Origin of the sequence: Streptomyces sp. NPDC056224, from assembly GCF_042267665.1 — a bacterium.
Taxonomy (GTDB): domain Bacteria; phylum Actinomycetota; class Actinomycetes; order Streptomycetales; family Streptomycetaceae; genus Streptomyces.
In genome coordinates this window covers 66,867-122,622 of the sequence record NZ_JBHJTK010000018.1, presented here as the reverse complement: position 1 = coordinate 122,622, position 55,756 = coordinate 66,867, and the positions used below count along the sequence as shown (strand labels likewise).

The 55,756-nt window shown below is 73.0% G+C and carries 54 protein-coding genes (1 of these 54 running past the window's edge); 38 read left to right on the top strand and 16 right to left on the bottom strand.

The annotated features are described in order from the left end of the window. Both allB and alc read left to right on the top strand, forming a co-directional pair. Positions 1-106 carry the 3' end of an allantoinase AllB gene (allB, locus tag ACFCZ1_RS21770; protein WP_376679937.1) on the top strand. The gene continues 1,229 nt to the left of window position 1, outside the view, so 106 of the gene's 1,335 nt are visible here — the last part of the coding sequence; its start codon lies off the left edge, out of view; it ends in the stop codon at positions 104-106. Between the two features lie 2 nt (positions 107-108). Continuing rightward, positions 109-1,242: an allantoicase gene (gene alc / locus ACFCZ1_RS21765; RefSeq protein ID WP_376679919.1), complete on the top strand. Its 1,134-nt coding sequence runs from the start codon at positions 109-111 to the stop codon at positions 1,240-1,242. 142 nt (positions 1,243-1,384) lie between these two features. On the opposite strand, the gene ACFCZ1_RS21760 is transcribed toward alc, so the two are convergent. Continuing rightward, on the bottom strand, positions 1,385-2,122 hold the full coding sequence (locus ACFCZ1_RS21760; RefSeq protein ID WP_376679918.1) for an SDR family NAD(P)-dependent oxidoreductase: 738 nt from the start codon (positions 2,120-2,122) through the stop codon (positions 1,385-1,387). 179 nt (positions 2,123-2,301) lie between these two features. Between ACFCZ1_RS21760 and ACFCZ1_RS21755 the strand changes: the two genes are divergently transcribed. Further along, the gene (locus ACFCZ1_RS21755) at positions 2,302-2,919 is read left to right on the top strand and encodes a dihydrofolate reductase family protein (protein ID WP_376679917.1); all 618 of its coding nucleotides are present in this window, start codon (positions 2,302-2,304) and stop codon (positions 2,917-2,919) included. A gap of 35 nt (positions 2,920-2,954) precedes the next feature. Here the strand turns inward: ACFCZ1_RS21755 and ACFCZ1_RS21750 are convergent, their stop codons facing one another. Beyond that, a complete protein-coding gene (locus ACFCZ1_RS21750) occupies positions 2,955-3,272 on the bottom strand; it encodes a hypothetical protein (protein WP_376679916.1) in 318 nt (105 codons plus the stop codon). 288 nt (positions 3,273-3,560) lie between these two features. Here ACFCZ1_RS21750 and ACFCZ1_RS21745 point away from each other — a divergent pair, with 288 nt between their 5' ends. After that, positions 3,561-4,472, top strand: a complete 912-nt coding sequence (locus ACFCZ1_RS21745; RefSeq protein ID WP_376679915.1) for a DMT family transporter — start codon at positions 3,561-3,563, stop codon at positions 4,470-4,472. A gap of 56 nt (positions 4,473-4,528) precedes the next feature. Next, positions 4,529-5,716 (top strand): cytochrome P450, encoded by a 1,188-nt coding sequence (locus tag ACFCZ1_RS21740; protein ID WP_376679914.1) that lies wholly within the window; start codon positions 4,529-4,531, stop codon positions 5,714-5,716. An 84-nt stretch (positions 5,717-5,800) separates the two neighbouring features. Here the strand turns inward: ACFCZ1_RS21740 and ACFCZ1_RS21735 are convergent, their stop codons facing one another. After that, positions 5,801-6,805, bottom strand: coding sequence for a Gfo/Idh/MocA family oxidoreductase (locus tag ACFCZ1_RS21735; protein WP_376679913.1), 1,005 nt, complete (start codon positions 6,803-6,805; stop codon positions 5,801-5,803). Between the two features lie 181 nt (positions 6,806-6,986). Here ACFCZ1_RS21735 and ACFCZ1_RS21730 point away from each other — a divergent pair, with 181 nt between their 5' ends. From ACFCZ1_RS21730 to ACFCZ1_RS21695, 8 genes are all read left to right on the top strand, one after another. Continuing rightward, complete coding sequence (locus ACFCZ1_RS21730) at positions 6,987-7,976, top strand: sugar ABC transporter substrate-binding protein (protein WP_376679912.1); 990 nt, start codon at positions 6,987-6,989, stop codon at positions 7,974-7,976. Further along, positions 7,973-9,007: an ABC transporter permease gene (locus ACFCZ1_RS21725; protein ID WP_376679911.1), complete on the top strand. Its 1,035-nt coding sequence runs from the start codon at positions 7,973-7,975 to the stop codon at positions 9,005-9,007. The genes ACFCZ1_RS21730 and ACFCZ1_RS21725 overlap by 4 nt, the downstream gene beginning before the upstream one ends. Beyond that, positions 8,974-9,900: an ATP-binding cassette domain-containing protein gene (locus ACFCZ1_RS21720; RefSeq protein WP_376679910.1), complete on the top strand. Its 927-nt coding sequence runs from the start codon at positions 8,974-8,976 to the stop codon at positions 9,898-9,900. The genes ACFCZ1_RS21725 and ACFCZ1_RS21720 overlap by 34 nt, the downstream gene beginning before the upstream one ends. Continuing rightward, the gene (locus tag ACFCZ1_RS21715) at positions 9,897-11,066 is read left to right on the top strand and encodes an ROK family glucokinase (protein WP_376679909.1); all 1,170 of its coding nucleotides are present in this window, start codon (positions 9,897-9,899) and stop codon (positions 11,064-11,066) included. Before ACFCZ1_RS21720 ends, ACFCZ1_RS21715 begins: the two co-directional genes overlap by 4 nt. Continuing rightward, positions 11,063-11,656, top strand: coding sequence for a hypothetical protein (locus tag ACFCZ1_RS21710; protein WP_376679908.1), 594 nt, complete (start codon positions 11,063-11,065; stop codon positions 11,654-11,656). The genes ACFCZ1_RS21715 and ACFCZ1_RS21710 overlap by 4 nt, the downstream gene beginning before the upstream one ends. A 28-nt stretch (positions 11,657-11,684) precedes the next feature. Further along, complete coding sequence (locus ACFCZ1_RS21705) at positions 11,685-12,317, top strand: MBL fold metallo-hydrolase (protein ID WP_376679907.1); 633 nt, start codon at positions 11,685-11,687, stop codon at positions 12,315-12,317. 30 nt (positions 12,318-12,347) lie between these two features. Beyond that, on the top strand, positions 12,348-13,133 hold the full coding sequence (locus tag ACFCZ1_RS21700; RefSeq protein ID WP_376679906.1) for an exodeoxyribonuclease III: 786 nt from the start codon (positions 12,348-12,350) through the stop codon (positions 13,131-13,133). A 77-nt stretch (positions 13,134-13,210) separates the two neighbouring features. Continuing rightward, the gene (locus ACFCZ1_RS21695) at positions 13,211-13,651 is read left to right on the top strand and encodes a DUF6278 family protein (RefSeq protein ID WP_376679905.1); all 441 of its coding nucleotides are present in this window, start codon (positions 13,211-13,213) and stop codon (positions 13,649-13,651) included. Positions 13,652-13,863: 212 nt separating this feature from the next. On the opposite strand, the gene ACFCZ1_RS21690 is transcribed toward ACFCZ1_RS21695, so the two are convergent. Together ACFCZ1_RS21690 and ACFCZ1_RS21685 are read right to left on the bottom strand one after the other, a co-directional pair. Then, positions 13,864-15,450, bottom strand: coding sequence for a CocE/NonD family hydrolase (locus ACFCZ1_RS21690; RefSeq protein WP_376679904.1), 1,587 nt, complete (start codon positions 15,448-15,450; stop codon positions 13,864-13,866). Positions 15,451-15,571: 121 nt separating this feature from the next. Then, on the bottom strand, positions 15,572-16,741 hold the full coding sequence (locus ACFCZ1_RS21685; protein ID WP_376679936.1) for an Ig-like domain-containing protein: 1,170 nt from the start codon (positions 16,739-16,741) through the stop codon (positions 15,572-15,574). Between the two features lie 254 nt (positions 16,742-16,995). On the opposite strand from ACFCZ1_RS21685, the gene ACFCZ1_RS21680 reads away from it, so the two are divergent. From ACFCZ1_RS21680 to ACFCZ1_RS21655, 6 genes are read left to right on the top strand one after another with little or no spacing between them, the layout of a single operon-like run. Further along, positions 16,996-18,105, top strand: a complete 1,110-nt coding sequence (locus tag ACFCZ1_RS21680; RefSeq protein ID WP_376679935.1) for a lipid II:glycine glycyltransferase FemX — start codon at positions 16,996-16,998, stop codon at positions 18,103-18,105. Continuing rightward, positions 18,102-19,778 (top strand): murein biosynthesis integral membrane protein MurJ, encoded by a 1,677-nt coding sequence (gene murJ / locus ACFCZ1_RS21675; RefSeq protein WP_376679903.1) that lies wholly within the window; start codon positions 18,102-18,104, stop codon positions 19,776-19,778. Before ACFCZ1_RS21680 ends, murJ begins: the two co-directional genes overlap by 4 nt. A 39-nt stretch (positions 19,779-19,817) precedes the next feature. Further along, positions 19,818-20,501 (top strand): response regulator, encoded by a 684-nt coding sequence (locus ACFCZ1_RS21670; RefSeq protein ID WP_376679902.1) that lies wholly within the window; start codon positions 19,818-19,820, stop codon positions 20,499-20,501. Between the two features lie 9 nt (positions 20,502-20,510). Then, positions 20,511-21,956, top strand: coding sequence for an ATP-binding protein (locus ACFCZ1_RS21665; RefSeq protein ID WP_376679901.1), 1,446 nt, complete (start codon positions 20,511-20,513; stop codon positions 21,954-21,956). After that, a complete protein-coding gene (locus tag ACFCZ1_RS21660; RefSeq protein ID WP_376679900.1) occupies positions 21,953-22,477 on the top strand; it encodes a hypothetical protein in 525 nt (174 codons plus the stop codon). Before ACFCZ1_RS21665 ends, ACFCZ1_RS21660 begins: the two co-directional genes overlap by 4 nt. A 57-nt stretch (positions 22,478-22,534) precedes the next feature. Beyond that, the gene (locus tag ACFCZ1_RS21655) at positions 22,535-23,806 is read left to right on the top strand and encodes a cytochrome P450 (protein ID WP_376679899.1); all 1,272 of its coding nucleotides are present in this window, start codon (positions 22,535-22,537) and stop codon (positions 23,804-23,806) included. Here ACFCZ1_RS21655 and ACFCZ1_RS21650 read toward each other — a convergent pair. Further along, on the bottom strand, positions 23,766-24,494 hold the full coding sequence (locus tag ACFCZ1_RS21650; RefSeq protein WP_376679898.1) for a hypothetical protein: 729 nt from the start codon (positions 24,492-24,494) through the stop codon (positions 23,766-23,768). The two genes, ACFCZ1_RS21655 and ACFCZ1_RS21650, sit on opposite strands and share 41 nt — an antisense overlap. A gap of 100 nt (positions 24,495-24,594) precedes the next feature. Here ACFCZ1_RS21650 and ggt point away from each other — a divergent pair, with 100 nt between their 5' ends. Beyond that, positions 24,595-26,403 carry a gamma-glutamyltransferase gene (gene ggt / locus ACFCZ1_RS21645; protein WP_376679897.1) on the top strand — a complete coding sequence of 603 codons (1,809 nt, stop codon included), beginning with the start codon at positions 24,595-24,597 and terminating at the stop codon, positions 26,401-26,403. Positions 26,404-26,463: 60 nt separating this feature from the next. Here ggt and map read toward each other — a convergent pair whose 3' ends face one another. Beyond that, a complete protein-coding gene (gene map / locus ACFCZ1_RS21640; protein ID WP_376679896.1) occupies positions 26,464-27,231 on the bottom strand; it encodes a type I methionyl aminopeptidase in 768 nt (255 codons plus the stop codon). A 64-nt stretch (positions 27,232-27,295) separates the two neighbouring features. On the opposite strand from map, the gene ACFCZ1_RS21635 reads away from it, so the two are divergent. The 12 genes from ACFCZ1_RS21635 (at position 27,296) to ACFCZ1_RS21580 (ending at position 39,451) form a co-directional block, all read left to right on the top strand. Further along, entirely contained in the window at positions 27,296-27,547 is a 252-nt protein-coding gene (locus ACFCZ1_RS21635) for a helix-turn-helix transcriptional regulator (protein ID WP_328928552.1), read from the top strand. Between the two features lie 68 nt (positions 27,548-27,615). Continuing rightward, positions 27,616-27,792 (top strand): hypothetical protein, encoded by a 177-nt coding sequence (locus tag ACFCZ1_RS21630; RefSeq protein WP_376679895.1) that lies wholly within the window; start codon positions 27,616-27,618, stop codon positions 27,790-27,792. 9 nt (positions 27,793-27,801) lie between these two features. After that, on the top strand, positions 27,802-28,182 hold the full coding sequence (locus ACFCZ1_RS21625) for a PPOX class F420-dependent oxidoreductase (RefSeq protein ID WP_376679894.1): 381 nt from the start codon (positions 27,802-27,804) through the stop codon (positions 28,180-28,182). A gap of 45 nt (positions 28,183-28,227) precedes the next feature. Continuing rightward, positions 28,228-30,174: a hypothetical protein gene (locus tag ACFCZ1_RS21620; RefSeq protein ID WP_376679893.1), complete on the top strand. Its 1,947-nt coding sequence runs from the start codon at positions 28,228-28,230 to the stop codon at positions 30,172-30,174. A gap of 167 nt (positions 30,175-30,341) precedes the next feature. Continuing rightward, the gene (locus ACFCZ1_RS21615) at positions 30,342-31,184 is read left to right on the top strand and encodes a nitrilase-related carbon-nitrogen hydrolase (RefSeq protein ID WP_376679892.1); all 843 of its coding nucleotides are present in this window, start codon (positions 30,342-30,344) and stop codon (positions 31,182-31,184) included. Then, positions 31,181-32,476 carry an aspartate aminotransferase family protein gene (locus tag ACFCZ1_RS21610; RefSeq protein WP_376679891.1) on the top strand — a complete coding sequence of 432 codons (1,296 nt, stop codon included), beginning with the start codon at positions 31,181-31,183 and terminating at the stop codon, positions 32,474-32,476. Before ACFCZ1_RS21615 ends, ACFCZ1_RS21610 begins: the two co-directional genes overlap by 4 nt. A gap of 10 nt (positions 32,477-32,486) precedes the next feature. Then, positions 32,487-33,887 (top strand): dihydropyrimidinase, encoded by a 1,401-nt coding sequence (hydA, locus tag ACFCZ1_RS21605; protein ID WP_376679890.1) that lies wholly within the window; start codon positions 32,487-32,489, stop codon positions 33,885-33,887. 12 nt (positions 33,888-33,899) lie between these two features. Continuing rightward, a complete protein-coding gene (locus ACFCZ1_RS21600; protein ID WP_376679889.1) occupies positions 33,900-34,901 on the top strand; it encodes a TIGR03842 family LLM class F420-dependent oxidoreductase in 1,002 nt (333 codons plus the stop codon). A gap of 50 nt (positions 34,902-34,951) precedes the next feature. Then, positions 34,952-36,454 (top strand): NCS1 family nucleobase:cation symporter-1, encoded by a 1,503-nt coding sequence (locus tag ACFCZ1_RS21595; RefSeq protein ID WP_376679888.1) that lies wholly within the window; start codon positions 34,952-34,954, stop codon positions 36,452-36,454. A gap of 100 nt (positions 36,455-36,554) precedes the next feature. Beyond that, entirely contained in the window at positions 36,555-37,376 is an 822-nt protein-coding gene (locus tag ACFCZ1_RS21590; RefSeq protein WP_376679887.1) for an inositol monophosphatase family protein, read from the top strand. A 138-nt stretch (positions 37,377-37,514) separates the two neighbouring features. Further along, positions 37,515-38,933: a phytoene desaturase family protein gene (locus ACFCZ1_RS21585; protein ID WP_376679886.1), complete on the top strand. Its 1,419-nt coding sequence runs from the start codon at positions 37,515-37,517 to the stop codon at positions 38,931-38,933. Next, on the top strand, positions 38,933-39,451 hold the full coding sequence (locus ACFCZ1_RS21580; protein WP_376679885.1) for an O-acetyl-ADP-ribose deacetylase: 519 nt from the start codon (positions 38,933-38,935) through the stop codon (positions 39,449-39,451). The genes ACFCZ1_RS21585 and ACFCZ1_RS21580 overlap by 1 nt, the downstream gene beginning before the upstream one ends. A 27-nt stretch (positions 39,452-39,478) precedes the next feature. Here the strand turns inward: ACFCZ1_RS21580 and ACFCZ1_RS21575 are convergent, their stop codons facing one another. Beyond that, positions 39,479-39,964: an Lrp/AsnC family transcriptional regulator gene (locus ACFCZ1_RS21575; RefSeq protein WP_376679884.1), complete on the bottom strand. Its 486-nt coding sequence runs from the start codon at positions 39,962-39,964 to the stop codon at positions 39,479-39,481. A gap of 130 nt (positions 39,965-40,094) precedes the next feature. Between ACFCZ1_RS21575 and ACFCZ1_RS21570 the strand changes: the two genes are divergently transcribed. The 3 genes from ACFCZ1_RS21570 to ACFCZ1_RS21560 all read left to right on the top strand — a co-directional run bounded on the left by ACFCZ1_RS21570 (position 40,095) and on the right by ACFCZ1_RS21560 (position 44,742). Beyond that, positions 40,095-41,093: a DMT family transporter gene (locus ACFCZ1_RS21570; protein ID WP_376679883.1), complete on the top strand. Its 999-nt coding sequence runs from the start codon at positions 40,095-40,097 to the stop codon at positions 41,091-41,093. Beyond that, positions 41,086-42,309, top strand: coding sequence for an aromatic amino acid transaminase (locus ACFCZ1_RS21565; protein WP_376679882.1), 1,224 nt, complete (start codon positions 41,086-41,088; stop codon positions 42,307-42,309). Before ACFCZ1_RS21570 ends, ACFCZ1_RS21565 begins: the two co-directional genes overlap by 8 nt. A gap of 363 nt (positions 42,310-42,672) precedes the next feature. Then, on the top strand, positions 42,673-44,742 hold the full coding sequence (locus tag ACFCZ1_RS21560; protein ID WP_376679881.1) for a SpoIIE family protein phosphatase: 2,070 nt from the start codon (positions 42,673-42,675) through the stop codon (positions 44,740-44,742). A 70-nt stretch (positions 44,743-44,812) separates the two neighbouring features. Here the strand turns inward: ACFCZ1_RS21560 and ACFCZ1_RS21555 are convergent, their stop codons facing one another. The 3 genes from ACFCZ1_RS21555 to ACFCZ1_RS21545 all read right to left on the bottom strand — a co-directional run bounded on the left by ACFCZ1_RS21555 (position 44,813) and on the right by ACFCZ1_RS21545 (position 49,108). After that, complete coding sequence (locus ACFCZ1_RS21555; RefSeq protein ID WP_376679880.1) at positions 44,813-45,055, bottom strand: hypothetical protein; 243 nt, start codon at positions 45,053-45,055, stop codon at positions 44,813-44,815. 250 nt (positions 45,056-45,305) lie between these two features. Further along, entirely contained in the window at positions 45,306-48,116 is a 2,811-nt protein-coding gene (locus ACFCZ1_RS21550) for a SpoIIE family protein phosphatase (protein WP_376679879.1), read from the bottom strand. Continuing rightward, positions 48,113-49,108 (bottom strand): GlxA family transcriptional regulator, encoded by a 996-nt coding sequence (locus ACFCZ1_RS21545; protein ID WP_376679878.1) that lies wholly within the window; start codon positions 49,106-49,108, stop codon positions 48,113-48,115. The genes ACFCZ1_RS21550 and ACFCZ1_RS21545 overlap by 4 nt, the downstream gene beginning before the upstream one ends. Before the next feature lie 97 nt (positions 49,109-49,205). Between ACFCZ1_RS21545 and ACFCZ1_RS21540 the strand changes: the two genes are divergently transcribed. Beyond that, on the top strand, positions 49,206-49,790 hold the full coding sequence (locus ACFCZ1_RS21540; RefSeq protein WP_376679877.1) for a cysteine hydrolase family protein: 585 nt from the start codon (positions 49,206-49,208) through the stop codon (positions 49,788-49,790). On the opposite strand, the gene ACFCZ1_RS21535 is transcribed toward ACFCZ1_RS21540, so the two are convergent. From ACFCZ1_RS21535 to ACFCZ1_RS21525, 3 genes are all read right to left on the bottom strand, one after another. Then, positions 49,769-49,990 carry a GNAT family N-acetyltransferase gene (locus ACFCZ1_RS21535; RefSeq protein ID WP_376679876.1) on the bottom strand — a complete coding sequence of 74 codons (222 nt, stop codon included), beginning with the start codon at positions 49,988-49,990 and terminating at the stop codon, positions 49,769-49,771. The genes ACFCZ1_RS21540 and ACFCZ1_RS21535 overlap by 22 nt on opposite strands. Further along, positions 49,987-50,262: a hypothetical protein gene (locus ACFCZ1_RS21530; protein ID WP_376679875.1), complete on the bottom strand. Its 276-nt coding sequence runs from the start codon at positions 50,260-50,262 to the stop codon at positions 49,987-49,989. The genes ACFCZ1_RS21535 and ACFCZ1_RS21530 overlap by 4 nt, the downstream gene beginning before the upstream one ends. Before the next feature lie 166 nt (positions 50,263-50,428). Next, complete coding sequence (locus tag ACFCZ1_RS21525) at positions 50,429-51,577, bottom strand: glycerate kinase (protein ID WP_376679874.1); 1,149 nt, start codon at positions 51,575-51,577, stop codon at positions 50,429-50,431. A gap of 258 nt (positions 51,578-51,835) precedes the next feature. Between ACFCZ1_RS21525 and ACFCZ1_RS21520 the strand changes: the two genes are divergently transcribed. Next, positions 51,836-52,336 (top strand): NUDIX domain-containing protein, encoded by a 501-nt coding sequence (locus ACFCZ1_RS21520; RefSeq protein WP_376679873.1) that lies wholly within the window; start codon positions 51,836-51,838, stop codon positions 52,334-52,336. Positions 52,337-52,385: 49 nt separating this feature from the next. Beyond that, complete coding sequence (locus ACFCZ1_RS21515) at positions 52,386-52,814, top strand: hypothetical protein (RefSeq protein WP_376679872.1); 429 nt, start codon at positions 52,386-52,388, stop codon at positions 52,812-52,814. A 410-nt stretch (positions 52,815-53,224) separates the two neighbouring features. Here ACFCZ1_RS21515 and ACFCZ1_RS21510 read toward each other — a convergent pair whose 3' ends face one another. Next, the gene (locus ACFCZ1_RS21510) at positions 53,225-53,728 is read right to left on the bottom strand and encodes a methylated-DNA--[protein]-cysteine S-methyltransferase (RefSeq protein WP_376679871.1); all 504 of its coding nucleotides are present in this window, start codon (positions 53,726-53,728) and stop codon (positions 53,225-53,227) included. Positions 53,729-53,739: 11 nt separating this feature from the next. After that, positions 53,740-55,224, bottom strand: coding sequence for an AlkA N-terminal domain-containing protein (locus ACFCZ1_RS21505; RefSeq protein WP_376679870.1), 1,485 nt, complete (start codon positions 55,222-55,224; stop codon positions 53,740-53,742). Positions 55,225-55,756 lie beyond the last annotated feature (532 nt).

Sequence of the window (55,756 nt, the reverse complement as noted above, 5' to 3'; positions counted from 1 at the left end):
GACCCTGCACGGCGTCGTGAAGTCCACCTGGCTGCGCGGCACGCAGATCGCCGACCACGGCACCCCGACCGAGCCCACGGGCCTCCTCCTCGAAAGGCAGAACTGACAGTGGCACAGCGTTCGACTGGACCGGCCTCCTTCACCGGCAACGCGAACCCGTACGGAGGCGGCGACCCGTACGCGGACTACCGCACCGCGGACTTCCCCTTCACCCAGTACGCGAACCTCGCCGCCCGTGAGCTGGGTGCCGGTGTCATCGCCGCCAACGACGAGTTCTTCGCCCAGCGCGAGAACCTGCTGATCTCCGAGGCCGCGCACTTCGACCCCGAGGACTTCGGCCACAAGGGCAAGGTCATGGACGGCTGGGAGACCCGCCGCCGCCGCGGCGTCCGCGCCACCCAGCCCTGGCCGACCGCCGAGGACCACGACTGGGCGCTGGTGCGCCTGGGCGCCCCCGGCGTCATCCGCGGCATCGTCGTCGACACCGCCCACTTCCGCGGCAACATGCCGCAGGCCGTCTCCGTCGAGGCCACCGACTGGGAGGGCGCCCTCGCGCCGACCCCGGAGGAGCTCCAGGGCGGCGACGTGAAGTGGACGACCATCGTCCCCCGCACCCCGGTCGGCGGCCACGCGGCCAACGGCTTCGAGGTGGACGTGGAGCAGCGCTTCACGCACCTGCGCGTCAACCAGCACCCCGACGGCGGCATCGCCCGCCTGCGCGTCTACGGCGAGGTCCTGCCCGACCCGAAGTGGCTCGCCACGCTCGGCACCTTCGACGTGGTCGCCCTGGAGAACGGCGGCTCCGTCCAGGACGCGTCCAACCGCTTCTACTCCCCGCCGACCAACACCATCAACCCGGGCCGCTCCCGCAAGATGGACGACGGCTGGGAGACCGCCCGCCGCCGCGACAACGGCAACGACTGGATCCGCTACCAGCTCGTCGCCGAGTCCGAGATCCGCGCCGTCGAGATCGACACCGCCTACCTCAAGGGCAACTCGGCCGGCTGGGCCTCCCTGTCGATCAGGACGGGTGAGGAGGGCGAGTGGACGGAGTTCCTGCCGCGCACCCGCCTGCAGCCCGACACCAACCACCGCTTCGTGCTGGACACCCCGGCGGTCGGCACGCACGTCCGGATCGACATCTTCCCGGACGGCGGCTTCTCCCGCCTGCGCCTGCACGGCTCGCTGACGGAGGCCGGCGCGGCCGCGCACGCCGCCCGCCACCAGGAGCTGGGCGGCTGACGCCACCCCCCGCCGACCGCCCCGGGGGCCGACACCCCCGGGGCCGCGCGCGAACGGAGGGGCGCAACCGCGATGCGGTGCGCCCCTCCGCTGCACGGCGTCCCGCGGCCCCGTTCGGACCCGCCCGGACGCCCGGCGAGGGCTACGCCGCGTAGCCGCCGTCCACCGCGAACTCCGCGCCCGTCACGTACGAGGAATCCGGCCGGGCCAGGAAGGACACCACGGCGGCCACCTCCCGCGCGGCGGCGAACCGGCCGAGGGCCGTCATCGCCGCCTGCGGGTCCGCGAAGGGACCGTCCGCAGGGTTCATGTCGGTGTCCACCGGACCCGGGTGCACGAGGTTCGCGGTGATGCCGCGACCGCCCAACTCCCGGGCCAGCGCCTTGGTCAGCCCGGTCAGCGCCGACTTGCTCATCGCGTACAGCGCGCAGCCCGGACCCGGGACGCGCTGGGTGATGCAACTGCCGATGGTGATGATCCGCCCGCCGGAGCCCATCCGTCCGGCCGCGGCCTGAGCCGCGAGGAACGCCCCGCGGACATTGACCGACAGCACCCGGTCCACGTCGGCGAGGCCCAGTTCGCCGAGGGGGCCGAGTACGCCCACGCCCGCGTTGTTGACCAGGACGTCGATCCGGCCGAAGCGCCGTACGGTCTCCTCCACCGCCGCCGCGCCCTGCGCCCCGTCGCCCGCGTCGGCCCGTACGGCCAGCCCGCGCCGCCCGAGGGCCTCCACCTCGCCGACGACCCCGGCCGCCGCCCGCGCGTCGTTCACGTAACTGATCGCGACGTCGACCCCGTCCTGCGCCAGCCGCAGGGCGCAGGCCGCGCCGATCCCACGGCTGCCGCCGGTCACCAGTGCCACGGTCCCGGACCCGCTCATGATGTCCCCCAAAATCCTCGTTGAGTGGTTGCGGGTTCAATGAAATGAGAGTCCGTGATCCTGCGCTGGCGGGAATCGGACAAGGAGTTCTTCGCGCGCCGCACCGATGAGTCCGGGGATGCCCGGGAGTCTGAATCTGCGTACGGACGGACGGACGACCGAGCAAGGAGCGCAGAGCCATGGGCAAGCTGACCCTCACCACCTTCCTCACCCTCGACGGCGTGATGCAGGCCCCCGGCGGGCCGCAGGAGGACACCAGCGGCGGGTTCGAGTACGGCGGGTGGCTCGTGCCGTACGCGGACGAGGCCATGGGGGAGTTCATCACCGAGGTCTTCGGCCGGACCGGGGCGTTCCTGCTCGGGCGGCGGACGTACGAGATCTTCGCGTCGTACTGGCCGCAGCACGACGACCCCGCCGACCCGGTCGCGGGCAACCTGAACAGGCTGCCGAAGTACGTGGCCTCGACCACCCTCAAGGAGCCGGCCTGGGGCCCGGCCACCGTGCTCGACGGTGAGCACCTGCAGAGCGAGATCGTCCGGGTCAAGGACGCCCTCGACGGCGAGCTGCAGGTCCACGGCAGCGGGCAGCTCGCGCAGTGGCTGCTGGCCCGGGACCTCGTGGACGAGCTGAACCTGCTCGTCTACCCGGTGTTCCTGGGCGCCGGGCGGCGGCTGTTCCCGACCGGCGGGCTGCCGACGGCCTGCGAGCTGACGGGCTCCCGCACGACGCCGAGCGGCGTCGCCATCCACACCTACCGGCCGACGGGCCGCGCCACGTTCGGCTCGTTCCCGGACTGACCGAGGAGCTTGCCCGCGGCGCGGACGAGCCGGCGTCATCCGGCGGTGACGGCCTTGGCGATGCGCAGGCCGCCCACGCCGGCGGGACTGACCCAGCCGTCGGCGTCGCCCTTGCCCGGGTCGGGCCCGATGCGGATGTTCCCGTCCCCGGTGCGGATGATCAGGACGAGGGTGGTCCCCTTGCCGCTGCTGCCGTGATCATCGGTGACCGCGGCGCGGACATCGGTCACGACCGCGTGGGGCGCCGACGGGGCGGCGGCGAACGCGCCGGTCGGCGCCAGCACGCCTCCCGCGACCACGGCGGTCGAGGCGGCCAGCATGAGGAGGCGCGGCTTCCGGAAGGGGCGAGGCATGGGAATCTCCTGGGGTGTGAGGTGGAGCAGGGGGTACGTCCAGTAGGCCTCGCCCGCCCCCGCACGGTCACGTCCCTGCATCCCGTGGCTTGACGCACGCCGGCGGCCGTGCCCGCCGCGACCGACCACACCGCGAGCCGCACGTACGAGGGCCGCACGTACGAGGGCCGCCCGTAGGAGGGCCGCCCCCAAACGGCTCGACCGGTCATGATCGGCTCCGGTACGGTGGCCCCCACCCGTGAGAGCCGCCGAAGTCTCCACCCGCTCGCCGCCGCTGGAGACATCCCCGTGACCGTGGTCTCGCCCGCACTCGCCGCCCCCCGCCGGGCCTGGCTCGCCGACCTGCCCGTGCTGGCCGTCGCCGTCGTATGGGGCGGCAGCTACCTCGCCGCCAAGGGCATCACCACCACCCAGACCGTGATCGGCGTACTCGTGCTGCGCTTCGGGCTCGTCCTGCCCGTGCTGGCCGTGGCCGGGTGGCGGCGGCTGCGGGCGCTGACCCCCGCCCAGCTGCGCGGCGCGGGGCTGCTGGGCCTCGTACTCGGCGGGATCTTCCTCCTGGAGACCTACGGGGTCGTCCACACCTCCGCCACCAACGCCGGGCTGATCATCAGCCTGACCATGATCTTCACGCCGCTCGCCGAGGCCGCGGTGCGGCGGCGCGCGCCCTCGGCCGGCTTCCTCGCCGCCGCCGGGGTCTCCGTCGCGGGAGTGGTCCTGCTGACCCAGGGCGGGGGGTTCACCGCGCCCAGCCCCGGCGACCTGCTCATGCTCTGCGCCGCCCTCGCCCGGACCCTGCACGTCCTGCTGATGGCCCGGGTCAAGGCCGTCCAGGACGCCGACTCGCTCTCCCTGACCACCGTCCAGCTCGGCGGCGCCGTCCTGGTCTTCGCCCTGCTCGCGGCCGTCCCCGGCACCGGGGAGGCCCCATGGACCGCGGCCGCCGGTTTCGGGGCCGCCGAGTGGGCCGGGCTGGTCTTCCTCTCCGCCTTGTGCACCCTCTTCGCCTTCTTCGTGCAGATGTGGGCCGTCCGCCGGACCTCGCCCTCCCGAGTCAGTCTGCTGCTCGGCACCGAGCCGCTGTGGGCGGCGGTCGCCGGCATCGCCATCGGCGGCGAGCACCTCGGCGCCCCCGGCCTGGCGGGCGCCGCCCTCGTGCTCGCCGGCACCGCCTGGGGCCGCCGCGCTGTCGACGGCTGAACGATTGTCCGAAACCGCTCCCGCCCACGGTGAACAGCGGCCCTACGCTGGCCACCATGCCAGTTCTGGACATCAGCAATCTCGCCGACGGCTTCAACGAGAACCCCTACCCGCACTACGCGCGGTTGAGGGAGAGCGGCCCGGTCCACCGCATCAAGACGGCGGACGGGGAAGGGATCTGGCTGATCGTCGGCCACGACGAGGCCCGCCAGGCCCTCGCCCACCCCGACGTGTCGAAGAACTGGCAGACGGCGGGCCTCTACGCCGACCGGACCACCACCACCCTCAGCACCAACATGCTCCGCTCCGACCCGCCCCACCACACCCGGCTGCGCCGCCTGGTGGCGCGTGAGTTCACCTCCCCCCGGGTCGAGGCCCTGCGCCCGCGCGTGCAGCAGGTCACCGACGAGCTGCTCGACGCGATGGCCTCGGCCCCGGACCGCCGCGCCGACCTGATCCGGTCCTTCGCCGTACCGCTGCCGATGACCGTCATCTGCGAACTCCTCGGCGTACCCGACCTCGAACGCGGCTCGTTCCGCCGGTGGTCCACCGAGATCGTCGCGCCGACCGGCGCCGGGGCCGAGACCGAGGCGCTGCGCGCCATGTCCGGCTATCTGGCCGAGCTCACCGACGCCAAGCGGGAGCGCCCCGGCGAGGACCTGCTCAGCGCGCTGATCCGGACCCGGGACGAGGACGGCGACCGGCTGTCCCCCGAGGAGCTGATCGGCATGGCCTTCCTGCTGCTGGTCGCCGGGCACGAGACCACGGTCAACCTGATCGGCAACGGCGTACGGGCCCTGCTCGCGCACCCCGAGCAACTGGCGGCCCTGCGCGCCGACCCGGACGGGCTGATCGACGGCGCGGTCGAGGAGATGCTCCGCTACGACGGCCCGCTGGAGAGCGCCACCTACCGCTTCGCCCGCGCCGACCTGGAGATCGGAGGCACCGTGATCGAGGAGGGCTCGCCCGTACTGGTCTCCCTGGCCGCCGCCGACCGCGACCCGGCGCGGTTCACCGGCCCCGACCTCTTCGACATCCGCCGCACCGGCCAGAGCCACATGGCTTTCGGCCACGGCATCCACTTCTGCATCGGCGCCCCGCTGGCCCGCATGGAGGGCCGCATCGCGGTCCGGGCCCTGCTGGAGCGGTTCCCCGACCTGGCCGAGGACCGGGAGGCAGGCCCCCTCGACTGGATCCCCGGCACGCTGATCCGGGGAGTGAAGCGGCTGCCGGTGCGCTGGTAGCCGTCCATGAGGAGCCGCATTAGCCGCAGGAGTCGCAGGAATCACAGGAGTCACGGGAGCCGCAGCGGAGGCCGCGGGCGCCGCTCACAGGTCCGGCAGCTCCTCCAGCCGGACCCGGCGCCGCTCGCGGCGCGAGAGCTCGCACGCCTCGGCGACCCGGAGCGCGGCGAGCGCCTCCCGGCCGTCGCAGGGGTTGGGGCCCTCGCCGCGCACCAGGCGCACGAAGGCCTCCAGCTCCGCCTCGTATGCGGGGCCGAAGCGCTCCAGGAAGCCCGTCCACGGCTTGCTCGCCGGAGGCGGCCCGTGCGGCTCGGTCGAGGCGATCGGCGTACGGTCGTCCAGCCCGGCGGACACCTGGTCCAGTTCCCCGGCCAGCTCCATCCGGACGTCGTAGCCGGCGCCGTTGATCCGGCTGCCGGTCGCGGTGACGAGCGTGCCGTCGTCCAGGGTCAGCACGGCCGCGGCCGTGTCGATGTCACCCGTATCCCGGAACCGCGGCGGGCCCGCGTCGGATCCGGCCGCGTACACCTCCGTCACCTCGTGACCGGTGACCCAGCGGACCATGTCGAAATCGTGCACGAGGCAGTCCCGGTACAGGCCGCCCGAGGCCGCCAGGTACGCGGCGGGCGGCGGAGCCGGATCGGCCGTCATCGTGCGTACGGTGTGCAGCCGCCCCAGGGCGCCCGAGCGGACCAGCTCCCGGGCGGTGCGGTAGCCGGCGTCGAAGCGGCGCATGAAGCCCAGCTGGAGCACGCCGCCGGCCGCCTCCACCTCGCGCAGCGCGGTGAGGGTGCGGGCCAGGTCCGGGGCCAGCGGCTTCTCGCAGAACACCGGCAGGCCGCCGCGTACCGCCCGTACGACCAGCTCCGCGTGGCCCTCGGTCGAGCAGGCCACGACCACCGCGTCCACGCCCCAGGTGAAGACCTGCTCCACGGAGGGCGCGGCGGTGGCCCCGAGCCGGTCGGCCAGGCGGGCCGCCCGCGCGGGGTCGGCGTCGGCGAGCAGGAGGGAGCCGGCGTCCGCCTGGCGGGCCAGCGCCGCCGCGTGGAACGAGCCGATCCGGCCCGTTCCGATGAGCCCGATGCGCATGCACTCAACCTGACCCCGTACGGGGGAGCTGTCAATCCGCCCGCGCATGCCCCGATGGCCCGTCATGGTCCACTGTGGCGGATACTGGGCGGCTGGAACCGGAATGACCGAATGATGGCGGACGAGACGGATGAGGGAAGGGCGCGGCGACGTGGCTAGGGTTCGGACAGGGGTACGCGTCGTGGGCGCCGTGCTCGCGGCGGTACTGGGAGCCTCGCTCGCGGGCTGCAGCAGCACGGGGGGCAAGCGCGCCGAGGAGCGGGCGAAGGCCGCGGCGGCGGGCCGGCCGGCGGTGTCCACCCCGCGCTGGACCTTCGCGATGGTCACGCACGCGGGCGACGGCGACACCTTCTGGGACATCGTCCAGAAGGGCGCCAAGGAGGCCGCGGCGAAGGACAACATCAACTTCGTCTACGCCCACGACGACCAGGCGCAGCAGCAGGCTCAGTTCGTGCAGAACGCCATCGACCAGAAGGTCGACGGGATCATCGTCAGCCTGGCCAAGCCGGAAGCACTCAAGGACGTCATCGCCAAGGCCGTCAAGGCCGGCATCCCGGTGGTCACGGTCAACTCCGGCTCCGCCCAGTCCGCCGCCTACGGGGCGCTGACCCACATCGGCCAGGACGAGGAGATCGCGGGCGAGGCGGTCGGCACCGAGCTGACCGAGCGCGGCAGGAAGAAGGCCGTCTGCGTCCTGCACGAGCAGGGCAACGTGGGCCACGAGCAGCGCTGCGCCGGGGCGAAGAGAACGTTCGGCGAGGCCGGCGGGGTCATGGAGAACCTGTACGTCGAGGGCACCAACATGCCGTCCGTCCAGGCGGCCATCCAGGCGAAACTGCAGGCGGACCCCTCCGTCGACGCGATCCTCACCCTCGGCGCGCCCTTCGCCCCCACCGCGGTCAAGGCGAAGGACGCGGCGGGCAGCAAGGCCGAGGTGGACACCTTCGACCTCAACGAATCCGTCGCCCGCGACCTGAAGTCCGGAGCCCTCGGCTTCGCCGTCGACCAGCAGCCCTACCTCCAGGGCTACGAGGCGATCGACCTGCTCTGGCTCCACCGCTACAACGCGGACGTCCTCGGCGGCGGCCGCCCGGTGCTCACCGGGCCGCAGATCGTCACGGCCGCCGAGTCGGCCAAGCTGGAGGAGTTCATCAAGCGGGGAACCCGGTGAGCGCCGCCGCCCCCGCGGACGAACGCGTCGCGCCCACCTCGCTGGTCCGCAGGCTGCTGGGCCGCCCCGAGCTGGGCGCCGTGGTCGGCGCCGCCGCCGTCTTCGTCTTCTTCTCCTTCGCCGCACCCAGCTTCCTGCAGGCCTCCAGCCTCAGCACGGTGCTGTACTCGGCCTCCACCATCGGGATCATGGCCGTCCCGGTGGCCCTGCTGATGATCGGCGGCGAGTTCGACCTCTCCGCGGGCGTCATGGTCACGACCTCGGCACTGGTGAGCTCGATGCTCAGCTACCAGATGACCGCCAACGTCTGGGTCGGCGTCCTGGTGTCGCTGCTCGTCACCCTGTCCATCGGCTTCTTCAACGGCTTCATGCTGACCCGTACCAAGCTGCCCAGCTTCATCATCACGCTCGGCACCTTCCTGATGCTGACCGGTCTGAACCTCGGCTTCACCAAGCTGATCAGCGGATCGGTCTCCACCAAGAGCATCGCCGACATGGAGGGCTTCGACTCCGCGCGCGCCCTCTTCGCCTCGCAGTGGAACATCGGCTCGGTCACCCTGAAGGTCACCGTCCTGTGGTGGCTGGCCCTGGTCGCCGTCGCCACCTGGATCCTGCTGCGCACCCGGACCGGAAACTGGATCTTCGCGGTGGGCGGCGGGGCCGACGCGGCCCGCGCGACCGGTGTCCCGGTCGTGAAGACCCGCATCGGCCTCTACATGGGCGTCGCCCTGTGCGCCTGGATCTCGGGCCAGCACATCCTCTTCTCGTTCGACGTGGTCCAGTCGGGCGAGGGGGTCGGCAACGAGTTCCTCTACATCATCGCGGCCGTCATCGGCGGCTGCCTGATGACCGGCGGCTACGGCTCCGCCATCGGCTCGGCGGTCGGCGCCTTCATCTTCGGCATGACCAGCAACGGCATCGTCTACGCCCAGTGGAACCCGGACTGGTTCAAGTTCTTCCTGGGCGCGATGCTCCTGCTCGCGACGCTGCTCAACGCATGGGTCCGCAAGCGGGCGGAGGAGAGCCGGTGACCACGAAAGACGCGACGACCCTGGTGAAGCTGACCGGGGTCAGCAAGTACTACGGGAACATCCGCGCCCTCCAAGGGGTCTCCCTGGAGGTCGCGGCGGGCGAGATCACCTGTGTCCTCGGCGACAACGGCGCCGGCAAGTCGACCCTCATCAAGATCATCTCGGGGTTGCACCAGCACGACGCCGGCACCTTCGAGATCGAGGGCGAGGAGACCGTGCTCGCCAACCCGCGCGCGGCCCTCGACCGCGGCATCGCCACCGTCTACCAGGACCTCGCCGTCGTTCCGCTCATGCCCGTATGGCGGAACTTCTTCCTCGGGTCGGAGCCGACCAAGGGCCGCGGCCCGCTGCGCCGCCTCGACGTGGACTTCATGCGCGAGACCACCCGCGCCGAGCTGCTGCGCATGGGCATCGACCTGCGCGACGTCGACCAGCCCATCGGCACCCTGTCCGGCGGCGAACGGCAGTGCGTGGCCATCGCCCGTGCGGTCCACTTCGGCGCGAAGGTCCTCGTGCTCGACGAGCCGACCGCCGCGCTCGGCGTCAAGCAGTCCGGCGTGGTCCTCAAGTACGTCGCCGCCGCCCGCGACGCCGGTCTCGGCGTGGTGCTGATCACCCACAACCCGCACCACGCCCACTTGGTCGGCGACCGGTTCGTGCTCCTCAAGCGCGGCGCGATGGCCGGCAGCCACACCCGCGACTCGATCACCCTGGACGAGCTCACCCGGCAGATGGCGGGTGGCTCCGAGCTGGACGAGCTGAGCCACGAACTGGAGCGAGTGGCAGAATCGGGCGCAGGCGCCCCATCCGGCGCAGCCGATCCGGAATCCGGCTCCGCTTCCGACTCCGCTTCCGGCTCCACCTCCTCCGACAGGGGCGACACGACTCGATGAGCACGTACCGGGACTTCACGCTCGCCCACCGGGGGGCGGCGCGGGGCACCGTCCTGCGGACCGTCGGGACCCGTGAGCGCCGGTCGCACCTGACCGCGCCGCGCGTCCCGACCGTCGGCATCGACATCGGCGGCACCAAGGTCATGGCCGGCGTCGTGGACGCCGACGGGGTCATCCTGGAGAAGATCCGCGCCGAGACGCCGGACAAGTCCAAGAGCGCCAAGGTCGTCGAGGACACCATCGTCGAGCTGGTGCTGGACCTCTCCGACCGGCACGACGTGCACGCGGTGGGCATCGGCGCGGCCGGCTGGGTCGACGCCGACCGCTCCCGGGTCCTCTTCGCGCCCCACCTGGCCTGGCGCGACGAGCCGCTGCGCGACGCGCTCCAGTCCCGCCTCGCGGTCCCGGTCATGGTCGACAACGATGCCAACACGGCGGCGTGGGCGGAATGGCGCTTCGGCGCCGGGCGCGGCGAGGACCACCTCGTCATGATCACTCTCGGCACCGGCATCGGCGGGGCCATCCTCGAGGGCGGCCAGGTCAAGCGCGGCCGGTACGGGGTCGCCGGCGAGTTCGGCCACATGCAGGTCGTCCCCGGCGGTCACCGCTGCCCGTGCGGCAACCGCGGCTGCTGGGAGCAGTACAGCTCCGGCAACGCCCTGGTCCGCGAGGCCCGCGAGCTCGCCGCGGCCGACTCCCCGGTCGCGTACAACATCATCGCCAGGGTCGGCGGCAACGTCCAGGAGATCACCGGGCCGCTCATCACCGAGCTGGCCCGCGAGGGCGACGCCATGTGCGTCGAACTGCTCCAGGACATCGGCCAGTGGCTCGGCATCGGCATCGCCAACCTCGCCGCGGCCCTCGACCCGTCCTGCTTCGTCATCGGCGGCGGCGTCAGTGCCGCCGACGACCTGCTGATCGGCCCCGCCCGTGACGCCTTCCGGCGCCACCTCACCGGCCGCGGCTACCGGCCCGAGGCCCGGATCGCCAAGGCCGAGCTGGGGCCCGAGGCGGGTATGGTCGGAGCCGCCGACCTCGCCCGACTCGTCGCCCGCCGGTTCCGCCGCGCCACGCGCCGCCGGGTCGAGCGCTACGAGCGCTACGCGCAGCTGGGCCGGCGCGACGCCGGCGGCCCCACGGACTCCAAGGACCGGAACGAGCAGTGACCCCGCCCACCCTGCCCCACCAGGCGTCCGCCCCCGACGGTGGCGGTGCGCCGCCGCCCGCCGCGGCCGAGGACCGCGGGCACGTCGTCAAGCGCCGCTGGATCACCGCGATCACCATCCTGCTGCTGGTCGGCGTACCCGCCGGTTACCTCGCGGTCTCCACCCAGCAGAGCCGCGAGAGCGGGCGCGACAAGGCCGCCCGGATCGGTGCGTCCAAGGTGCGTCCCGGCTGGCCCTCGAAGGTGCAGCGCAGCATCTACGAGGTCCCCATCCCGCCCAAGGCCTGGCGGGTCGGGTTCCTGGAGACCAACAACTGGCGCAGCAGCCGGCTGTTCACGCAGTTCGCGGTCACTCCCGCCGACCTGGACGCCTTCCTGGCCTCCGTCGGCACCGGCCGTGACGCGCTGACCCCCGGGGTCGCGATCTCCCCGCACGACTCCGAGGTCGCGGGCTGGAGCTGGAGCCCCGACTCCAGCTGGTACCAGATCACCCTGGAGCAGCCGGATCCGCGCCCCACCCGGGACGTCACCGTCGACCTCACGGACCCTGGGCACCCCAAGGTCTACGTGGTGTCGACGACGACCCCGTAGCGGTGGGGACAGCCCTTAGCCTGGGATCATGAAGCTCACCAAGCGGCTGCATTCCTGCGTCCAGCTGGAGAAGGACGGGCGCGCGCTCGTCATCGACCCGGGCGCCTTCAGCGAACCGGAAGCGGGCCTGGGGGCTGACGCCCTGCTGGTCACGCACGAGCACCCCGACCACTTCGAGGAGGGCCGGCTGCGGGCCGCCCTCGACGCCAATCCGGCGGCCGGCCTGTGGACGCTGCGCAGTGTGGCGCAGCGGCTGGCCCCCGCCTATCCGGGCCGGGTGCACACCGTCGGGCACGGCGACACCTTCACCGCCGCCGGTTTCGAGGTCCAGGTGCACGGCGAGCTCCACGCCGTGATCCACCCGGACATCCCGCGGGTCACCAACGTCGGCTACCTCGTGGAGGGTTCGCTGTTCCACCCCGGGGACGCGCTGACCGTGCCCGACGCGGCGGTGGAGACGCTGATGCTTCCGGTGCACGCCCCCTGGAACAAGGTCTCCGAGGTGATCGACTACCTCCGCGAGGTCAAGCCGCGGCGGGCCATCGACGTCCACGACGCGTACCTGTCCGACATCGCCCGGCCGATCTACGACACGGTCCTGGACGGCCTGGGCGGAACGGACCACGGCAGGCTCACCGCGGGGGAAGCCGCCGACCTGTGACTGTCGGTGCCGGGCGGTAGGTTGGGACGCATGCGTATCGCCACGTTCAACGTCAACTCCATCACCGCCCGGCTTCCGCGCCTGCTGGCCTGGCTGGAGAGCTCCGGTACCGATGTCCTGTGCATCCAGGAGACCAAGTGCTCCGCGGAGCAGTTCCCGCGGGCCGAGCTGCGCGAGCTGGGCTACGAGTCGGCCGTCAACGCCACCGGCCGCTGGAACGGGGTCGCCCTGCTGTCCAAGGTCGGCCTGGACGACGTGGTCCTGGGGCTGCCCGGCGGGCCCGACTACGAAGGCGTCCAGGAGCCCCGCGCGATCTCCGCCACCTGCGGCGGGGTGCGCGTCTGGTCGGTCTACGTGCCCAACGGCCGGGAGGTCGAGCACGACCACTACGGCTACAAGCTGAACTGGTTCCGCTCCCTGACCACCGCCATCGCCGAGGACGCGGCCGGCCCCCGCCCCTTCGCGGTGCTCGGCGACTTCAACGTGGCCCCGACCGACGAGGACGTCTACGACCCGGCCGTCTTCGAGGGCCTCACCCACGTCACCCCCGCCGAGCGCGCCGCCCTGGAGGCGCTGCGTGCCGCCGGTCTCTCCGACGTGCTGCCGCGCCCCCTCAAGTACGACCGCCCGTACACGTACTGGGACTACCGCCAGCTCGCCTTCCCCAAGAACAGGGGCATGCGCATCGACCTGGTGTACGGGAACGAGCCCTTCACCAAGGCCGTCACCGACGCCTACGTCGACCGTGAGGAGCGCAAGGGCAAGGGTGCGTCCGACCACGCGCCGGTCGTCGTGGACCTGGATCTCGACCGGTAGCCACGGCCTGGATCCGGGCCGTCGGATCCAGGCGCGCCCTGTGGCCAGGGGCGGATCCTGGTGCGACGCTGGTCGGTATGAACATCCCCTTCCTGGACAACTGGCTGAACCGGCGTGAAGCGGTACGGAGTGCCGGTCTCGCCGTCGCCTTCGCCGGTGATCCCGAGGGCGTCGCCGAGTTGTTCTCGGAGTGCGAGATGCTGCGCGTCCAGGCGAGGGCGGCCGGACTCGAACTCGACGAGAGCCGCGCCTCCTTGGAGGCGCTCGACCAGCTGATGCCCCGCTGGCGGCGGGACCCGGAGGTCGTGCCGTGGCTCGGCAACGACGCCGGCTTCTACCTCGGGACCGTGATCATCCGTACCGTCCCCGGAGCCGGCTGGCAGGTGTGGCCCAACGGCCAGCCGGTGATCCGGCTGGCCTCGGGCCGCGAGCTGAACGTGATCGAGTCGGGGGTGTCCTGGGCGATGACCGGATCCCCCGAGCTCAGCCAGGCGTACGCGGAGGCCTCCGAGGGGTGACCGGCCGGGATGTTTATGTCGCCTTTAGGCGTGTCGAGGAGAAGCGTCCTTCCCGGGCTGGATAGTTTGCCTGGACTCGACACACCGACAAGTGGGCAGGGCAGCACATGGTCGTCGACCCGTTGATCGAGCTGCGGGACTTCACGATCCTCAGGTACTGAGGGTCCCGCCGATCCCTCAGAAGGGCCACCCCGCCCGGCAGCAGCCGCGGATCACTGCTCGCGCAGCGGCACCGACACGTAACTGGGATCGGTGGGCGGCGAGGAGAAGGTCAGCTGCGCGCCGGTGGGGTTGTGCTCGATGTAGAGCGGGTCGACCGTGTCGACGACGAGCGCGAGCCGGTGGCCCGCGGGTACGTCGTAGGCGGTGGAGAACAGCTCCAGGTCCACACCGAAGGCCTGTCCGGGAGTGCGCCCGTGGAAGGTGTGGGGGGCGTGGCTGACCAGCTTGCCGATGCCGAGCGGGCCGACGTCGTAGAGGTACGCGACGAAGGTGCCGTCGCCCTTGGTGGGAGTGACCGTGGTGTGGACCTCGACCGTGCCGCGGATCCGGCGCGCCTCGCCGTAGCGCCCTGACTGCCAGACGGCGGCGAAGGCGCGGGGGAGCAGGGGAACGGAGGCGGTCGGGGGCGCCTGGGCCAGCTGGTCGAGGATGCTGGAGAGGAAGATGATCCCGCCGTTGGCCCCGGAGTCGATGTTGGCGAACACGTGCTCGCTGTCGGAGAGCGCGAGCTTCTCGGTGCCGCCCGCGCCGACCGACTTCCAGTCGGCGTAGCCCTCGTACGCGCCGCTGCTGCGGGACTTGATCTGCACCGGTGCCTCGGCGTCGACGCCGTTGCGCTCGCCCTTGAGGTAGCGGTCGAACCAGCGGTGGGCGTTGGTCCACGTGTCGTTGGGCAGGCCCAGCAGGCCGGTGGCCTCGGCGGTGGCGTGGTCGCCCGGGCGGAACTCCAGCCGCTTGGGCCCGGTCAGCTTCTCGTAGAACTCCGCGTACTGGTTGGGCGGGAAGATGGTGTCGCCCCAGGCGTTGCCGAGCATGATCGCGGCGCCGTTGGCGTTGATCCGGTCCACCTGCTCGGTGGCCGACCGCTTCTTGCCCCACTCGATCATCTGCTGCTCCCGGTCCAGCCGGGAGCCGAGGAAGTCGCCGAGTACCGACTGGAGTTCGGGGCCGGGGCGGCCGGTGAGGAAGCCGGCGGCGCCGAGCATCCCGGCGGCCTGGAGGTGCTGGGTGCGGCCGGAGTAGATGGACTCGATGATGTCGGCCCAGCCGCTCATCGCGACCACCGCCTTGACGCGCGGGTCGTGCGCCGAGGCCAGCAGGCTGATGCCCGCGCCGTACGAGACCCCGCCGAGGCCGATGCGGTCCGCGTCGGCGGGGGAGTTGGCCAGGGCCCAGTCGATGACGGCCGAGACGTCGGCGGTGTCCGCCGGGCCGGCCACCTCGATCCGGCCGCCGGAGAGCCAGAAGCCGCGGGAGGTGTAGCTGACCACCACGTAGCCGGAGTCGGCGAGCTGCCTGGCCTGGGCGATGTATTCGATCTGCGGCAGGCCCCAGCTGGTGGGGAGCACGATCAGCGGGTACGTGCGGCCCGCCTCCGCGCCGGCCGGGGTGAAGACGTTGCCCTTGAGGGTGATGCCCCCGGAGCCGGGAATGTCATGGAAGGCCAGGTGAGACGAGGCGTCGGCGGTGACGGCCGCGGCGGGTGCGGTCGCCGCCTGGGCCTGGTGGGGGGCCAGGCCCAGGGCGGCTGCCGCCAGCACGGCCGCCACGGCTGCCGCCGAGGTGGTGCGTTTCATCAATCGTTCCTCGCGTACGCCGGGTTGTCGGAATGACCCGACGTTAACGGGAGGGGATTACCGGGGGTAACCCACGAGTAAGTTACGCGCTGGTAACGATCGAAACGTGTCAGCGGAGGGGTCAGCCGTTCCGCGGGGCGCCGTTCAGCGCGCTCTTGGCCTTCCACTCGTCCCAGGAGAGGTTCCACTCGCCGTAGCCGTTGCCGATCTCGGCGTTGCCCTTGGAGCCGCTGCCGACCACCTCGAAGGGGTCGCCGACCTGCACCTTCTCGTAGAAGTCCTTGGCATCGGCGTCGCTCATGCCCACGCAGCCGGAACTGGAGTTGACGCGGCCGAAGTTGCCCGCGTTCCACGGCGCGGCGTGTGCGTACATGCCCGACCAGGTCAGCCGCATCGAGTAGTCGACCATCTTGTCGTAGGCGTCACCCAGGCCCACCGACTGGGAGTCCATCCGGATGGTGCCCTCCTTCGACATCAGTACCATCTTCCCGGACCAGGAGGCCTTCTTGCCGCCCGGAGTGCCGGCCGAGATCGGGATCGTCTCGACCGCCTGGCCGTCCTCGGTCACCGTCATCTTCTTGGTGTCCAGGCTGACCTCCATCCGGCGGTCCTTGCCGATCTTGAACTCGGTGCTGTAGTCCTTCGCGAAGAGGCCGCCGCCCTTGCCGGAGTCCACCCCGTTCAGGTTCATCTCGACCTTCACGTCGGTGCCGGACTTCCAGTAGTCCTTGGGGCGCCAGTCGACCCGGTCGCTGCCCGAGTAGTCCGTGAACCAGCCCCAGGAGCCCTCGGTGTTGTTCGAGGTCGTGACCTTCAGCTGCTTCTCGACCTCGGCCTTGTTCGCCACCGGGTTGTCGAAGACGATCGAGACGGGCATTGCGACGCCCACCGTGCTGCCCTTGGGCAGGTTGATCCTTACCTTGTTCACCTTGTCGGCGGCGGAGGTCTTGAACTGGGCCGAGGCGCTCTGGCTCTCGGTGTTCTGCGCCTCCACCTTGTAGTCCGTGCCGGGCGCGGCATTGCGCTCGGAGGTCCAGGTCCGGCCGTCGTCGGATATCTTCCCCGGGAGCTCCCCGCCCTTGGCGTCGGTCACCTTCACCAGGGCCAGCTTGCCGTCGGCGACGGTGACCTTGACCGGCTCGCCGGCCTTCACCTGCTCGCCCGCGAGGTTCACCGAAACCGCCATGGCCGGCTTCTGCTTCAGCTCGGCCTTGGTGTCCTTGCCTGCCTGGTCGCCGCCCCCGCCCGAGCAGGCGGTCAGTGCGGCGGCCAGAAGTGCGGTACCCGCCATGGCGGTGCGGCGTATGCGGCTCAACGAAAACCCCTCCATCAATGACCGTTCGCAAATGTAGATGCGAACGGGACGACTTTAGGTTGCACGGATCCGGGTAACGGATCGTCCTTCCGGTTGTGACATGGACCGCAGCGAAACGGTCATCGTCCGGTCACAATCGCCGCGCGCTTCGGTCACGGAGGGCTGTGAAAGTCATGTGCATGCTCGCGACCACTTCCCCGCAACACCAGCAGCGGCAGCAGGAACTGACGATGCGCCCTCTGTCTCTACCGGAATACCAGGGCTTCCTCGCGGAGCACCGGCAGGCGAGTTTTCTCCAGTACCCCTCCTGGGCCCAGGTGAAGGACCTGTGGCGCTCCGAAAGAATCGGATGGCACCGCCCCGACGGTGGGATAGCGGGCGTCGGACTCGTTCTCTACCGCCAATTCCCCGGCACCCGCAAATACTTCGCCTACCTCCCCGAGGGTCCCGTCGCCGACTGGTCCGATCCCGACATCGACCGCTGGCTGACCCCGCTGACGCGCCACCTCAAGGCGGCCGGCGCCTTCGCCGTCCGCATCGGCCCCACCCCCGCCTACCGGCGCTGGGACGCGGCCACCGCCAAGGCCGCCGCCGGGCCCGGACGGCAGATCTCCGACGTCCTCGCCAGCGAGGTGGACCCCGTCGGCGCCGCCCTCGCCGACCGGCTGCGCACCCGCGGCTGGAAGCGCTGCGGCGGAGAGGACGACGGCGACGCCCAGCCCCGCCACGTCTTCCGGGTGCCCCTGGCGGGCCGCACCCTCGACGACCTGTGGTCCGGACTGAACCAGGAGTGGCGGCGCAATGTGCGCAAGGCCACGAAGGCGGGTGTGGAGACGGTCGTCGGCACCGCCGCCGACCTGCCCGAGTTCTACCGGCTGCTGCGGATCACCGAGGAGCGCGACGGCTTCCGGCTCGGCCGCTCCCTGTCGTACTACGCGCAGCAGTACGAGGCCCTCAACGCCGAGGAGCCCGGCCGGATGCGGCTCTACCTGGGAGTCCACCAGGGCGAGATCCTCGCCGCCCACACGATGATCGTCGCCGGGAACCGGGTCTGGTACCAGACCGGTGCCTCCGCCGACCACCGCCGCGAAGTCCGGCCCAGCAACGCCCTGCAGTGGCGCATGATCTGCGACGCACACGCCCTCGGGGCCGACGAGTACGACATGCGCGGGGTACCCTCCACCCTCGACCCCGACGCACGTTCCTTCGGGCTGCTGCGCTGGAAGCTCGGCACCGGCGGACAGGTCGTCGAGACGCTCGGCGAGTGGGAGACCCCGATGGACGGATACACCAACACGGTGCTCTACAAGGCGTTCCAGGCCTACCTGGCCCGCAGGTGACGGCCACCACCGACACCAGGCCGGCCGCCCCCGGCGCAGGCGGCGCTCACGCGGCGCCGAAGAAGACCTCGGTGCTGCGCAGCGGCGCGCTCATGGCGGCCGGATCGATCGTCTCCCGCGCCACCGGCTTCATCCGCTCCGCCGTCGTCGTCGCGGCGCTGGGCACCGGACTGCTCGGCGACGGCTACGCCGTCGCCAACACCGTCCCGAACATCCTGTACATGCTGCTCATCGGCGGCGCGCTCAACGCCGTCTTCGTCCCCGAGCTGATACGCGCCGCCAAGGAGCACGAGGACGGCGGGGCCGCGTACACCGACCGGCTGCTGACCGCCTGCACCGTGGCACTCGTCCTGCTCACCGCCGTCGCGGTCCTCGCCACCCCGCTCATCGTCGGCGCGTACACCCCCTACAGCGGGGCGCAGCAGAGCACCACCGTCGCCCTGGCCCGGTTCTGCCTCCCGCAGATCCTCTTCTACGGCCTGTTCACCCTGCTCGGGCAGGTACTGAACGCTCGCGGCCGGTTCGGCGCCATGATGTGGACGCCGGTCCTCAACAACGTCGTGATCATCGGTGTCTTCGGGCTCTTCCTGTACGTCTCCCACGGCGCGGCGGACGGCCTCACCGCCGCCGAGACCCGGCTCCTCGGAATCGGCACCACCGCGGGCATCGTCGTCCAGGCCCTCGCCCTCGTCCCCTCGCTGCGCGCCGCGCGCTTCCGCTGGCGTCCCCGCTTCGACTGGCGCGGCAGCGGCCTCACCCGCCCGCTGCGCAACGCGGGCTGGCTGGTGATGCTCGTCCTCACCAACCAGATCGCCTACTGGGTGGTGACCCGGCTCTCCACCACCACCGGAGACCTCGCGGTCAAGGCGGGCCTCGCGGAGGGCGTCGGCTACACCGCCTACAGCAACGCCTACCAACTGTGGATCGTCCCGCAGGGCATCATCACGGTCTCCCTCGTGACCGCCCTGATGCCCCGGATGAGTTCGGCCGCGGCCGACGGCGACCTCGCCGCCCTGCGCGCGGACCTCTCCTACGCACTGCGTTCCAGCGCCGCCCTCGTCGTCCCCGCCGCCGCGGTCTTCGCCGCCCTCGCCCCCTGGGTCACGGGCAGCGTCTTCGGGTACGGGCGCACCGGCGCCGCCGACATCGCGGTCATGGCGGGCATGCTCACGGCGTTCGCGCCCGGCCTGATCGCGTTCTCCGCGCAGTACGTCCTCTCGCGCGGCTTCTACGCCCTCTCCGACACCCGCACGCCCTTCTTCCTCAACCTCTCCATCGCCGCCCTGAACGCCGGGCTCTCGGGCGCCGCCTACCTCCTGCTGTCCCCGCGCTGGGCGGTCACCGGCATGGCCGCGGCCTCCTCCGTCGCCTTCACCGCCGGCGCCGCCATCACCGCGTACACCCTTGCCCGCAGGCTCGGCCCGCGCGCGGGCACCCGCGGCGCACGGCGCGCCACCGCCGTACGGACCCACCTGCGGCTGCTGACCGCCTGCGCACCGGCGGCCGCCGCCGGGTACGCGGCCGCCCGCGCCGCCGAGCGGTTCGGGGACTTCGCCGCGGTCGGTGCGGGAACCATCGTCCTGGTGGGAGTCGTCGTTCTCCTTGCCGGGCCGCTGCGCCTGACGGAGATCACCGACCAGCTGGACTCCCTGCGGCGCAAGACCGGCCGTTAGCGGGAGGCCGAGCCCCGAACCACCCTGGATACTGACCGGATGCCACGCGTACTGCTGATCGAGGACGACCCTTCCATCCGGGAGGGCGTGGGCCTGGGCCTGCGCCGGCGCGGTCACGAGGTGAGCGCCGCCGAGACCGGGGAGGCGGGGCTCGACCTGATGGCGAGCTTCCGCCCCGAACTCGTCCTGCTCGACCTGATGCTGCCGGGGATGAACGGCGTGCAGGTCTGCCACCGCATCCGCGAGACCAGCCAGGTGCCCATCATCATGCTGACCGCGCGCGGCGACGACTTCGACGTGGTCATCGGCCTGGAGGCGGGCGCCGACGACTACATCGTCAAACCCGCCCGCACCGAGGTCATCGAGGCCCGCGTCAAGGCCGTCCTGCGCCGGCTCAGCGACCCGGTGGGCAGCCGCCCCGAGGTCGAGCACCACGGCGAACTGACCATCGACCGCGCCGGGCTGGCCGTCGCCAAGAACGGCGAGCGCGTCCCCCTCGCCCCGAGCGAGATCAAGCTCCTGCTGCACCTGTCGGCCTCTCCCGAGCAGGTCTTCTCCCGCCAGCAGCTCCTGGAGTACGTCTGGGAGCACAGCTACCACGCCGACGCGCGGCTCGTGGACGCCTGCGTCCGCCGGCTGCGCCACAAGATAGAGGACCCCGACCAAAGCCCCCGCTACATCCAGACCGTGCGGGGCTTCGGCTACCGCTTCGGTCCCCTGTAGGGGCACGCGGTGCGACGGATAGCCCCGCTCGGGCTGCGCACCCGGCTGATAGCGGCCTTCCTGCTGGTCGCCGCGATCAGCGCGGTGAGCACGGCCGCCCTCACCTACCAGCAGGCGCGCAACGCCATCCTCAAGCAGACCCAGGACACCGCCGTCAACACCCTGCGGGACCAGGTCGAGCAGCAGGAGATCCGCCTTCCCCTGACCCAGCAGGAGCTGCAGCGGGTCGTCATCGACCTCGGCAAGCGCGGCAAACCCCACCCGTGGATCATCTTCGGCGAGTACGGCAGCCTGCGCGTGTCCACCAACCCCGGCACGCCCACCTCCACCGTGATCACCGACGGCCTGCGCGACCGGGTCCGCGGCAACCAGTACACCGCCTTCCAGCGCGTCGAGGACCAGCGCGGCAACCCCTGGCTCACGGTCGGCGTCCCCGCCCTCTTCGAGCACAACGGCTACACCGAACCCACCGGGGCCGTCTTCTACGCCAGCGTCCCGCTCGCCACCGAGAAGCAGACCGTGCAGGCCATGGTCGACGCCGCCAAGCAGGGCGCAGTCCCGGGGCTGGCCATCGCCATCGTCCCCGCGCTGCTGGCCGCCCGCAGCGTGCTGCGGCCCGTCCGGGACATGCGCCGGGCCGCCCAGCGGCTGGGCCGCGGCCGCCTCGACACCCGCATCGAGGTGCGGGGTGCGGACGAACTCGCCGGACTCGCCCGCACCTTCAACGAGACCGCCCGCGCCCTGGAGCAGTCGGTGAGCGAGCTCCGGGACGCGGAGGCCCGCGCCCGCCGCTTCGCCTCCGACGTCTCCCATGAACTGCGCACCCCCCTCGCCGGAATGCTCGCCGTGACCGAGGTCCTGGACGAGGACGCCGCGCGCCTCGACGCCGACACCGCCAAGGCCCTGCGCCTGGTGAGCGCCGAAACCGGCAAACTGGCCGTCCTCGTCGAGGACCTGATGGAGATCTCGCGCTTCGACGCCCGGGCCGCCGAGCTCAACCTCGACGACGTGGACATCGCCGAAGCCGTGCGCAAGACCCTCGAACGACGCCACTGGGACGACGAACGCCTCGTCACCGAGCTGCCGGACGGCGTGCGCGCCCGGCTCGACGCGCGCCGCTTCGACGTGGTCCTCGCCAACCTCGTCGGCAATGCCCTGCGGCACGGCGGCGCCCCCGTACGCGTCACCGTACGCACCGCACCGGGCGAGGACGGCGAGCGGCTGCTGATCGACGTCGCCGACAGCGGGCCCGGCATCGCCCCGGAGGTGCTGCCGCACATCTTCGACCGCTTCTTCAAGGCCGACGCGGCCAGGACCCGCTCCGCCGGCAGTGGCCTCGGACTCGCCATCACCCTGGAGAACGTCCGCCTGCACGGCGGCACCCTCCGGGCGGGCAACGGGCCTCGCGGCGGAGCCGTCTTCACGATCGACATGCCGCTGGAGGCCAGCGCATGACGGGGCGGAAGACGAGGTCCCGGGCCACGGCGACGCTGGCGTGCTGCGCCCTGCTGCTCGCCGGATGCGGGATCAAGACCACCGGGGTGATCGAGAGCGGCCATCCCGCCACCGTCAAGAGCCCCGGCGGCAAGGTCGCCGTCGTGTACTTCGTCTCCAAGGAGGGCGACCGGCTCGTCCCGGTCCCGTTCAAGGTCGACGGTAGCTACACCATCGCGCCCAGGTCGCTGGTGCGGCTGCTGCTGGACGGCCCCGGCGGTCCGGCTCAGGAGGCGGGGCTCACCACGGCGCTGCCCCGGCTGTCCGCCGCGCAGCTGGAGGTGGTGGGGGTGAGCGAGTACGCGCCGGGCGAGGGGATCACCATCCGTGTGCCGCTCGCCGTGGGCGGCCTGTCGGACCTGGCCCGCAGCCAGCTGGTGTGCACCGTCGGCGTCTCCGCCGTGCCGGACGTCCTCAGCCCGGTCGCCCTGCAGGGCATCGACACCGCCCTCCCGGCCGCCGACTGCGACCTGCAGCGCTGACGTGCGCGGCCGGCCGCGCCCTTGCGGGCGGGGCCACCCACCCGTCACGGTGGCCCCATGGACCACGCCGCGGACGTTCCCGACGTCTTCGACCCCCGCCTCTACGCCGAGGGCATCCCCCACGAGCGCTACCGGCTGCTGCGCGACCGGCACCCCGTGGCCTGGCAGCCGGAGCCGGAGATCCAGGGCTGGCCCGCCGGCCCCGGCTTCTGGGCCGTCACCCGGCACGCCGACGTCGTCCGCGTCCTGCGCGACCACCGGACGTACTCCTCCTGGCTGGGCGCCACCCAGATCCGCGACCCAGACCCGGCCGACCTGCCCTTCCTGCGCCGCACCATGCTCAACCAGGACCCGGACAAGGCTGCCGGCCACCACGGCAGGCTGCGCAGGCTGGTCGCCCGGGCCTTCACCCCGGCCCGGGTCGACGCCTTCACCGCTCGGGTACGGGACCGCGCCCGCGCCCTGCTCGCCGCCGCCCGGGAGGGCGCCGAGGACGGAGCCGCCGACCTGGTGCGCACCGTCACCGACGAGTACGCCCTGCTGAACCTCACCGACCTGCTGGGCGTCCCGGCCGCCGACCGGGCGCTGCTGCTGGAGTGGACCGTACGGATCATCGGCTACCAGGATCCCGAGGACGCGCCCGCACCCCTGCTCGGCCCGGACGGCAAGCCGCTGAACCCGCGCTCCCCGGCACTGCTCGGCGAGATGTTCGCGTACGCCCGCGAACTGGCCGCCCACAAGCGCGCGCACCCCGGCGACGACGTGATGACCGCCCTCGCCGAGGCCGGGCTCGACCCGGCCGAGCTGGAGATGTTCTTCTTCCTGCTCACCGTCGCGGGCAACGACACCGTGCGCAGCGCGGCGCCCGGCGGGCTGCTGGCGCTGGCCCGCGACTCGGGGGCCTACCGGCTGCTCGCCGAGGGCCGGGTCCCGACGGACCGTGCCGTCGAGGAACTCCTGCGCGTGCACCCGCCCGTGCTCAGCTTCCGCCGGACCGCGGCCGTCGACACCGAGCTGGCCGGGCGGCGCATCCGGGCGGGGGACAAGGTGGTGGTCTTCCACGCCTCCGCCAACCACGACGAGCGCGTCTTCACGGACCCCGCACGCCTGGACCCCGGCCGGACGCCCAACCCGCACGTCTCGTTCGGGGACGGTCCGCACGTCTGCCTCGGAGCCCACTTCGCCCGACTCCAGCTGCGCACCTTCTACGAGGAGTGGCGCGCGGTCATGCCTCCGCCCGAACTCGCGGGACCGCCCCGGCGGCTGGTCTCCAACTTCATCAACGGGATCACACGGCTGCCGCTACGGGTGTCCGGGCCGCCTCGGTGACGTCCGCCACCAGCTCGGTCACATCGGGTCCGTAGGCATCAGAGTTGATCACTTTGAGCATGACGCAGAACGACTCGTCGCCGTACTTGCGGGCCAGCCGGACATGGTGCCTGGCCAGATAACGAGCGGCGGCCTGGTTGCTGTTGGCGGTCTGTCCCGACAGCAGGAACACCGGCCGGGAGCCCCGCCCGTTCGTCAGCCGCGCCAGCAGCACGTACTCGACCATGCCCTTCTCCCAGCGGTACGTCTCCCCGCCCACGCGGATGGCCCCGCGATCCGGATCGCCCTGTTCGAGGCCGACGTCGGTGCGCACCCCCGGCAGCAGGGAGGCCAGGTGCGCGGTCGTGCGGGTGTTGGAGGCCGGCCCGCCGACACAGAACTCGGACCGCTCGCCGAAGCCCTGGCGGGCCCCGTCATGCGTGACGATCTGCACGGTCGCCCCGCAGTCCTTGATCAGTGCGGATATCTCCAGCAGGGCGAAGGCGTCGCTGCGGTGCAGGGAGGAATCCTTCCCGCCCATCTGGCGGTTGACCACGAACAGACAGTCGGCCCCGGTGGGCAGCCCGAAGAAGGCCTGTTTGCGGCGCAGCGCGCGCCGCCAGACGTAGGTCCGGGTGAACCAGCCGAACCCACCGCTGAGCGCGGTGGCGATCACCCCGAGCACGATGTTGCGGACGTCATCGGTCATGCGGCGGATGGTAGCCGTCACTCGGCCTTCATGACGCGGGGGGTGCGGTGAAGTTAGGCTGCGGCGACATGGTCTGACCGGCCGTCGACTGGAGGTACCGATGCGTGGTCCCGCCGCACGTCACCTAGTGCTCGTCGCCCTCGCCGGGGCACTGGTGTCCACCGGGGCGGCCGCTCCGCCGTCCGCCGCCGACGCGGCGACCACCCCGGTCAAGGTGCCGGTGGCCGCCGGTTACGGCGGGGCCGTCGCCAGCGTCGACGCCGACGCCTCCGCGGCCGGCATCGCCGTGCTGCGCTCCGGCGGCAACGCCGTGGACGCGGCCGTCGCCACCGCCGCCGCGCTCGGCGTCACCGAGCCCTACTCGTCCGGCATCGGCGGGGGAGGCTACTTCGTCTACTACGACGCCCGCTCCCGCCGCGTGCACACCATCGACGGCCGCGAGACCGCCCCCGCGACGGCCACCGCCTCGCTGTTCCAGGAGAACGGCGTCCCCATCCCCTTCGCCGAGGGACAGACCAGCGGCCGCGGGGTCGGCGTCCCCGGCACCCCCGCCACCTGGAAGAGCGCCCTCGACTCCTGGGGCAGCCGCCCGCTCGGGCAGCTGCTGAAGCCCGCCGAGAAGCTGGCCCGCGACGGCTTCACCGTGGACTCCACCTTCCGCGCCCAGACCGAGCTCAACCAGGCCCGGTTCAAGGACTTCCCGGACACCGCGAAGCTCTTCCTGCCGGGCGGCGCGCTGCCGGTGGTCGGCTCCACCTTCAAGAACCCGGACCTGGCCGCCACGTACGCGGAACTCGGCCGCAAGGGCACCGGCGCGCTCTACCGGGGCCCGATCGCCGACGACATCGTCCAGGCCGTCCGCAAGCCCCCGGTGGACCCCGCGGCCACCCGCAACGTCCGGCCAGGCGACCTGACCGCCGGCGACCTGACGGCGTACGGGACCAAGCGGCAGGCCCCGACGCAGGTGAGCTACCGGGGCCTGGACGTCTACGGCATCGCCCCCTCCTCCTCCGGCGGCACCACTGTCGGCGAGGCGCTGAACATCCTGGAGCGCACCGACCTCTCGAAACTGTCCGAGGCGCAGTACCTGCACCGCTTCATCGAGGCCTCGCGGATCTCCTTCGCCGACCGCGGCCGCTGGGTCGGGGACCCGGCAGCCGAGGACGTGCCGACACGTGAGCTGCTCTCGCAGCGGTTCGCCGACTCGCGCGCCTGCCTGATCAAGCCGGACCGGGCGCTGACCAGTCCGCTGGCCCCCGGCGACCCGCGCGACCCCGTACCCTGCGCCACCACCGGGACGGCCGCGCCGAGCGCCTACGAGGGGGACAACACCACCCACCTGACGGTCGCCGACCGCTGGGGCAACGTGGTCTCCTACACCCTGACGATCGAGTCCACCGGCGGCAGCGCGATCACCGTCCCGGGCCGGGGCTTCCTGCTCAACAACGAGCTGACCGACTTCTCCTTCGCCCCGATCGCGCCGGGTGTTCCCGACCCGAACCTGCCCGGCCCCGGCAAGCGGCCGCGCTCGTCCATGTCACCGACCATCGTGCTGGAGCACGGGCGACCGGTGCTCGCGGTGGGCTCCCCCGGCGGTGCCACCATCATCACCACCGTCCTGCAGACCCTGATCGGCCACCTGGACCGGGGCCTGCCGCTGGTCGACGCGATCGCCGCGCCACGGGCCAGCCAGCGCAACCAGACCACCACCGAGCTGGAGCCGGGCCTGTGGAACAGCCCGCTGCGCGCCGAACTGGAGGCGATCGGGCAGGGCTTCCGGCAGAACCCGGAGATCGGCGCCGCGACCGGTGTGCAGCGCCTGCCGGACGGGCGCTGGCTGGCGGCGGCCGAGACGAGCCGCCGCGGCGGCGGCTCGGCCATGGTCGTCCACCCGCACGGCAAGCCGTAGGGAAGCACCGGGACCTGGCGTCGAAGCGCCGCCCGACCCGCGCCGGTTCGACGACAGGACCTAAGGAGCGGTGAGGATCCTGGGGCCGTCGGCGGTGACCGCGACCGTGTGCTCGGCGTGGGCGGCGCGGCTGCCGTCGGCGGTGCGCAGGGTCCAGCCGTCGCCGTCGCAGGTGTATTCGTCCGTACCGCCCGCGGTCAGCATCGGCTCGATCGCGAGGACCATGCCGGGGCGCAGCGTCATGCCGCGCCCCGGCCGGCCCTCGTTGGGGACGCCGGGGTCCTCGTGCATGCGGCGGCCCACGCCGTGGCCGCCGAAGCCGTCGGGGATGCCGTATCCGGCGGCGCGGCAGACCGTACCGACCGCGTGGGCGATGTCGCCGATCCGGTTGCCGGGCACCGCTGCCGCGATACCCGCGGCGAGGGCGGCCTCGGCCGTCGCGATGAGCCGCAGGTCGGCGGGGCGGGGGCGGCCGACGGTGAAGCTGACCGCCGCGTCCCCGACCCAGCCTCCGAGCCTGGCCCCGCAGTCGACGCTGACCAGGTCCCCGTCGCGCAGCCGGTACGCGCCGGGGATGCCGTGCACGATGGCGTCGTTGACCGACGTGCAGATCACGGCCGGGAAGGGCACCGGCGCGAACTCCGGGCGGTAGCCCAGGAAGGGCGAGGCCGCGCCCGCCTCGCGGAGCACGTCGCGCGCCACGCGGTCCAGGTCGAGCAGGCAGGCCCCGACCCGAGCGGCCTCCCGTACGGCCGCGAGGGCGTGTGCGACGACGCGGCCGGCGGCGCGCATCTCGTCGATCGACTGTTCTGTCTTCAGTTCCACCATGCCAATAACTATACCGGTATAACTTTAACGGGATAGTTATTGGTGGGCGCGGTAGGATGGGGGCATGGTCCGTACCCCCCTGACTCCCGAAGAGCGCGAACGCGGCGAGCGCCTGGGCGCCCTGCTGCGCGAGGCGCGAGGCGCGCGCAGCATGGTCGAGATCGCGGCCGGAGCCGGGCTCTCGGCCGAGACCCTCCGCAAGATCGAGACCGGCCGCGCGCCCACCCCCGCCTTCTTCACGGTGGCCGCCCTCGCAGAGGTCCTCGGCCTCTCCCTGGATGACGTGATGCGGCGCTGCTCCCTGGTGCCCGTCTGAGGTCCGGCCCGCGGCCGATCGGCCCAATCGGCGGTGGGGCCGCGGGCGCGCGGGGCACGTGTGAAGGCGTGTCGGCCTCGAACGCGTCCAAGCAACTCGGATTCGGATTCCTCGGCGCGCTCCTCGCGGGCGGCCTGCTGCTCGCCGCCTGCGTCGCCCCCGACGGCCGGGCCCGGGCCGGGGAGCCGCAGGACGTGGTCCTGCGCGAGGACGGGCCCGGCCGGGGATGGCGCGGCAGCCCTTAGGGTCGGGTCATGGATGTCGAAGAACTGGGCAGGGCGAAGTACGTCAGTCTCACCACCTTCCGCAAGGACGGCACACCCGTGGCGACGCCGGTGTGGGCGGTGGCCGACGGTGGAGAGCTGTACGTGTGGACGCGCAGCGACTCGTGGAAGGTCAAGCGGATCCGCAACGACGGCCGGGTCACCGTCACCCCCTGCGACGTGCGCGGGCGCGTCGAGGAGGGGGCGCCGGTGCGGGAGGGCGAGGCCCGGCTGCTCGACGAGGCGGGGCTGCGGCGGGTGCGGGGGCTCATGTCGCGCAAGTACACGTGGCAGTTCTGGGCGGTGGACGTGCCCGCCATGGTGGTGCGGCGGGGGCGCCGGCCGCACACCGCGATCGCCGTCAAGCTTTGAGGTGCTCGTAGCCCGCCTGTAACACGGATGGGATCCAATGCGGTCATGGAGACCGCGACTTCGCTGACGATCAGTCAATTAGCTGGATACCTGCGCGGGTTGACCCAGAGGCTGGATCCCGGAGCAGGCTGGTACGGGGAGTTCCTGCGCCGGGATCCGGAGGCTCTGCGGGCCTGTCTCGACGGGGCCGCGATACCGCCGTGGGACGTGGTGGAGTCACTCCTGCGGGACCTGGCGGAGGCGCGGGGCGAGCAGATCGCGGGGCAGGAGACCGTATACGCCGGCCGGCTGCGGGCCGCGGCGGTCACCGCGTGGGACAGGCTGCCGGGCGGGTTGGAGGAGCTGCGGACCCAGTACGCGGCGGCGGCCGCGCAGCGGGCCGACGCGCGGGAGGCCCTGCGGAGCCTGACGGCCCGGCTCGGCCGCGCCACCGACCCGGCGGAGGCGGACGCCCTGGCCCGGGAGCTCTCCTGGGCCCAGGACGACGCGGCCCGCGCCGCGTCACGCCATGAGGACGTCTCGGCGCGCCTCGCGGCCCTGCGGGCCGGCGCCCCGGGCGAGGCGGTGTGGCCCGGCGGGCCACAGCCTCGGCCGGTCCCGTCCGACCCCCGGAACCAGCCCCAGCAGTCCGGGGCCCACACCCGGACCGAGCCCCAGCCCCGGCCCCCGGCCGACGTGCGGGCCGAGGGGCAGGCGCGGGCTTGGACCCCGGCCGAGGGGCAGGGGCAGACACAGTCGCAGGCCAGTGCTCAGGTGCAGGACTGGAGCCCGGGGGAGGCCCAGGCCGAAGTCCAGGCGCAGGTGCAGGACTGGAGCCAGACAGAGGGGCAGGCGCGGGCTTGGACCCCGGCTGAAGGTCAGGCCGAGGTACAGGCCAGAGCTCAGGCGCAAGTGCAGGTGCAGGACTGGAGCCCGGCCGAGGGGCAGACCGAGGCGCAGGCGCGGGCGCAGGCCCGGCCCCTGGCCGAAGCCCAGGACGAGGCGCAGGCACGGCCCCCGGTCGAAGCCCAGGCCGAGGTGGAGGCACAGGCGCAGGCGCCGGTCGGGCGGGCCGAGGGGCGGTGGCTGCGCGGCGCGCGGCGGGCCGGGGGCGCTCGGTACGCGGGCTCGGCGGCGCCCGCACCCACGGCCTTCACCCCGCCGCCGGGCCATCCGGACGGTGACCCGGCCCTGGGCGTGCCGTATTCCGGATCCGCTCCGCGCGGGGCGCGCTTCGGCCGCCCGGAGCCCGGACTCCCGGCCCCGCGGGGCGCCCGGGCCGTCGGCGCGACGGGCGGCGCGCCGACGGACGGCGACCCGGCCGCCCGGGGGGCGGGCCACCGGTTCGACCCGGCATCCGGCCGTGGCCGGGCGACCCGACCGGCCGAGCGGGACGACGGGGCGATGACCGCGGCCGGGGGCCGCACGGCAACCGGCCCTGGACCGGGGGAGGAGGCACCCGGGGCCGACACGTTCCCCGCGCCCCCGGCGCGGAGCACGCGGGCCGTCGTGGCCGAACTCATCGCACTGCGCGCCAGGGGGCGCGGCGGCGAGGCGCACGCGCTGCTCTGCGAGATCACGGCCTGGCCCGCGGACCGGCTGCCCGGCCTCGCCGACCAGCTGGCGCGCGCCGGACTCGCGGCCGACTGGGCCACCCTGCTGTGGGAGGCGGGCTCGCTGCCGCCCGGGCGGCTCGCGGCGGCCGCGGCCGCCCTCGGCGAGGCCGGCCGGGAAGCCGACTGCGACCGCCTGCTGCGCCAGGGCGCGGCCCGGCCCACCGCCGAGATCGCCGACGCGGCGCTCGCCCTCGGCGCGGCCGGCCGGACGCGGGAGGCCGACGCCCTGCTCGGCGCCTTCGTCCAGGTCCGCACCGCGGAAGAGGCGGCCGCCCTCGCCCGCCGCGATCCGCCGTGGTTCGCCCCGCGCCTGCTCCGGGCCGCCGCGGACCTGTCCTCGACCCGCCACCGCGACCTGGTCCACGCCCTGCGCGTGGCGGGGATCGTCACGGCGTAAACCGCCCGTCTCCCGACCGCTGTCGACCGCGGAGTGACGCAACCTGATCGACTACTCCAACCGTGCACGGCGGTCTTGCCCCACGGTGTGACGACGCCTACGTTCTACTCCCTACGCATATCGTCTACGTGCGTAGAACTCGGCGTTCCCGTCGCGAGGAGCAGCTCATGGCCCAAGTCGTCCGCGCCGCGCTGGTCCAGGCCACCTGGACCGGAGACACCGAATCGATGATCGCCAAACACGAGGAGCACGCCCGGCGCGCCGCCGCCCAGGGCGCGAAGATCATCGGGTTCCAGGAGGTCTTCAACGCCCCCTACTTCTGCCAGGTCCAGGAGCCCGAGCACTACCGCTGGGCCGAGGCCGTCCCCGACGGCCCGACCGTCCGCCGCATGCAGGACCTCGCCCGCGAGACCGGCATGGTGATCGTCGTACCCGTCTTCGAGCTGGAGTCCGAAGGCTTCTACTACAACACCGCTGCCGTCATCGACGCCGACGGCAGCTACCTCGGCAAGTACCGCAAGCACCACATCCCCCAGGTCAGGGGCTTCTGGGAGAAGTACTACTTCCGCCCGGGCAACCTCGGCTGGCCCGTCTTCGACACCGCCGTCGGCCGGGTCGGCGTCTACATCTGCTACGACCGCCACTTCCCCGAGGGCTGGCGCGCACTGGGCCTGGCCGGGGCCCAGCTGGTCTACAACCCGTCCGCCACCCACCGGGGCCTGTCCGCGTACCTGTGGCAGCTGGAGCAGCCGGCCGCGGCCGTCGCCAACGAGTACTTCATCGCCGCGATCAACCGCATCGGCCAGGAGGAGTACGGCGACAACGACTTCTACGGCACCAGCTACTTCGTCGACCCGCGCGGCCAGTTCGTCGGTGAGGTCGCCAGCGACAAGGAGGAGGAACTCCTCGTCCGAGACCTCGACTTCGGCCTGATCAAGGAGGTCCGCGACCAGTGGGCCTTCTACCGCGACCGCCGCCCCGACGCCTACGGAGGGCTCGTACAGCCGTGACCAACCCGATCCCCCTGCACAGCCGCCACCGCACCGTCCTGCCCGACTGGCTCGCGCTCTACTACGACCGCCCCATCGAGCTCACCCACGGCGAGGGCCGCCACGTCTGGGACGCCGACGGCAACCGCTACCTCGACTTCTTCGGCGGCATCCTCACCACGATGACCGCCCACGCCCTGCCCGAGGTCACCAAGGCCATCTCCGAGCAGGCCGGGAGGATCATCCACTCCTCCACCCTGTACCTCAACCGGCCGATGGTCGAACTGGCCGAGCGGGTCGCCGCGCTGTCGGGCATCCCCGACGCCCGGGTCTTCTTCACCACCTCCGGCACCGAGGCCAACGACACCGCCCTGCTGCTCGCGACGACGTACCGCCGCTCCAACCAGATCCTGGCGATGCGCAACAGCTACCACGGCCGGTCCTTCTCCACCGTCTCCGTCACCGGCAACCGCGGCTGGTCCCCGACCAGCCTCTCGCCGCTCCAGACGTACTACGTACACGGCGCCGTCCGCACCCGCGGTCCCTTCGCGGGGCTCTCCGACAGCGAGTTCACCGCCGCCGCCGTGGCCGACCTGGAAGACGTACTCGGCCAGGCCCGCGGCGGAGTGGCCGCGCTCATCGCCGAGCCGATCCAGGGCGTCGGCGGATTCACCTCCCCGCCCGACGGGCTGTACGGGGCCTTCCGCGAGATCCTGAACCGGCACGGCATCCTGTGGATCAGCGACGAGGTGCAGACCGGCTGGGGCCGCACGGGCGAGCACTTCTGGGGCTGGCAGGCCCACGCCCAGAACGGCCCGCCGGACATCCTCACCTTCGCCAAGGGCATCGGCAACGGCATGTCCATCGGCGGGGTCGTGGCCCGCGCCGAGGTGATGAACTGCCTGGACTCCAACTCCATCTCCACCTTCGGCGGCTCCCCGGTCACCATGGCGGCCGGCGCCGCCAACCTCGCGTACCTGCTGGAACACGACCTCCAGGGCAACGCCCGCCGCGTCGGCGGCCTGCTGCTGGAGCGGCTGCGCGCGATCGCCGCCCACGTGCCCGCCGTACGGGAGGTGCGCGGCCGCGGCCTGATGGCCGGCCTGGAGCTGACCCGGCCCGGGACCGACCGGGCCGACCCGGACGCGGCCGCGGCCGTCCTGGAGGCCGCCCGCGCGGGCGGCCTGCTGATCGGCAAGGGCGGCGGCCACAACACCAGCGTGCTGCGCATCGCGCCGCCGCTCTCCCTCACCGTCGCCGAGGCGGAAGAGGGGGCCGAGATCCTCGAACAGGCGCTCCGCAGCATCCAGTAGGGGGACTTCCATGAGCATCCGCACCCTGATCCGCGGCGGCCTGGTCGTCACCGCCGCCGACGAACTCCACGCGGACGTCCTGATCGAGGACGGCCGCGTGGCGGCCCTGGCCGCGCACGGCTCCACGGCCGCCGAGGCCTGGACGGCCGGCCGTACGATCGACGCGAGCGGGAAGTACGTCATCCCGGGCGGCGTCGACGCGCACACCCACATGGAGCTCCCCTTCGGCGGCACCTCGGCCTCGGACACCTTCGAGACCGGGACCCGGGCCGCCGCCTGGGGCGGCACCACCACCATCGTCGACTTCGCCGTGCAGAGCGTGGGCCACTCGCTGCGCGAGGGACTCGACACCTGGTACGACAAGGCCGACGGCAAGTGCGCCGTCGACTACGCCTTCCACATGATCCTCTCGGACGTCAACGAGGGCACCCTCAAGGAGATGGACCTCCTGGTGGGGGAGGGCGTCACCTCCTTCAAGCTGTTCATGGCCTACCCGGGCGTCTTCTACAGCGACGACGGGCGGATCCTGCGCGCCATGCAGCGCGGCGCCGCCAACGGCGGGCTGATCATGATGCACGCCGAGAACGGCATCGCCATCGACGTCCTCGTCGAACAGGCCCTGGCCCGCGGCGAGACGGACCCCCGCCACCACGGCGAGGTCCGCAGGGTGCTCCTCGAAGCCGAGGCCACCCACCGCGCCATCCAGCTCGCGCGGGTCGCCGGAGCCCCCCTGTACGTCGTCCACGTCTCGGCGGAGGAGGCGGTGGCCGAGCTGGCCGCCGCCCGCGACAAGGGGCTGCCGGTCTTCGGGGAGACCTGCCCGCAGTACCTGTTCCTGTCCACCGACAACCTCGCCGAGCCCGACTTCCAGGGCGCCAAGTACGTCTGCTCCACCCCGCTGCGCCCCCGCGAGCACCAGGCGGCGCTGTGGCGGGGGCTGCGGACCAACGACCTCCAGGTGGTCTCCACCGACCACTGCCCGTTCTGCTTCCGCGGCCAGAAGGAACTGGGCCGCGGCGACTTCTCCAAGATCCCCAACGGGCTGCCGGGGGTGGAGAACCGCATGGACCTCCTCCACCAGGCCGTCGTGGACGGGCACATCAGCCGCCGCCGCTGGATCGAGATCGCCTGCGCGACCCCGGCCCGGATGTTCGGCATCTACCCGCAGAAGGGCACGATCGCGCCGGGCTCCGACGCCGACATCGTCCTCTACGATCCGCACGCCGAGCAGGTCATCTCCGCCGAGACGCACCACATGAACGTGGACTACTCGGCGTACGAGGGCAAGCGGATCACCGGACGCGTCGACACCGTGCTCTCCCGCGGCGAACTCGTCATCGACCGGCGCGAGTACACCGGCCGGGCCGGCCACGGGGTCTTCGTCCCCCGCTCCACCTGCCAGTACCTGTAAGGAGTGTCCGTCATGGACTTCGGCCTCGTCCTGCAAACCGATCCACCGGCTTCGCAGGTCATCAGTCTCATGCGCCGTGCCGAGCGCAACGGGTTCCGCTACGGCTGGACCTTCGACTCCGCCGTGTTGTGGCAGGAGCCGTTCGCCATCTACAGCCAGATCCTGGAGCACACCCGAAAACTGCACGTCGGGCCGATGGTCACCAACCCGGGCACCCGTACCTGGGAGGTCACCGCCTCCACCTTCGCCACCCTCAACGACATGTTCGGCAACCGCACCGTGTGCGGGATCGGGCGCGGGGACTCGGCGATGAGGGTCGCCGGGCGCGCGCCGAACACCCTCGCCCGGCTCGGCGAGGCCATCGACGTGATCCGCGACCTCGCCGAGGGCCGGGAGGCGGTCGTCGACGGCAATCCGATCCGCATCCCCTGGATCCGCGACGGCAAGCTCCCGGTGTGGATGGCCGCGTACGGCCCGAAGGCCCTCGCCCTGGCCGGGCAGAAGGCGGACGGGTTCATCCTCCAGCTCGCCGACCCCTACCTCACGGAGTGGATGGTCAAGTCGGTCCGGGAGGCCGCCTCGGCGGCCGGCCGCGACCCGGCGTCGATCACCATCTGCGTGGCGGCCCCGGCGTACGTGGGCGACGACCTCGCCCACGCCCGCGACCAGTGCCGCTGGTTCGGCGGAATGGTCGGCAACCACGTCGCCGACCTGGTGAGCCGGTACGGGGAGCACTCGGGCATGGTCCCCGACGAACTCACCGAGTACATCAAGGCCCGCCAGGGCTACGACTACAGCCACCACGGCCGCGCCGGAAACCCGTCCACGGACTTCGTCCCCGACGAGATCATCGACCGCTTCTGCCTGCTGGGCCCGCCCGAGGCCCACATCGAGAAGCTGGGCGCCCTGCGCGACCTCGGCGTCGACCAGTTCGCCCTCTACGACATGCACGACGCGAAGGAGGCCACGATCGACGCCTACGGGACGCACGTCATCCCGGTGTTCAGATCCTGACGCCCGGGCCCGGACCGGGCCCGGATCCTGACCTGAAGGGACGCGCGCTCATGCTGGACCGCACCATCGCAGACGACACCCCGGACCGCGTCGAGCTCGCTCCCGGCGAAGTCCCCTCCGGCGGACGCTTCGCCAATCCCGACCTCCTGCCCGTGCCGGCCTCGGCCAGACGCTGGACGACGTACAACTTCACGGCCCTGTGGGTCGGCATGGCGCACAACATCCCCTCCTGGCTGCTCGCCTCCGGGCTGGTGGCCCTGGGGATGGACTGGAAGCAGGCCGTCCTCACCATCGCCCTGGCCAACCTCATCGTGCTGGTGCCGATGCTGCTCACCGGGCACGCCGGTCCCAAGTACGGGATTCCCTTCCCGGTCCTGGCCCGGGCCTCCTTCGGGGTGCGAGGAGCCAATCTGGCCGCGCTGATCCGGGCGGCCGTGGCCTGTGCCTGGTTCGGGATCCAGACCTGGATCGGCGGGTCCGGGATCTTCGTCCTGCTCGGCCGGATCTTCGGCGGCTGGGCGGACGCCGGGCAGATCGCCGGTCAGCCCTGGCCGCTGTGGCTGTGCTTCCTCCTCTTCTGGGCCCTCGAACTCGCCATCATCTACCGGGGGATGGAGACCCTGCGGCGCTTCGAGAACTGGGCGGCGCCCTTCGTCATCGTCGGCGCCCTGGTGCTCTTCGCGTGGATCGGGCTGAAGGCGGGCGGCTTCGGCGAGCTGCTCGGCCAGCCGTCCAAGCTCGGCTGGGGCGCGGATTTCTGGGCGGTCTTCTTCCCGTCGCTCATGGGGATGATCGCCTTCTGGTCCACCCTCTCGCTCAACATTCCGGACTTCACCCGCTTCGGCGCCGGCCAGCGCTCCCAGATCCTCGGACAGACGCTGGGGCTGCCGACCACGATGACCCTCTTCGCGCTGCTGTCGGTGTTCGTCACCTCCGGTTCCGAGGCCGTGTACGGCGCCCCGATCTGGGACCCGGTGGAGCTGGTCGCCAAGACCGACAGCGTCTTCGGGCTGCTCTACGCCCTGGTCACGGTCCTCGTCGCGACGATCTCGGTGAACATCGCGGCGAACGTCGTCTCCCCGGCGTACGACCTGGCCAACCTGGCCCCCCGCCGGATCAACTTCCGCAGAGGGGCGCTGATCACGGGCGTGGTCGGCGTGCTGATCATGCCGTGGAAGCTGACCTCCACCCCCGAGCTGTACATCTTCACCTGGCTCGGCCTGGTCGGCGGCCTGCTCGGCACGGTCGCCGGCATCCTCATCGCGGACTACTGGATCGTGCGGCGCACCCGGCTGTCGCTGCCCGACCTGTACCGGGAGGGCGGGCCGTACTGGTACACGGGCGGCTGGAACGTCCGGGCGCTGGCGGCCTTCCTGGTCGGCGGGGTGCTGGCCATCGGCGGCTCGCACTCGGCCCCCGGCCAGGGCCCCTTCCCCGAGGACGGCCTGATCCCCTTCCTGAAGCCGCTGGCGGACTACGGCTGGGTGGTGGGCCTGGCCTCGTCCATGCTGCTGTACGCGGCGCTCATGCACCGCCGGCGTCCCGGCCGCTGATCCGCCGGCCCGGCAGGGTTCACGCGGAGTCCACCCGGAGTCCTGCGGGCGGACGGCATTCCCGGTGGGGTTTGTCAGCCCGGCGTGATGTGATGGGGGCATGATCGAAGAGTTCCTGGCCCAAGACCTGTCCGCGGTGGAAGAAGCGGTCCGCAAGGCGGCGGCGGTCGAGATCATGCCGAGATTCCGCCAGCTCGCCGACCACGAGGTCGACGAGAAGAGCGGACCGCACGACCTGGTGACGGTCGCCGACCGCAAGGCCGAGGAGTACCTGACGGCCGCCCTGACACGGCTGCTGCCCGGCTCGGCCGTGGTCGGCGAGGAGGCCGTGCACGCCGACCCGACCGTGTACGAGGCGCTGCGCGCGGACGCCCCGGTGTGGATCGTGGACCCGGTCGACGGCACCCGGCAGTTCGTCTCCGGCGACCCCGCCTTCTGCACCCTGGTGGCGCTGGCCCACCGCGGCGAGATCCTCGCCTCCTGGACCTTCGCCCCGGCCCTGGAGGAGCTGGCGACCGCCGTGCGCGGGCAGGGCTCATACGTCAACGGCGAGCGGATCCACAGCGGTTCGCCCGAGCCGGGCGCCGAGCTGCGGATCGCCATGGCCCACCCGCTGTACACCTCCGAGAAGGACAAGCGGACCCTGGGACGGCTGGACGTGCCGGGCGTGGCGGCCAGGCCCTGCGGGTCGGCCGGCCTGGAGTACCTGAAGGTGGCCCGCGGCGAGATGGACGGCCTGGCCTTCACCTGGCCCTCGGCCTGGGACCACGCGGCCGGACTGCTGCTGGTCGCCGAGGCCGGCGGGGTGCAGAGCACCGTTGCCGGGCTCCCCTTCCGGGTGGACCGGGACAACGCGCTGCCCTTCGTGGTCGGCCGGGACGAGGCGACCGCGGTCCGCATCCGCGACCTGCTGCGGGACTGAGGGCCGTCCCCGCAGGCCTGCGGGGCACCGCATCCGACGCCGTGCGCTGACCCACCGGGGATCATGGGACAGCCTTGGAGGACCACGCGGCCGGAATATCCTGGGGAACACAGGCGCCGCCGGACGAAGGAGTCGCAAGTGCCGTCGATTCTCGATGCGGTCGTGGTGGGGGCGGGGCCCAACGGGCTGACGGCCGCCGTCGAACTGGCCCGGCGCGGCTTCTCGGTGGCCGTCTTCGAAGCCGCGGACACGGTCGGCGGCGGGGCCCGGACCGAGGAGCTGACCCTCCCCGGCTTCCGGCACGACCCCTGCTCGGCCGTGCACCCGCTCGGCATCGGCTCGCCCGTCTTCGCCACGATGCCGCTGAAGCGGTACGGGCTGGAGTGGCTGCACGCCCCGCTGCCCATGGCGCACCCCTTCGACGACGGCACGGCCGCGGTCCTCTCCCGCTCGGTCGCGGAGACGGCGGCGTCCTTCGGGCCGCGCGACGCGGGTGCCTACCGCCGGCTCGTGGGGCCCTACCTCGGCAAATGGGACACGCTGGCCCGGGACTTCATGTCGCTGCCGAGCACCGCCCTGCCCCGCGACCCCGTCACCCTCGCCCGTTTCGGGCTCGCCGGGCTGCCCCCCTCGACCTGGCTCCTGCGCCGCTTCCGCGACGACCGGGCCCGGGCTCTGTTCGCGGGGCTCGTCGCACACGTCATCGCCCCGCTGGACGGGATCGCCACCGGCGCCGTCGGGCTGGTCTTCGCCCTGGCCGCGCACGCGAACGGCTGGCCCATGCCGCGCGGCGGCTCGCAGTCGATCTCCGATGCGCTCGCCGCGTACCTGCGCGACCTCGGCGGCACCGTCCACACCGGCTTCGAGGTCAAGCGGCTCGACGACCTCCCGCCGGCCCGCGCGTACGTCTTCGACACCTCGCCGACCGCGCTGGCCCGGATCGCACGCCTGGGCCGGGTCTACGACGGCTACAAGTACGGCGCCGCCGCATTCAAGATCGACTACGCGCTGGACGGCCCCGTCCCGTGGACCGCCGAGGAACCGCGCCGGGCCGGCACCGTCCAGATCGGCCCGCGCGCCCGCGACATCGACGCCGCCCTGCAACTCGCCTCGGGGGGGCGCGCCCCCCGCAACCCCTTCCTCATCACCGCACAGCCCAGCCTCGTCGACCCCGGCCGGGCGCCCGGGGGCAAGCACGTGTTCTGGGCGTACGGGCACGTCCCGGCGGGCTGGGGCGGAGACCTCACGGAAGCCGTCGAACGCCAACTGGAGCGCTTCGCACCGGGCTTCCGCGACCTGGTCCTGGCCCGCGCCACGGCCGGCCCGCCCGAACTCGCCGCCCGCAACCCCAACTACGTCGGCGGGGACATCGCCTGCGGCGCGGCCTCGGGGCTCCAGCTGCTGCTGCGGCCCAGGCTCTCCCTGTCCCCGTACACGACCCCCCACCCGGCCGTCTTCATCTGCTCGTCCGCGACCCCGCCGGGCCCGGGCGTGCACGGGATGTCGGGCCACAACGCGGCCAAGGCGGTCTGGCGCCACCTGCGAAAGGACTCCTGATGCTCCGCATCACCCTGGTCCTCGGCGACATCACCGCCGAGAAGGCCGACGCGATCGTCAACGCCGCGAACTCCTCGCTGCTCGGCGGCGGTGGGGTCGACGGCGCCATCCACCGGCGCGGCGGGCCGCAGATCCTGGCCGCCTGCGAGGACCTGCGCCGCTCGCACTACGGCAAGGGCCTGGCGACCGGCCAGGCCGTCGCCACCACAGCGGGGCGGCTCGCGGCCGGCCACGTCATCCACACCGTCGGCCCGGTCTGGTCGCGGGAGGACGACCGGTCGGCGCTGCTCGCCTCCTGCTACCGCGAGTCCCTGCGGGTCGCCGACGAGCTGGGGGCCCGTTCGGTCGCGTTCCCGGCCATCTCCACGGGGATCTACGGCTGGCCGATGGACGACGGGGCGCGGATCGCCGTGGAGACCGTACGGGCGGCCCGGACCGAGGTGGAAGAGGTGCGGTTCGTACTCTTCGACGCGGCGGCCTACGCGGCCTTCGAGGCGGCGGTCGGGGCCGCCGGGTAGCTGACGGCGCCGACCGCCGCGGGGCCTTCACCTCGGCCGCGCGGCGGCGCCGCCCGGAGAGGGGCGCGGGTACGTGCGGGACTGCTTGACGCTGCCGTACGCGAAGCTCGACTCGATCGAGGCGATGCCGGGAATGGCGTGGATCCGGTGGCGCACCAGGGCCTCGTACGCCTCCAGGTCCTCGATGACCACGCGCAGCAGGTAGTCGCTGCTCCCCGCCATCAGGTAGCAGTCCTGGATGTGCTCGATGACGGCCACGTGCTCCTCGAAGAGCCGTACCGCCTGCGCGGTGTGGCGTTCGAGCCGGATCCGGACGAAGACGGTGACCGGGAGCCCGAAGGCGACCTGGTCGACCATCGCCGTGTAGCCGCGGATCAGGCCCGCCTCCTCCAGGCGCCGGACGCGGCGCAGACACGGTGAAGGGGAGAGCCGGACGCGGTCGGCGAGGTCCTGGTTGCTCAGGCGCCCGTCGGCCTGCAATTCCCGGATGATCTGCAGATCGACTGCGTCCATGGCCACTCCTTGGCAGATTCTGCCCCAAACGTATGTCCGAGAGGCAGAACTGGCAATCGGCTGCCCCGTCCGAAGCCCTAGCCTTGCCCCGGAACGGACCAGACCGGTCCGGTCTCAGAGGCTGGAGCACATGTCCGTGGTCGCGACGAACATCACCGGGGCGACCGCGCCTCCCGATACGGCGGTCCCGCCGGCCGGAAATCCCGGCCGGCGCGGGCTCTCCCCGCACGCCCAGGGCGTGCTCGCGCTGCTGGTGACCGTGTCGATCTGGGCGGCCTTCGCGCTCAGCGCCCGGGCCCTGAGCGCCTCCACCCTCCTGCCCGCCGATGCGGCCCTGCTGCGCTTCGGCGTCCCGGTCGTGGTCCTGCTCCCCGCGCTGTGGCGGCGCCGCCACCGGATCGCGGCGGTCCGGCCGGGCCCGGCAATCAAGATCATCTGTGGTGCGGGAGTGCCGTTCTTCCTGGCGGCGATGCACGGCGGCGCGCTGACGTCCGCTGCGTTCGTCGGCTCGATCGTCCCCGGGATGGTCCCGCTGTTCGTCTCCGCGCTCATGGCCGCGCGCGGGCACGGCGCGCCCCGCGGAACCCAGGCGGCCGGGCTCGCGCTGATCGCGGTCGGCGTGATCGCCCTCGTCTGGCGCTACGTCGTCCCCGTGGACACGGACGTACTGCAAGGCGCCGGCACCCTCCTGGTGGCCAGCGGGCTGTGGGCCCTCTACACGGTGGGCCTGCGGGACGTGGACCTCGACCCGGTCGGTTCGATCGGACTGCTGTGCCTGCCCTCCTTCGCGGTGATCGGGCTCCTGGTCCTGACCGGGGTGCTCCCGACGGGGCTCGCGCACGCGACGGGCGGCGACATCGCCCTGTTCCTCGTCGTGCAGGGGCTCGGGGTCGGCCTGTGCGCCGGCCTGCTGTACGCCTTCGCCATCCGCAGGCTGGGTGCGGAGCGCAGCTCCGTCGTCGGCAGCCTCAGCCCCGTGGCCGTGGTCCTCCTGGCCGTCCCCCTCCTCGACGAATCGCCCACCCTCGCCGTGCTCATCGGCGTACCCCTCATCACCGCCGGCGTCGTACTCGCCAACCGTCGTCCCGCCACGTCAGCCCCTAGACCCGAGGTCCCCGCACATGCTTGAGCTCCTCCCGCCGCCGCCCACCGACCCGCTGTGGGACCTGACCGCGGAGTACGCCGCCGACGAGCGGCCCGAGCGCCTGAACCTCGTCCTCGGCGTCTACCGCGACCACACGGACCGCACGCCCGTCATGGCCGCCGTCCGCGAGGCCGAGATCCGGCTGGCGGAGCGCTCCGCGTCCAAGGAGTACCGGGGGCTCTCCGGCAACGCCGCCTTCAACCGGGCCCTGCCGGCGCTGGTCCTGGGGTCCGAGGCGCCGGCCGACCGGGCCGTCGCCGTCCAGACCGTCGCCGGCTCCGGCGCGCTGCGGCTGCTGGCCGACCTGATATGCCGGACCCGGCCGGGCACCACGGTCTGGATCAGCGACCCGGCGTACGTGAACCACCGGCCCATCCTGGAGGCCGCCGGGCTCAAGGTCCGTGCCTACGGCTGGCTCGACGCGCAGGGCGGTTTCGACGCGGAAGGCGTGCTGCGGGAACTGGGCGGCGCGCGGCCGGACGACGTGGTCCTGCTCCAGGGGTGCTGCCACAACCCGACGGGCGGCGACCCCACGCTGGACGCCTGGGAGGCACTGGCCGAGCTGGCAGTACGGGGCGGCTGGGTACCGTTCGTCGATCTCGCCTACCACGGGCTCGGCGACGGACTGGAGGCCGACCTGCTGCCCACGCGCATCCTGGCCGCGCGCGTGCCCGAGATGCTGATCGCCGTCAGCTGCTCGAAGAACTTCGGCCTCTACAGCGACCGCACCGGCTGCGCCATCGTCCTCGGCCGGTCCGGCAAGGCGCTGAGGCACGTCGAGACGGCCCTGCAGAACGCCGCACGGACCCTGTACTCGATGCCGCCCGAGCACGGCGCCGCCGTCGTCACGACGATCCTGGAGGACGCCGGGCTGCGGGCCGCCTGGCAGGCGGAACTGGAGGCCATGCGCCTGCGGATCGTGGCCAACCGGACGGACCTGACGACCCACCTGAGCGCCCTGGGGTGCGGCCCGCAGGCGCGGGCACTCGCGCGGCAGAAGGGCATGTTCTCGATGCTGCCGCTCACCGCCGCGCAGATGCTCCGGCTGCGCCGGGAGTTCGCCGTCTATGGCACCACGTCGGGCCGGATCAACATCGCGGGGATCCCGGGCCACCGGATCCCCCGGCTCGCGCAGGCCGTCGCGGCGGTGCTGGGAGAGGCGCACGCACCCCGGGCCCTCGCAGGCGCGCTGCGGCAGTAGCCGGCCGGACACGACAGTCCCCGGCAGTTCCGCAGGTTCCATGAGCCATCCGCCGTCGCCGATGGCTCCCGTGGACCGCGGGATCTGCCGGGGGCCTGGCCAGAGCCTGGACAAGGGTCACGCGGGCCCCTGGACGTCTCCAGAGGGAGGTGCGGCTCTATCCGGTATTCCGGTGTATTGATGAGTTTCCTCCCTATTTCGCCCGAGTCAAGAGTTCCGGCGCCTCCGGTTCGACGCGTTCCGGTGTCTGCGGCCGGTCATCCCCCCCGGGGGGTCCGGAATCGCCGGACACAGGGCCCCGCGCCGATGCCTCGGATAGGGTGAATCGGTAGGAATCAGGCCCCCCGGGGTGAGGTCGGTGCATTGGACACTTACCAGTCGACGAGTGAGCTGCCGGACCCGCCGATGGCGGCCGTCGGGTACGCCGGCGTGCTCCGCGACCTGCTGCCGATCGCCCTGTGGCGGGAGGACGCGGACGGGCGCGTCGTCGAGTGGTCGCTCGCCTGCCAGGACCTGCTCGGGTACAGACCCGAGGACATCCTCGGCCGCCGCGGCTCCGCCGTCCTCGTCCCCGACGCCAACCGTGAGCTCGCCGGTCAGCTGACCCGCCGCGTCCAGGCGGGCGAGACCGTCGTCGGCACCCTGCCCGTGCGCCACCGGGACGGCCACGACGTCGCCATGGAGATGTGGATCCTCCCCGCCCCCGACCCCCAAGGGCGTACGGGGGCCATGCTCATCGCCGCGGAGACCTCCGAGGTGCTCCACATGCGGGATTCGCTCGCCGCCCTGCAGAGCCTCTTCACCCAGTCGCCCATAGGCCTCGGCACCCTCGGCCTCGACCTGCGCTTCCTGCGGGTCAACGACGCCCTGGCCCGGATGAACGGGGTCCCGGCCGCCGACCACGTCGGCAGGCGGCTCACCGAGGTCGTGCCCGGGGTCAACGCCGCGGCGCTGGAGGCGACCATGCGCCAGGTCCTCGACCAGGGCACGGCCGTCGTCGACGTCCGCCGCACCGGAAGGACCGCGTCCGATCCCGACCACGACCGGACCTGGTCCTGTTCGTACGCCCCCCTGCTCGACGGGGCCGGGCGGCCGCTCGGCCTGATCGCCTCCCTCATCGACATCACCGAGAGCCAGCGGGCCCAGGCCGACGCCGAACGGGCCAGGCACCGGTTCGCCCTGCTGGCGGAGGCGGGCACCCGCATCGGCACCACCCTGGACCTCCATCAGACCGCCCGGGAGGTCGTGGGCCTCCTCGTACCGCAGCTCGCGGACTCGGCCGACGTACAGCTGCTCGAAGCGGTGATCGAACCGGACGAGGCGGCCGGATCCACCCTCGGCGTCCTGCGGCGCCTGGCCGTCAGCTTTCCCGACCCGGACGCCCCCACCGCGAAACTCGCCGCGGGCCAGACCCTCCAGATCCCCGCGGGCAGTGTCTACGAGCAGGTCATCGCCGACGGGCGGCCCATGAACCTGTACGTGTCCGACATCCCGGCGCTGGTGTCGGACCCGCGTGCCGAGCCACTGCGCGCCTACCTCGCCACCCTCGGCTCCGCCCGCCTGATCCCGCTGGTCGCCCGGGGCACCGTGCTCGGCGCGGTCATCGTGACCCGGGTGCGCGGGCGCGAACCCTTCGACGAGCAGGACTGCGTACTCATCGACGAGCTGGTCGCCCGCGCCGCCCTCAACATCGACAACGCCCGGATGTACACGCGCCAGCGGCAGGCCGCCCTGACCCTTCAACGCAGCCTCACCAACAGCGATCTGCCCCAGGTCTCCGGCCTCGAACTGACCGGGCGCTACCTGCCCGCCAGCGACCACGACGTCGGCGGCGACTGGTTCGACGTCATCCAGCTGCCCGGCGGGCGGACCGGCCTGGTCATCGGGGACGTCATGGGCCACGGGGTCCACGCGGCTGCCGTGATGGGGCAGCTGCGCACGGCGGTACGGACCCTCGCGCGCCTCGACGTGTCCCCCGCCCGGATGCTCGACTCGCTCGACGCCGTCGTGGCCGACCTGGGCGAGGACGAGATGGCCACCTGCGTCTACGCCGTCCACGACCCGGCGTCCGGGGGCTGTGTGATCGCCCGCGCCGGGCACCCGCCGCCCGCCGTCGTCGGCGCCGACGGGACCATCACCTTCCTCGACGGCCCGCCCGGCACCCCGCTGGGCACGGGAGGGCGGGACTTCCGCACCGAAGAGGTGCGGCTGCCCCCGGGAAGCCTGCTCGTGCTCTACACCGACGGTCTCATCGAAGCCCGGGACCGCGACCTCGACCAGGGCATGGACCAGCTGGCACGGGCCCTCGGCGGCGCCTCGCAGCCCCTGGAGGAGCTGTGCGACGGGATCCTGGAGCAGCTGCTGCCGGACGCTCCGCAGGACGACGTGGCGGTGCTGCTGGCCCGCACGAGGCCGGTCCGAGAGGGCGTGTGAGGCCGAGTGGCTCGGTCTTCGGCGGGGCGACGGTCTTCGGCGAGGCGACGGGCTTCGGCGGGGCGACGGGTCAGCCGACGGCACCGAGGATCGGGTCCCAGGTGGCACCGGTGAGTGCGGCCACCACCTGCTGCTCGGAGAGCGGGGGAGCGGCACGGGTCGGCTCCGGTGTGTCGGAGCCGCTGCCGCCGCCGGTGCTGTTCCACTGCACCATCTGAAGCTGCGCGCCGGACGACTTCAGGGTCACCGTCACCGTCCAGCGGCGGGCGGTGTCGGCACGAGCCGGCTGTTCGGCGGCGTTCCGCTCCGACATCACCACGGCCCCGCCGGGAACCGCGGCGCTGCTCGGCAGCTCGCTCAGCGTGCAGGTGTCGCCCTTGGCCCGGCCCGGCGGGAGGCCGGCGGCGGCGCGTTGTCGATGCCTCTCGGGTCTTCGCCGACTCCGCGTCCGGTCGGTGAGGGCCCGGGCCCTGTGCGAGGCCCTCGGCCTGCCATCGGAGACGCCAAGCCCCGCAACGCCCCCTGCGAGCAGGCACGGCCGGCGGTTCCCCGGCCGGGCCGCGTCACCAGGCCAGGTCCTCCAGCGAGTCCGGGTCCGTCGAGTCCAGGCCCGACAGGTCCGGTGCGGACGGCTCCGCGCCCCCGGTCAGCGGCAGCTCGGCCCAGATGACCTTGCCGCGGTCCGTGTAGCGGGTGCCCCACCGCTCGGCGTACTGGGCGACGAGGAACAGCCCGCGCCCGCCCTCGTCGGTGGTGGCCGCGTACCGCAGGTGCGGGGAGGTGCTGCTGCCGTCGGAGACCTCGCAGATGAGGCTGCGGTCGCAGAGCAGCCGGACCCGGACGGGCGCGCTCCCGTACCGGATGGCATTGGTGACCAGCTCGCTGAGGATGAGCTCGGTGGTGAAGGAGATCTCGTCCAGCCCCCACGCGGAGAGCTGCGCCGAGCCCGCGTTGCGCACCCGCGAGACGGCCGACGGCTCGCCGGGCACCTCCCACTCGGCGATCCTGCCGGCCTCCAGCAGCCGGGTGTCGGCGATCAGCAGGGCGATGTCGTCCGTCGGCGTCGGGAACAGCATCGCGGCGAGCACGTCCGCGCAGGCCTGGTCGGGGCTGCGGCCGGTCGCGGACAGCGTCTCGGCCAGCAGGCGCAGACCGGAGTCGAAGTCCCGCTGGCGGTCCTCCACCAGACCGTCGGTGAACAGCACGAGACGGCTCCCCTCGGGCAGCTGCAGCTCGACGGCCTCGAAGGGCATGCCACCGACCCCGAGCGGGAGCCCCGCGGGCAGCACCGGGAACTCCACGTGCCCGTCGGTCCGCATCAGGGCGGGTCCGGGGTGACCGGCGCTGGCCATCGCACACCGCCCGGAGACCGGGTCGTAGACCGCGTACAGGCAGGTGGCGCCCGTGATCCCGGCCGATCCACCGACCCCGTCCCCGGCCGCCCCGCCGCCGTCGCCGTCGCTCCCCGCGGACTCCATCTGGTCGATCCGGTTGATCAACTCGTCCAGGTGCCCGAGCAGCTCGTCGGGCGGCAGGTCCAGGGTGGAGAAGTTGTGCACGGCGGTCCGCAGCCGGCCCATCGTGGCCGCCGCGTGCACCCCGTGCCCGACGACGTCGCCGACGACCAGCGCCACCCGGGCACCCGGCAGCGGGATCACGTCGAACCAGTCCCCGCTCACCCCCGCCTTCGAGGGCAGGTACCGGAAGGCGACGTCCACGGCCGTCTGCTCGGGCAGCACCCGGGGGAGCAGGCTGCGCTGCAGGGTCACGGCCGTCGCGTGCTCGCGCGTGAAGCGGCGGGCGTTGTCGATGGAGACCGCCGCGCGCGCCGCCAGCTCCATCGCGAAGGAACGGTCCTCCTCGTCGAAGGACTCCGGCGTGTCGGCGGCCCGCCAGAAGTTGGCCATGCCCAGGACCACGCCCCGCGCCTGGAGGGGTACGGAGATCAGCGAGTGGAAGCCGTAGTCGAGGGCCAGCCGGGTCCCGTCGGCGTCCTGCGCCCGCCAGCCCATGGCGGCGTGCAGATCGGCCGCGAGCACCGCATGCCCGGCGTCCAGGGCCGCGGCCATGGGCGCGGTCGGCACGACGAACCGGATGATGTCGCCGACCGGCTGCAGCGGCTGGTCGGTGCGGACCCCGCTCATGGCCGCCCGCCGCATCTCCGTGTACATGCCGGCGGCCAGCGCGGGCTCGTCACCGCGCAGCACCGGCTCCAGCAGTTCCACGGTGACGAAGTCCGCGAAGCGGGGGACGGCGACCTCCGACAGCTCCTCGGCGGTCCGCACCACGTCCAGGGTCGTCCCGATCCGTCCGCCGGCGTCGTAGAGCAGCTGGAGCCGTTCGCGGGCCACCTCGGCCCGGCCGGAGAGCGCGGCGAGCTCGGTTGAGTCGCGCAGGGTCATCACGGTGCCGGCGGGCTGGCCGCCGTACGGTTTGGCGAGCCGCTGGTTGACCGCGAGCAGCCGGTTGCCCGCCAGGTGCACCTCGTCCGTCGCGACCCGGCCCGAAACGAGCAGCTCCGTGGTGCGCGGGTCGAGGCCGAGGTCGGCGACGTGCCGCTGCTCGGCGTCGGCAGGCAGGTCGAGCAGCCGTCTGGCCTCGTCGTTGGCCAGGACGAGGCGCCGGTCGGTCCCGATGATGAGGACCCCCTCGCGCACGGCGTGCAGCACTGCCTCGTGGTGCTCGTTCATCCGCGCCATCTCGGCGGCGCCCAGGCCGTGGGTCTGGCGCCGCAGTCGGCGGCTGACCAGGAAGGCGCCGCCCGTGCCGAGCAGCAGTGCGGCCGCCGTGGCGCCGATGAGGAGCGGGATCTGGTCCTCGACGGCGTCGGACACGTTCGCCACCTCGATGCCCGTGCCGACCAGGCCGATGACCGCGCCGTCCGCGTCCCGTACGGGCACGACGGCCCGGACCGCATCGCTGGGCTCGCCCAGAAACGTTTCCGTGAAGGACTGTCCGGCGAGGGCGCGGGAGAGGTCGCCCGTGGCGCGGGTGCCGATCAGCTCGGGCCGCGAGTCGGTGTACCGGACCCCGTCGAGGTTCATCACGGCGACGAAGTCGATGCCCGAGCCGCGGCGGGCGGCGTCGGCCAGCGGCTGGAGCTCGGCGGTCGGGTTCGCCGACTTCAGCGCCGCCGGGAGCCCGGGGGCGTGGGCGAACGCCTCGGCCGCCGCGAGCGAGCGGTTGCGCGCGTCGCGCTCGCTGTCGTACCGGGACTGGACCACCAGCGCCACAGCGCTCGCGCCGATCAGCAGCAGCACTATCACCGCCATGAGGGCGAAGACCTGACCGGCGACACTGTGCGCCCACCGGGACGTGCGCGCGAACAGGCGCGGGCCCCACCCGGTCGGCTGGCGACCTTTACGTCCGGTCATGAGCCCTTTCTAACACTGTCCAGGTCGTTTGGGGGCGGCTGCGCGGCGGCGGCGGCCGCCCGGTACGCGCGGGGGCTGACGCCGACGTGGGACGAGAAGTGCTGGCGGAAGGTGACCTCGCTGGCGAAACCGGAGCGGCGGGCCACTTCCGGGACCGGGTGGTCGGTGCGTTCCAGCAGCTTGCGGGCCCCGTCCAGGCGGTGGCTCAGCAGCCACCGGTGGGGGGTGGTGCCGGTGGCCGAGGCGAAGTGCCGGGCGAAGGAGCGCGGGGACATGCCCGCCCAGCGGGCCAGGGTGGCCACGTCGAGCGGTTCGTGCAGATGGCGCAGGGCGCGTGCCCGTACGGCCGCCAGGGTCTCGGCGGTCCGGTCGGCCGAGGGTGTGGGCCGGTCCAGGTACTGGGCGTGATCCCCGGTGCGGAACGGGCCCGTCACCATGGAGCGGGCGATCGCGGCGGCGGCCTCGGCGCCGTGCGCCTGCCGGACGAGGTGCAGGCACAGGTCGATGCCGGAGGCCACCCCGGCGGAGGTCCACAGCCCGCCGTCCTCCACGTAGAGCGGGGCGTCCTCGACGAGCACCGCCGGATGGCGGGCGGCGAGCCGCGGGGCCAGTGACCAGTGCGTCACCGCCCGGCGGCCCGCCAGCAGGCCGGCCTCCGCGAGGACGAACGCCCCGGCGCACAGTGCGGCGATCGGGACGCCCCGGGCGTGCGCCTCCCGGAGCGCGGCGAGGGCCGGCTCGGGCGTCGGGTCGTCCGGCGAGGCCAGTGCCGGTACGACGACCAGGTCGGCCGAGACCAGCCAGTCGAGCCCGCGGTCGGGGGCCAGGGTCAGCCCGCCGGGCAGGGCGATCGGTCCGGGCTCCACGGCACACCGGCGCAGCTCGAAGGGAGGCACCCCGGCAAGGCTGCGGTCGGGGCCCCAGACCTCGGTGATCACGGCGAGGTCGAAGCTGCGGATGCCGGGCTGGACGAGGATCGCGACGCGGTGCACGAAGCCAGTGTGCCATCCTGCCAGGCTGGCAGGATCCCATCGATCGGGGGCGCCGGTGGCTCTGTCGGCCCCGCCCCCGGGCGACCAGCATGAAGCCATGACAGAGAACGCGATCGAGATCGCCCCCGACAGTGCCCTGATCGTCATCGACGTGCAGCAGGGCTTCGACGACGCGTCCTTCTGGGGGCCGCGCAACAACCCGGCCGCCGAGGACAACATCGCCGCCCTGATGGACGCCTGGCAGGTGGCCGGGCGGCCGGTGGTGCAGGTGCGGCACGCCTCGCTCCGCCCCGGCTCGGTACTCGCCGCCGACCGGCCCGGTTACGCCTTCAAGGACTTCGTCGAGCAGCGCCGGTACGAGTCCCTGCTGATCACCAAGCACGTCAACTCGGCGTTCTACGGCACCCCGGACCTGGCCGCCTGGCTCACCGCCCGGGGCATCGGCCAGGTGGTGGTGGCCGGGATCCAGACCAACATGTGCGTCGAGACCACGGCCCGGATGGCCGGGAACCTGGGCTACGACGTCCTCGTCCCGCTCGACGCCACCCACACCTTCGACCTCGCCGGCCCGGCGGGCCTGAGCCTGACCGCCGACGAACTCGCCACCGCCACCGCGGTCAACCTCCAGGGCGGCGGCTTCGCCCGCGTGGTGACGACGGCTCAGCTGCTCCCGGCGGCGTAGTACCGCAGGCGGTCGTCCTCCCGCAGCAGGCGCGTGCCGACCGCTTCCACGACCCGCTGCGAGGCCGTGTTCCCCGGATCCGTGTCGCCCTGAACGGCGGTCGCACCGTGCTTCCGGGCGTGGTCGAGCAGTGCGCGCGGGGCCTCGGTGGCGTAGCCCCGGCCCCGGGCGGAGGGAATCTGTCCGCAGCCCGCGGTCACCCGGCCCCGGCGTCGGCCGGGCCGTGGAACCCGGCGCCGCCGATCGTGGTGCCGCCGATCGTGGTGCCGTCGATCGTGGGGCCGTCGTCCCGGCGCCGTATCCCGTACGCCCGGAACGGCAGCGGGTCGCCCTGCGCGGACGGCACGCGCAGGTGCCGCTCCGCGCCCGCCCGGTCCCCGGCGTCCGGGTGGCCCGGACCCCCGTGGTCGTCCGGGCCCGGCGCGCCGTCGATCAGCCGCCGTGCCCGGACCGCGTCCAGCGGTCGCAGCACGAGCCGCTCGGTGATCAGGTCCGGGAGTCCGGGAGGCCCGGGGTGCCGTCCATGACCGCCGTGCCCATCAGCCCGCGTCCCCGCCCCGCCCCGCGGCGGGTTCGATGGCGCCGTGGGCGGCGAAGGCCCGGTCCCCTCGGGGGCCGGGCCTTCGCCGGAGCATCCGTCAGAGGACGTCGGCGGCGATGGCGGCCGCGACCCTCTCCAGCAGGGGCCCGGCGTTCGGGATGGACTTCGCCGGGTCCGGCTCCAGGTCGGTCAGCGGGTACGCCCGCTGGATCCCGGCCGCCCGGAGGGCCTCCTCGCTCAGCAGCAGCCGTCCGCAGACCGCCACGACCGGCTTGCCGGCCGCCCGCGCCGCCGCCGCGACACCCGCCGGAGCCTTGCCGTGCAGGGTCTGCTCGTCCAGCGACCCCTCGCCGGTGATGACCAGCGTGGCCCGCTCCAGGGCCGGCGCGAAGCCCAGTACCTCCAGCATCAGCTCGATGCCGGGCCGGAACGTCGCACCGAGCAGGAGCGCGCCGTATCCGATGCCGCCGGCGCCACCCGCACCCGGGAGCACCGCGCACCGGGCGGCCTTCGCGCCGATCGACTTCTCCAGCACCACCGCGAAGTGGGCCAGCGCCGCGTCGAGCGCCGCCACGTCCTGCGGCGAGGCGCCCTTCTGCGGGCCGTAGACCGCCGCGCAGCCCTTCGGGCCGGTCAGCGGGTTGTCCACGTCGCTGGCCAGGACGAATTCGACCTCCGCGAAGCGCGGGTCGATCCCCGACAGGTCCGCCGAGGCCAGCCCGGCCAGCGCGCCGCCGCCCGGACCGACCGGTTCGCCGTTCGCGTCCAGGAACACCGCGCCCAGCGCCGCCAGCATGCCCGCGCCGCCGTCGGTGGTGGCGCTGCCGCCCACGCCGAAGACGATCGACCGCGCGCCCGCGTCCAGCGCGGCCTTCAGCAGCTCGCCGGAGCCGTACGTGGTGGCCGTCAGCGGCGCGAAGGTGCCGGCCGGCAGCAGCTGCAGCCCGGATGCCTCCGCCATCTCGACCACGGCGGTGCCCCCGCGCAGCGCGAACGCCGCCGTGACCTGCTCGCCGAGGGGTCCGGTGACCCGTACCTCACGGCGTTCGAAACCGGCCGCCACCGCGGCGGCGACCGTGCCGTCGCCGCCGTCCGCGACGGGGAGGGTCTCGATCTCCACGCCCGGTACGGCCTTGCGGAGGCCCGCCGTCACCCGCTCCGCGACCTGAACGGCCGTGAGTGAGCCCTTGAATTTGTCCGCGGCGATGAGCACGCGCGCGGCCTCGTTTACTGCTCCGTCCGTCACCTTGCTTTTCCCTTGCTATCGAACAGTGCAGTCGCGCCGCCATGAGCTTATCCGGAGGATCCTCCTATGCCCATGAGTGGCCTGGGTCACACTCGGCACGGCATCCGTCTAAATGCGGATATCCACCTCATTGAGCGGAGCCGGGCCCCGCACCCGCGGCTGTGGCGCGTCGCCGGGTCCGAAAGGCCGGATCCCAGGGCCGGGTCCAAGGGCCGGAACCACGACGACGGGCCCGGCGCCCCTGGGTAGGGTGGCGCGGTGACCACCACGGATGACTACGCCACGTACATCGCGAGCCTGCCCCGGGTGCTGGCCGGAGCGGCCGCCCTCTACCGGGACGCCGAGGGCAGGGTCCTGCTCGTCGAGCCCAACTACCGCGAGGGCTGGGCCCTGCCCGGCGGCACCATCGAGTCGGACCTCGGCGAGTCACCCCGTGCGGCCGCCCGCCGCGAGAGCGCCGAGGAGATCGGCGTCGACGTACCGCTCGGCCGGCTGCTCGCCGTCGACTGGACGCTCGGCGCCGCCCGCCCGCCGCTGGTGGCGTACCTCTACGACGGCGGGGTGCTGGACGCCGCGCAACTCGCCGCCATCACCCTCCAGGAGGAGGAACTGCTCTCCTGGCGGCTGGTCGACCCCGCCGAACTCACCGCGTACCTCCCCGGATCGCTCGGCCTGCGCGCCGAAGAGGCCTACCGGGTCCTGCTGTCGGGCGAGGGCGCGGCGGAACTGGAGAACGGCCGCCGCCCACGTTTCCCATAGGACCGGCCAGGTAACACCGGGCTTACTGCGAGCAGGACAGAATCAGCTGATGATCACGATGTATGCCTGGCCCAGCACCGCCGACGGGCCCGACGCCCTCCCCATGGTGCACTTCACCACCGACCAGCAGGCCGGCGGTGAAGTGACCCCCGACGGGACGCCCGTCTGGCTGTTCGACACCGCGATACGCGAGGGCGGCTGGGCCCGGTTCACCGACTTCGACGGCTGGTCCGTGCCCGCCGCGCAGTGGCAGGCCTTCTACCGCCGCGAGGACGACCTCCTCGCCGTCAGCGGCCCCGGCTCCTGCGAGGGCTGGTACCAGGGCAACCTCGGCGCCGACGCCGAGTGGGTGGCGGCGGCCGCAGCCCAGCAGAGCGCGGTCCTGCTCGCCGCCCCCGTCCAGCACCCTTCGCTGTACAGCTATGCGGTGGAGGCGGGCGCGGCCTTCGCCCTGCTGGTCCCGCTGCTCGTCGTCTAGTACTCCGGCGAACACGCCCGCCGGGTGACGCCGCAGGGCTACTTCGGCGCACCCAGCCCCCGCGACCCGTTCCTGTGGCGCTTCTACGAGCGGATGGCCCGTGCCATGGCCGATATCGTGACCGGCTCGCTCACCGCGCGGGCGAGGGGCGTGCAGGACGCTGCTGCGGAGTCGCCCCGCTGACCGGGTGACAGGTCGGCGACGGGGAGCACACCCGGACCACAGCTGGTGCGGTGACCGGCAGGGGCCACCGGGTCGCGGCCCCGGCACGGCACCTGGCGGCGTTGTCGGACCGCGCCGGTGCGTCCCGTACGGGCCTCGGCCCTCCGCCGTGCGGTGCACCGCACCTGGGGCCCTCCCAGCGGTGGCCGGGCAACGCCGCGCCCCGGCACACCCTTCCGGCCACAGCACTAGATCTGGAGCTGCCGGGCCCCGGCTTCGAAGTCGAGCAGCCGCACCTTGCGTTCGACCCCGCCGCCGTAGCCCGTCATGCCGCCCGAGGCCCCGATCACCCGGTGGCAGGGGACGATGATGCCGACCGGGTTCTTGCCGTTGGCCAGGCCCACGGCGCGCGAGGCGTTGGGCTTGCCGAGCTCGGACGCGAGCTGCCCGTACGACCAGGTCTCGCCGTAGGGGATCCGTACCAGCTGGTCCCACACGCTGCGCTGGAAGTCGGTGCCCTCCATCCGGAGGGGGAGGTCGAAGACGGTGAGTTCCCCGGCGAAGTACGCGGCCAGCTGCCGCGCCACCTCGGGGAACGGCTCCTCGGAGGCGGCGACCCGCTCCCCGAAGGACTCCTCGGCGGGGCGGTGGCGCTGCCCGGTCATGTACAGGCCGCTGAGGACGCCGTCGGTGGCGACCAGGGTGAGCGGACCGTACGGGCTGTCGACGACGGCGTGCTGCTTGCTGCTCATGCTCGTGCTCCTCAGACGGGCAGGTGGTTGATGGGGTGGGCGTCCGTGGCCCACAGGTACTGCACGGCGTACGCGCGCCAGGGCCGCCAGCCGGCCGCCCGGGCGGTCAGCGCCGCGGGCGTGGACGGCAGCCCGAGCCCCCGCGCGGCCCGCCGGACGCCCAGGTCGGACGGCAGGAACGCGTCCGGGTCGCCGAGTGCCCGCATCGCGATGATCTCGGTGGTCCACGGGCCGAAGCCGGGCAGCGCCGACAGCTGGACCCGCGCCGCCTCCCAGTCGCTGTCGATGCCGAGCGGCAGGGAGCCGTCGGCAAGTGCCGAGACCAGGGTGGTGAAGGTGGTGCGCCGGCTGCGCGGCATGGCCAGGGACTCGGGGTCCAGCCCGGCGAGCGACTGCGGGGAGGGGAAGAGGTGGGTCAGCCCGCCCAGGGGGTCCTCCACCGGTTCGCCGTACGCGGTGACCAGCCGGGCCGCATGGGTGCGCGCCGCCGCGGTGGACACCTGCTGGCCGAGCACCGCCCGTACGGCGAACTCAGCCGCGTCGACCGTACGGGGCACCCGGCGCCCGGGTGCCTTGTCCACCAGCGGGGTCAGCAGCGGGTCGGAGCGCAGCTGCTCGTCGACCGCCTCCGGGTCGGCGTCGAGGTCGAGCATCCAGCGGCAGCGGCTGATGGCGATCGTCAGGTCGCGCAGATCGGTCAGGGCGAGGCGGCAGCCGATGTGGTCCGGCTGTGGGGTCAGTGCGACGACCCCGGTGCCGTAGGGCAGGCGCAGGGTGCGGCGGTAGGCGCCGTCCCGCCACTCCTCGACCCCGGGAACGGCGGTCGCGGCGAGATGCCCGAAGAGGTTGTCCGGGTTCAAGGGTGCCCGGAACGGCAGCCGGAGGCTGATCGTCCCGGGGATGCGAGGCGGGGCGTTCTTGTGGCGGCTGGCCTTCACGGCCCGCTCGCGCAGCTCGCTCGGTGCGAGGGCGAAGACCTCGCGGACCGTGTCGTTGAAGCTGCGGATGGAGGAGAACCCGGCGGCGAAGGCCACGTCGCCCATGGGGAGTTCGGAGGTCTCGATGAGCAGCCGGGCGGTCTGGGCGCGCTGGGCCCTGGCCAGGGCGAGCGGACCGGCCCCGAGCTCGGCGTTGAGCTGGCGCTCGACCTGCCGGGTCGAGTACCCCAGGCGGAGGGCCAGTCCCGGCACCCCCTCCCGGTCCACGACCCCGTCCTGGATCAGCCGCACCGCACGCGCGACGGCGTCGGCCCGTGCGTTCCACTCCGGAGAACCGGGGCTCGTGTCGGGGCGGCACCGCTTGCAGGCCCGGAAGCCGGCCTGCTGGCAGGCGGCGGCGCTGGGCAGGAAGGTCATGTTCTCGACCTTGGGGGGCACGGCGGGGCAGCTGGGCCGGCAGTAGATCCGGGTGGTCAGCACCGCGGTGAAGAACCAGCCGTCGAAGCGGGCGTCCTTCGACTGCACGGCCCTTACGCAGCGCTCGGTGTCGGTGTGCATGGCTCCAGGATCAGGGCTTGGACGACCCCCGGCTGGCGGTTTTCCGACATCAAGCCTATCGGCCCCACCGGCCCCGCCCCGCCGCCGGCGGGGCGCGGGCTCGGGGCTCGTCCCGCCCCCGCCTCACGCCCCGCCGGGCCTCGCAGCGTGCGCCTCAATCGCCGGCCGGGCTTGAATTTCGGCCCACGGACTTACTGCCGACCGGGCCCAGGGCCGGGCCTTTGCCTGCGGTCCTCGGGCCCCGCTCAAGCGCGGGCTGGGCTGAGGAGCGGGGCTTCACCTGTGGCCCCGGGCCCCGCTCAAGCGCCGGTGGGGCTGAGGACCGGGCCTTCGCCCCGGCCCGGGCCCCCGGCCCGCGCCCCCGGCCCGTACCGCGCGCGTCGGGGCTGACGGCCCAGGTCTGGTTTCGCCCCCAGGCCCCCGGGCCCCCGGGCCGCCGCTCAAGCGCGGGCTGGGCTGAGGAGCGGGGCTTCACCTGTGGCCCCGGGCCCCGCTCAAGCGCCGGTGGGGCTGAGGACCGGGCCTTCGCCCC

Coding starts and splice junctions, on each gene's coding strand:
- ACFCZ1_RS21760 (WP_376679918.1), bottom strand. CDS start 2,122: ATGAGCGGGTCCGGGACCGTGGCACTGGTGACCGGCGGCAGCCGTGGG.
- ACFCZ1_RS21755 (WP_376679917.1), top strand. CDS start 2,302: ATGGGCAAGCTGACCCTCACCACCTTCCTCACCCTCGACGGCGTGATG.
- ACFCZ1_RS21750 (WP_376679916.1), bottom strand. CDS start 3,272: ATGCCTCGCCCCTTCCGGAAGCCGCGCCTCCTCATGCTGGCCGCCTCG.
- ACFCZ1_RS21740 (WP_376679914.1), top strand. CDS start 4,529: ATGCCAGTTCTGGACATCAGCAATCTCGCCGACGGCTTCAACGAGAAC.
- ACFCZ1_RS21735 (WP_376679913.1), bottom strand. CDS start 6,805: ATGCGCATCGGGCTCATCGGAACGGGCCGGATCGGCTCGTTCCACGCG.
- ACFCZ1_RS21720 (WP_376679910.1), top strand. CDS start 8,974: ATGGGTCCGCAAGCGGGCGGAGGAGAGCCGGTGACCACGAAAGACGCG.
- ACFCZ1_RS21715 (WP_376679909.1), top strand. CDS start 9,897: ATGAGCACGTACCGGGACTTCACGCTCGCCCACCGGGGGGCGGCGCGG.
- ACFCZ1_RS21705 (WP_376679907.1), top strand. CDS start 11,685: ATGAAGCTCACCAAGCGGCTGCATTCCTGCGTCCAGCTGGAGAAGGAC.
- ACFCZ1_RS21700 (WP_376679906.1), top strand. CDS start 12,348: ATGCGTATCGCCACGTTCAACGTCAACTCCATCACCGCCCGGCTTCCG.
- ACFCZ1_RS21695 (WP_376679905.1), top strand. CDS start 13,211: ATGAACATCCCCTTCCTGGACAACTGGCTGAACCGGCGTGAAGCGGTA.
- ACFCZ1_RS21690 (WP_376679904.1), bottom strand. CDS start 15,450: ATGAAACGCACCACCTCGGCGGCAGCCGTGGCGGCCGTGCTGGCGGCA.
- ACFCZ1_RS21685 (WP_376679936.1), bottom strand. CDS start 16,741: ATGGCGGGTACCGCACTTCTGGCCGCCGCACTGACCGCCTGCTCGGGC.
- ACFCZ1_RS21680 (WP_376679935.1), top strand. CDS start 16,996: ATGCGCCCTCTGTCTCTACCGGAATACCAGGGCTTCCTCGCGGAGCAC.
- ACFCZ1_RS21670 (WP_376679902.1), top strand. CDS start 19,818: ATGCCACGCGTACTGCTGATCGAGGACGACCCTTCCATCCGGGAGGGC.
- ACFCZ1_RS21660 (WP_376679900.1), top strand. CDS start 21,953: ATGACGGGGCGGAAGACGAGGTCCCGGGCCACGGCGACGCTGGCGTGC.
- ACFCZ1_RS21655 (WP_376679899.1), top strand. CDS start 22,535: ATGGACCACGCCGCGGACGTTCCCGACGTCTTCGACCCCCGCCTCTAC.
- ACFCZ1_RS21650 (WP_376679898.1), bottom strand. CDS start 24,494: ATGACCGATGACGTCCGCAACATCGTGCTCGGGGTGATCGCCACCGCG.
- ggt (WP_376679897.1), top strand. CDS start 24,595: ATGCGTGGTCCCGCCGCACGTCACCTAGTGCTCGTCGCCCTCGCCGGG.
- map (WP_376679896.1), bottom strand. CDS start 27,231: ATGGTGGAACTGAAGACAGAACAGTCGATCGACGAGATGCGCGCCGCC.
- ACFCZ1_RS21635 (WP_328928552.1), top strand. CDS start 27,296: ATGGTCCGTACCCCCCTGACTCCCGAAGAGCGCGAACGCGGCGAGCGC.
- ACFCZ1_RS21625 (WP_376679894.1), top strand. CDS start 27,802: ATGGATGTCGAAGAACTGGGCAGGGCGAAGTACGTCAGTCTCACCACC.
- ACFCZ1_RS21620 (WP_376679893.1), top strand. CDS start 28,228: ATGGAGACCGCGACTTCGCTGACGATCAGTCAATTAGCTGGATACCTG.
- ACFCZ1_RS21615 (WP_376679892.1), top strand. CDS start 30,342: ATGGCCCAAGTCGTCCGCGCCGCGCTGGTCCAGGCCACCTGGACCGGA.
- hydA (WP_376679890.1), top strand. CDS start 32,487: ATGAGCATCCGCACCCTGATCCGCGGCGGCCTGGTCGTCACCGCCGCC.
- ACFCZ1_RS21600 (WP_376679889.1), top strand. CDS start 33,900: ATGGACTTCGGCCTCGTCCTGCAAACCGATCCACCGGCTTCGCAGGTC.
- ACFCZ1_RS21595 (WP_376679888.1), top strand. CDS start 34,952: ATGCTGGACCGCACCATCGCAGACGACACCCCGGACCGCGTCGAGCTC.
- ACFCZ1_RS21590 (WP_376679887.1), top strand. CDS start 36,555: ATGATCGAAGAGTTCCTGGCCCAAGACCTGTCCGCGGTGGAAGAAGCG.
- ACFCZ1_RS21580 (WP_376679885.1), top strand. CDS start 38,933: ATGCTCCGCATCACCCTGGTCCTCGGCGACATCACCGCCGAGAAGGCC.
- ACFCZ1_RS21575 (WP_376679884.1), bottom strand. CDS start 39,964: ATGGACGCAGTCGATCTGCAGATCATCCGGGAATTGCAGGCCGACGGG.
- ACFCZ1_RS21570 (WP_376679883.1), top strand. CDS start 40,095: ATGTCCGTGGTCGCGACGAACATCACCGGGGCGACCGCGCCTCCCGAT.
- ACFCZ1_RS21565 (WP_376679882.1), top strand. CDS start 41,086: ATGCTTGAGCTCCTCCCGCCGCCGCCCACCGACCCGCTGTGGGACCTG.
- ACFCZ1_RS21555 (WP_376679880.1), bottom strand. CDS start 45,055: ATGTCGGAGCGGAACGCCGCCGAACAGCCGGCTCGTGCCGACACCGCC.
- ACFCZ1_RS21550 (WP_376679879.1), bottom strand. CDS start 48,116: ATGACCGGACGTAAAGGTCGCCAGCCGACCGGGTGGGGCCCGCGCCTG.
- ACFCZ1_RS21540 (WP_376679877.1), top strand. CDS start 49,206: ATGACAGAGAACGCGATCGAGATCGCCCCCGACAGTGCCCTGATCGTC.
- ACFCZ1_RS21515 (WP_376679872.1), top strand. CDS start 52,386: ATGATCACGATGTATGCCTGGCCCAGCACCGCCGACGGGCCCGACGCC.
- ACFCZ1_RS21510 (WP_376679871.1), bottom strand. CDS start 53,728: ATGAGCAGCAAGCAGCACGCCGTCGTCGACAGCCCGTACGGTCCGCTC.
- ACFCZ1_RS21505 (WP_376679870.1), bottom strand. CDS start 55,224: ATGCACACCGACACCGAGCGCTGCGTAAGGGCCGTGCAGTCGAAGGAC.